Source organism: Halorientalis sp., from assembly GCF_028275115.1.
Lineage (GTDB): Archaea > Halobacteriota > Halobacteria > Halobacteriales > Haloarculaceae > Halorientalis.
Genome location: NZ_JAQCNH010000091.1, coordinates 1 through 55,211, shown reverse-complemented (window position 1 = coordinate 55,211; position 55,211 = coordinate 1). Strand labels below are relative to the sequence as shown.

Annotated in this window: 59 protein-coding genes, 1 tRNA gene and 3 pseudogenes; 32 read left to right on the top strand and 31 right to left on the bottom strand. The window is 65.2% G+C overall.

The window, feature by feature from the left end; translation table 11 throughout:
- Positions 1–58: 58 nt before the first annotated feature.
- The 6 genes from Q0964_RS12255 to Q0964_RS12230 all read right to left on the bottom strand — a co-directional run bounded on the left by Q0964_RS12255 (position 59) and on the right by Q0964_RS12230 (position 4,075).
- On the bottom strand, positions 59–652 hold the full coding sequence (locus tag Q0964_RS12255) for a DUF447 domain-containing protein (RefSeq protein ID WP_299267921.1): 594 nt from the start codon (positions 650–652) through the stop codon (positions 59–61).
- On the bottom strand, positions 645–1,133 hold the full coding sequence (locus tag Q0964_RS12250; RefSeq protein WP_299267919.1) for a hypothetical protein: 489 nt from the start codon (positions 1,131–1,133) through the stop codon (positions 645–647). Before Q0964_RS12250 ends, Q0964_RS12255 begins: the two co-directional genes overlap by 8 nt.
- On the bottom strand, positions 1,130–1,999 hold the full coding sequence (locus tag Q0964_RS12245) for a triphosphoribosyl-dephospho-CoA synthase (RefSeq protein WP_299267917.1): 870 nt from the start codon (positions 1,997–1,999) through the stop codon (positions 1,130–1,132). The genes Q0964_RS12250 and Q0964_RS12245 overlap by 4 nt, the downstream gene beginning before the upstream one ends.
- Complete coding sequence (locus Q0964_RS12240; protein ID WP_299267915.1) at positions 1,996–2,772, bottom strand: tRNA-dihydrouridine synthase; 777 nt, start codon at positions 2,770–2,772, stop codon at positions 1,996–1,998. The genes Q0964_RS12245 and Q0964_RS12240 overlap by 4 nt, the downstream gene beginning before the upstream one ends.
- Positions 2,769–3,761 carry a 2-phospho-L-lactate transferase gene (gene cofD, locus Q0964_RS12235; RefSeq protein WP_299267913.1) on the bottom strand — a complete coding sequence of 331 codons (993 nt, stop codon included), beginning with the start codon at positions 3,759–3,761 and terminating at the stop codon, positions 2,769–2,771. Before cofD ends, Q0964_RS12240 begins: the two co-directional genes overlap by 4 nt.
- Before the next feature lie 83 nt (positions 3,762–3,844).
- Positions 3,845–4,075, bottom strand: coding sequence for a hypothetical protein (locus tag Q0964_RS12230; protein WP_299267912.1), 231 nt, complete (start codon positions 4,073–4,075; stop codon positions 3,845–3,847).
- A 269-nt stretch (positions 4,076–4,344) separates the two neighbouring features.
- Here Q0964_RS12230 and Q0964_RS12225 point away from each other — a divergent pair.
- Positions 4,345–5,411, top strand: a pseudogene (locus tag Q0964_RS12225) (CNNM domain-containing protein).
- A gap of 124 nt (positions 5,412–5,535) precedes the next feature.
- Positions 5,536–6,258, top strand: coding sequence for a ZIP family metal transporter (locus Q0964_RS12220; protein WP_299267909.1), 723 nt, complete (start codon positions 5,536–5,538; stop codon positions 6,256–6,258).
- Positions 6,259–6,482: 224 nt separating this feature from the next.
- On the opposite strand, the gene Q0964_RS12215 is transcribed toward Q0964_RS12220, so the two are convergent.
- Together Q0964_RS12215 and Q0964_RS12210 are read right to left on the bottom strand one after the other, a co-directional pair.
- Complete coding sequence (locus tag Q0964_RS12215; RefSeq protein ID WP_299267907.1) at positions 6,483–6,776, bottom strand: hypothetical protein; 294 nt, start codon at positions 6,774–6,776, stop codon at positions 6,483–6,485.
- Between the two features lie 210 nt (positions 6,777–6,986).
- A complete protein-coding gene (locus Q0964_RS12210) occupies positions 6,987–7,853 on the bottom strand; it encodes a DUF6159 family protein (RefSeq protein ID WP_299267905.1) in 867 nt (288 codons plus the stop codon).
- A gap of 350 nt (positions 7,854–8,203) precedes the next feature.
- On the opposite strand from Q0964_RS12210, the gene Q0964_RS12205 reads away from it, so the two are divergent.
- From Q0964_RS12205 to Q0964_RS12185, 5 genes are all read left to right on the top strand, one after another.
- A complete protein-coding gene (locus Q0964_RS12205; protein WP_299267902.1) occupies positions 8,204–8,824 on the top strand; it encodes a DUF8108 domain-containing protein in 621 nt (206 codons plus the stop codon).
- A 159-nt stretch (positions 8,825–8,983) separates the two neighbouring features.
- Entirely contained in the window at positions 8,984–9,214 is a 231-nt protein-coding gene (locus Q0964_RS12200; RefSeq protein WP_299267900.1) for a YgaP family membrane protein, read from the top strand.
- A 300-nt stretch (positions 9,215–9,514) separates the two neighbouring features.
- Positions 9,515–9,658, top strand: coding sequence for a hypothetical protein (locus Q0964_RS12195; protein ID WP_299267898.1), 144 nt, complete (start codon positions 9,515–9,517; stop codon positions 9,656–9,658).
- 702 nt (positions 9,659–10,360) lie between these two features.
- Positions 10,361–11,221 (top strand): SDR family oxidoreductase, encoded by an 861-nt coding sequence (locus Q0964_RS12190; protein WP_299267896.1) that lies wholly within the window; start codon positions 10,361–10,363, stop codon positions 11,219–11,221.
- Positions 11,214–12,230, top strand: a complete 1,017-nt coding sequence (locus tag Q0964_RS12185) for a patatin-like phospholipase family protein (protein ID WP_299267894.1) — start codon at positions 11,214–11,216, stop codon at positions 12,228–12,230. Before Q0964_RS12190 ends, Q0964_RS12185 begins: the two co-directional genes overlap by 8 nt.
- Positions 12,231–12,375: 145 nt before the next feature.
- On the opposite strand, the gene Q0964_RS12180 is transcribed toward Q0964_RS12185, so the two are convergent.
- Entirely contained in the window at positions 12,376–12,954 is a 579-nt protein-coding gene (locus tag Q0964_RS12180) for a nucleoside phosphorylase-I family protein (protein WP_299267891.1), read from the bottom strand.
- 256 nt (positions 12,955–13,210) lie between these two features.
- Here Q0964_RS12180 and Q0964_RS12175 point away from each other — a divergent pair, with 256 nt between their 5' ends.
- The 5 genes and pseudogenes from Q0964_RS12175 to Q0964_RS12155 form a co-directional block, all read left to right on the top strand.
- Positions 13,211–14,272 (top strand): DUF3179 domain-containing protein, encoded by a 1,062-nt coding sequence (locus Q0964_RS12175; protein ID WP_299267888.1) that lies wholly within the window; start codon positions 13,211–13,213, stop codon positions 14,270–14,272.
- On the top strand, positions 14,259–14,855 hold the full coding sequence (locus Q0964_RS12170) for a hypothetical protein (protein ID WP_299267886.1): 597 nt from the start codon (positions 14,259–14,261) through the stop codon (positions 14,853–14,855). Before Q0964_RS12175 ends, Q0964_RS12170 begins: the two co-directional genes overlap by 14 nt.
- Positions 14,856–14,966: 111 nt before the next feature.
- Entirely contained in the window at positions 14,967–15,164 is a 198-nt protein-coding gene (locus Q0964_RS12165; protein WP_299267884.1) for a hypothetical protein, read from the top strand.
- Positions 15,165–15,547: 383 nt separating this feature from the next.
- Positions 15,548–15,961 (top strand): annotated as a pseudogene (locus tag Q0964_RS12160) (sulfite exporter TauE/SafE family protein); the annotation flags it as partial.
- A 199-nt stretch (positions 15,962–16,160) separates the two neighbouring features.
- Positions 16,161–17,190: pseudogene (locus Q0964_RS12155) on the top strand (pyridoxal-phosphate-dependent aminotransferase family protein); the annotation flags it as partial.
- A 39-nt stretch (positions 17,191–17,229) separates the two neighbouring features.
- Here the strand turns inward: Q0964_RS12155 and Q0964_RS12150 are convergent.
- Positions 17,230–17,547: a DUF7116 family protein gene (locus Q0964_RS12150; protein ID WP_299267878.1), complete on the bottom strand. Its 318-nt coding sequence runs from the start codon at positions 17,545–17,547 to the stop codon at positions 17,230–17,232.
- 127 nt (positions 17,548–17,674) lie between these two features.
- A complete protein-coding gene (locus Q0964_RS12145; protein WP_299267877.1) occupies positions 17,675–17,914 on the bottom strand; it encodes a DUF5816 domain-containing protein in 240 nt (79 codons plus the stop codon).
- 90 nt (positions 17,915–18,004) lie between these two features.
- On the opposite strand from Q0964_RS12145, the gene Q0964_RS12140 reads away from it, so the two are divergent.
- Positions 18,005–19,393 (top strand): bifunctional metallophosphatase/5'-nucleotidase, encoded by a 1,389-nt coding sequence (locus tag Q0964_RS12140; protein WP_299267876.1) that lies wholly within the window; start codon positions 18,005–18,007, stop codon positions 19,391–19,393.
- Positions 19,394–19,481: 88 nt separating this feature from the next.
- Positions 19,482–19,877 carry a universal stress protein gene (locus Q0964_RS12135; protein WP_299267875.1) on the top strand — a complete coding sequence of 132 codons (396 nt, stop codon included), beginning with the start codon at positions 19,482–19,484 and terminating at the stop codon, positions 19,875–19,877.
- Here Q0964_RS12135 and Q0964_RS12130 read toward each other — a convergent pair.
- Complete coding sequence (locus tag Q0964_RS12130; RefSeq protein WP_299267873.1) at positions 19,874–20,995, bottom strand: mechanosensitive ion channel family protein; 1,122 nt, start codon at positions 20,993–20,995, stop codon at positions 19,874–19,876. The two genes, Q0964_RS12135 and Q0964_RS12130, sit on opposite strands and share 4 nt — an antisense overlap.
- Positions 20,996–21,142: 147 nt before the next feature.
- Here Q0964_RS12130 and Q0964_RS18645 point away from each other — a divergent pair, with 147 nt between their 5' ends.
- A complete protein-coding gene (locus Q0964_RS18645; RefSeq protein ID WP_475405892.1) occupies positions 21,143–21,490 on the top strand; it encodes a DUF8106 domain-containing protein in 348 nt (115 codons plus the stop codon).
- On the opposite strand, the gene Q0964_RS12125 is transcribed toward Q0964_RS18645, so the two are convergent.
- Positions 21,487–22,338, bottom strand: a complete 852-nt coding sequence (locus tag Q0964_RS12125; RefSeq protein ID WP_299267870.1) for an eIF2B alpha/beta/delta subunit family protein — start codon at positions 22,336–22,338, stop codon at positions 21,487–21,489. The two genes, Q0964_RS18645 and Q0964_RS12125, sit on opposite strands and share 4 nt — an antisense overlap.
- A gap of 135 nt (positions 22,339–22,473) precedes the next feature.
- On the opposite strand from Q0964_RS12125, the gene Q0964_RS12120 reads away from it, so the two are divergent.
- Positions 22,474–22,824: a DUF7969 family protein gene (locus Q0964_RS12120; RefSeq protein ID WP_299267867.1), complete on the top strand. Its 351-nt coding sequence runs from the start codon at positions 22,474–22,476 to the stop codon at positions 22,822–22,824.
- Positions 22,825–22,877: 53 nt separating this feature from the next.
- Positions 22,878–23,423 (top strand): DUF1684 domain-containing protein, encoded by a 546-nt coding sequence (locus tag Q0964_RS12115; RefSeq protein WP_299267864.1) that lies wholly within the window; start codon positions 22,878–22,880, stop codon positions 23,421–23,423.
- Position 23,424: 1 nt separating this feature from the next.
- Here the strand turns inward: Q0964_RS12115 and Q0964_RS12110 are convergent, their stop codons facing one another.
- The 5 genes from Q0964_RS12110 to Q0964_RS12090 form a co-directional block, all read right to left on the bottom strand.
- Positions 23,425–23,589: a hypothetical protein gene (locus tag Q0964_RS12110; protein WP_299267861.1), complete on the bottom strand. Its 165-nt coding sequence runs from the start codon at positions 23,587–23,589 to the stop codon at positions 23,425–23,427.
- Between the two features lie 389 nt (positions 23,590–23,978).
- Positions 23,979–26,870, bottom strand: coding sequence for an RtcB family protein (locus Q0964_RS12105; protein WP_299267858.1), 2,892 nt, complete (start codon positions 26,868–26,870; stop codon positions 23,979–23,981).
- 52 nt (positions 26,871–26,922) lie between these two features.
- The gene (locus Q0964_RS12100; RefSeq protein ID WP_349254466.1) at positions 26,923–28,008 is read right to left on the bottom strand and encodes a DoxX family protein; all 1,086 of its coding nucleotides are present in this window, start codon (positions 28,006–28,008) and stop codon (positions 26,923–26,925) included.
- 71 nt (positions 28,009–28,079) lie between these two features.
- Complete coding sequence (locus Q0964_RS12095) at positions 28,080–28,496, bottom strand: archease (RefSeq protein WP_299267853.1); 417 nt, start codon at positions 28,494–28,496, stop codon at positions 28,080–28,082.
- Positions 28,496–28,630 carry a hypothetical protein gene (locus Q0964_RS12090; RefSeq protein ID WP_299267851.1) on the bottom strand — a complete coding sequence of 45 codons (135 nt, stop codon included), beginning with the start codon at positions 28,628–28,630 and terminating at the stop codon, positions 28,496–28,498. Before Q0964_RS12090 ends, Q0964_RS12095 begins: the two co-directional genes overlap by 1 nt.
- Positions 28,631–28,740: 110 nt before the next feature.
- On the opposite strand from Q0964_RS12090, the gene Q0964_RS12085 reads away from it, so the two are divergent.
- The 5 genes from Q0964_RS12085 to Q0964_RS12065 all read left to right on the top strand — a co-directional run bounded on the left by Q0964_RS12085 (position 28,741) and on the right by Q0964_RS12065 (position 34,580).
- Complete coding sequence (locus tag Q0964_RS12085; protein ID WP_299267849.1) at positions 28,741–29,229, top strand: GNAT family N-acetyltransferase; 489 nt, start codon at positions 28,741–28,743, stop codon at positions 29,227–29,229.
- A gap of 69 nt (positions 29,230–29,298) precedes the next feature.
- Positions 29,299–30,477: a DNA primase small subunit PriS gene (gene priS / locus Q0964_RS12080; RefSeq protein WP_299267847.1), complete on the top strand. Its 1,179-nt coding sequence runs from the start codon at positions 29,299–29,301 to the stop codon at positions 30,475–30,477.
- A gap of 1 nt (position 30,478) precedes the next feature.
- Positions 30,479–31,444, top strand: a complete 966-nt coding sequence (locus tag Q0964_RS12075; protein WP_299267844.1) for a hypothetical protein — start codon at positions 30,479–30,481, stop codon at positions 31,442–31,444.
- Between the two features lie 744 nt (positions 31,445–32,188).
- On the top strand, positions 32,189–32,950 hold the full coding sequence (locus tag Q0964_RS12070; protein ID WP_299267841.1) for an ABC transporter ATP-binding protein: 762 nt from the start codon (positions 32,189–32,191) through the stop codon (positions 32,948–32,950).
- A 1-nt stretch (position 32,951) separates the two neighbouring features.
- Positions 32,952–34,580 carry a hypothetical protein gene (locus Q0964_RS12065; RefSeq protein WP_299267839.1) on the top strand — a complete coding sequence of 543 codons (1,629 nt, stop codon included), beginning with the start codon at positions 32,952–32,954 and terminating at the stop codon, positions 34,578–34,580.
- Between the two features lie 215 nt (positions 34,581–34,795).
- Here Q0964_RS12065 and Q0964_RS12060 read toward each other — a convergent pair whose 3' ends face one another.
- Entirely contained in the window at positions 34,796–35,956 is a 1,161-nt protein-coding gene (locus Q0964_RS12060; protein WP_299267836.1) for an outer membrane lipoprotein-sorting protein, read from the bottom strand.
- Positions 35,957–36,038: 82 nt separating this feature from the next.
- On the opposite strand from Q0964_RS12060, the gene Q0964_RS12055 reads away from it, so the two are divergent.
- From Q0964_RS12055 to Q0964_RS12045, 3 genes are all read left to right on the top strand, one after another.
- Complete coding sequence (locus Q0964_RS12055; protein ID WP_299267833.1) at positions 36,039–36,761, top strand: ABC transporter ATP-binding protein; 723 nt, start codon at positions 36,039–36,041, stop codon at positions 36,759–36,761.
- Positions 36,761–38,017, top strand: coding sequence for an ABC transporter permease (locus tag Q0964_RS12050; RefSeq protein WP_299267830.1), 1,257 nt, complete (start codon positions 36,761–36,763; stop codon positions 38,015–38,017). Before Q0964_RS12055 ends, Q0964_RS12050 begins: the two co-directional genes overlap by 1 nt.
- A 536-nt stretch (positions 38,018–38,553) precedes the next feature.
- On the top strand, positions 38,554–38,748 hold the full coding sequence (locus Q0964_RS12045; protein WP_299267827.1) for a hypothetical protein: 195 nt from the start codon (positions 38,554–38,556) through the stop codon (positions 38,746–38,748).
- Positions 38,749–38,991: 243 nt separating this feature from the next.
- Here Q0964_RS12045 and Q0964_RS12040 read toward each other — a convergent pair whose 3' ends face one another.
- The 4 genes from Q0964_RS12040 to Q0964_RS12025 form a co-directional block, all read right to left on the bottom strand.
- Positions 38,992–39,447 carry an RDD family protein gene (locus Q0964_RS12040; protein WP_299267824.1) on the bottom strand — a complete coding sequence of 152 codons (456 nt, stop codon included), beginning with the start codon at positions 39,445–39,447 and terminating at the stop codon, positions 38,992–38,994.
- Between the two features lie 284 nt (positions 39,448–39,731).
- The gene (locus Q0964_RS12035) at positions 39,732–39,875 is read right to left on the bottom strand and encodes a hypothetical protein (protein ID WP_299267821.1); all 144 of its coding nucleotides are present in this window, start codon (positions 39,873–39,875) and stop codon (positions 39,732–39,734) included.
- 269 nt (positions 39,876–40,144) lie between these two features.
- Positions 40,145–42,418: a CDC48 family AAA ATPase gene (locus Q0964_RS12030; protein ID WP_299267819.1), complete on the bottom strand. Its 2,274-nt coding sequence runs from the start codon at positions 42,416–42,418 to the stop codon at positions 40,145–40,147.
- Positions 42,415–42,654: a DUF7127 family protein gene (locus tag Q0964_RS12025; protein ID WP_299267816.1), complete on the bottom strand. Its 240-nt coding sequence runs from the start codon at positions 42,652–42,654 to the stop codon at positions 42,415–42,417. The genes Q0964_RS12030 and Q0964_RS12025 overlap by 4 nt, the downstream gene beginning before the upstream one ends.
- A 158-nt stretch (positions 42,655–42,812) precedes the next feature.
- Between Q0964_RS12025 and Q0964_RS12020 the strand changes: the two genes are divergently transcribed.
- Together Q0964_RS12020 and Q0964_RS12015 are read left to right on the top strand one after the other, a co-directional pair.
- A complete protein-coding gene (locus Q0964_RS12020; protein ID WP_299267813.1) occupies positions 42,813–43,580 on the top strand; it encodes an alpha/beta fold hydrolase in 768 nt (255 codons plus the stop codon).
- A 348-nt stretch (positions 43,581–43,928) separates the two neighbouring features.
- Entirely contained in the window at positions 43,929–45,698 is a 1,770-nt protein-coding gene (locus tag Q0964_RS12015; RefSeq protein WP_299267808.1) for a sensor histidine kinase, read from the top strand.
- A 42-nt stretch (positions 45,699–45,740) separates the two neighbouring features.
- Here Q0964_RS12015 and panB read toward each other — a convergent pair whose 3' ends face one another.
- The gene (panB, locus tag Q0964_RS12010; protein WP_299267804.1) at positions 45,741–46,547 is read right to left on the bottom strand and encodes a 3-methyl-2-oxobutanoate hydroxymethyltransferase; all 807 of its coding nucleotides are present in this window, start codon (positions 46,545–46,547) and stop codon (positions 45,741–45,743) included.
- Between the two features lie 153 nt (positions 46,548–46,700).
- Here panB and Q0964_RS12005 point away from each other — a divergent pair, with 153 nt between their 5' ends.
- Positions 46,701–46,880: a DUF5822 domain-containing protein gene (locus Q0964_RS12005; RefSeq protein ID WP_299267934.1), complete on the top strand. Its 180-nt coding sequence runs from the start codon at positions 46,701–46,703 to the stop codon at positions 46,878–46,880.
- On the opposite strand, the gene Q0964_RS12000 is transcribed toward Q0964_RS12005, so the two are convergent.
- Positions 46,881–47,414: an HAD family hydrolase gene (locus tag Q0964_RS12000; RefSeq protein ID WP_349254465.1), complete on the bottom strand. Its 534-nt coding sequence runs from the start codon at positions 47,412–47,414 to the stop codon at positions 46,881–46,883. It lies immediately after the preceding gene.
- A 99-nt stretch (positions 47,415–47,513) separates the two neighbouring features.
- Between Q0964_RS12000 and Q0964_RS11995 the strand changes: the two genes are divergently transcribed.
- The gene (locus Q0964_RS11995) at positions 47,514–47,750 is read left to right on the top strand and encodes a hypothetical protein (RefSeq protein WP_299267798.1); all 237 of its coding nucleotides are present in this window, start codon (positions 47,514–47,516) and stop codon (positions 47,748–47,750) included.
- 69 nt (positions 47,751–47,819) lie between these two features.
- Here Q0964_RS11995 and Q0964_RS11990 read toward each other — a convergent pair whose 3' ends face one another.
- Positions 47,820–48,944, bottom strand: coding sequence for an acyl-CoA dehydrogenase family protein (locus tag Q0964_RS11990; RefSeq protein WP_299267796.1), 1,125 nt, complete (start codon positions 48,942–48,944; stop codon positions 47,820–47,822).
- Between the two features lie 61 nt (positions 48,945–49,005).
- Positions 49,006–49,506: a helix-turn-helix domain-containing protein gene (locus Q0964_RS11985; protein ID WP_299267794.1), complete on the bottom strand. Its 501-nt coding sequence runs from the start codon at positions 49,504–49,506 to the stop codon at positions 49,006–49,008.
- 163 nt (positions 49,507–49,669) lie between these two features.
- On the opposite strand from Q0964_RS11985, the gene Q0964_RS11980 reads away from it, so the two are divergent.
- Positions 49,670–49,754 (top strand) — tRNA-Leu (locus Q0964_RS11980).
- 480 nt (positions 49,755–50,234) lie between these two features.
- Here the strand turns inward: Q0964_RS11980 and Q0964_RS11975 are convergent.
- Positions 50,235–50,870: a response regulator gene (locus tag Q0964_RS11975; protein ID WP_299267791.1), complete on the bottom strand. Its 636-nt coding sequence runs from the start codon at positions 50,868–50,870 to the stop codon at positions 50,235–50,237.
- A 474-nt stretch (positions 50,871–51,344) separates the two neighbouring features.
- Here Q0964_RS11975 and Q0964_RS11970 point away from each other — a divergent pair, with 474 nt between their 5' ends.
- The gene (locus Q0964_RS11970; RefSeq protein ID WP_299267788.1) at positions 51,345–52,481 is read left to right on the top strand and encodes a S1C family serine protease; all 1,137 of its coding nucleotides are present in this window, start codon (positions 51,345–51,347) and stop codon (positions 52,479–52,481) included.
- 70 nt (positions 52,482–52,551) lie between these two features.
- On the top strand, positions 52,552–53,112 hold the full coding sequence (locus tag Q0964_RS11965) for a DUF420 domain-containing protein (protein ID WP_299267785.1): 561 nt from the start codon (positions 52,552–52,554) through the stop codon (positions 53,110–53,112).
- A gap of 81 nt (positions 53,113–53,193) precedes the next feature.
- Here Q0964_RS11965 and purF read toward each other — a convergent pair whose 3' ends face one another.
- From purF to Q0964_RS11950, 3 genes are read right to left on the bottom strand one after another with little or no spacing between them, the layout of a single operon-like run.
- Positions 53,194–54,639, bottom strand: a complete 1,446-nt coding sequence (gene purF, locus Q0964_RS11960) for an amidophosphoribosyltransferase (RefSeq protein WP_299267784.1) — start codon at positions 54,637–54,639, stop codon at positions 53,194–53,196.
- A gap of 24 nt (positions 54,640–54,663) precedes the next feature.
- On the bottom strand, positions 54,664–54,837 hold the full coding sequence (locus Q0964_RS11955; RefSeq protein WP_299267782.1) for a 50S ribosomal protein L37e: 174 nt from the start codon (positions 54,835–54,837) through the stop codon (positions 54,664–54,666).
- Entirely contained in the window at positions 54,834–55,019 is a 186-nt protein-coding gene (locus Q0964_RS11950; protein WP_299267780.1) for an LSM domain-containing protein, read from the bottom strand. The genes Q0964_RS11955 and Q0964_RS11950 overlap by 4 nt, the downstream gene beginning before the upstream one ends.
- Positions 55,020–55,211: the final 192 nt, after the last annotated feature.

Here is a 55,211-nt window from a genome sequence, read left to right as displayed (position 1 = left end):
TTCTAACTGCTCACCCGATTCTGAAAAAGGGTTCGAAAGGAACCCCACGGGTGGACTTTTATCCGTCCCACAGCGAGTGGTCCCGAACTAGTTCCATCGCCGTTCGCTCACGCTCGCCGCCACAGCGCTCGACCACGTCGGCGAAGTAGTCGAGCCGGGACTCCAGTTCGGCTCGGTCGTACGCCGGCACGTCCAGTCGGGACGCCGCAACTGTCGCCTCGATGACGGCGTAGTAGCCCCGGTTGGTGGTGGGGACGGTTTCGCGCTCGACGGCGGCTTCGACCGGTTCGAGCGCCCAGTCGACCCACTGCGTGTCGCCGTCCTCGCCCGCGTCGATTCGCTCGACGGAGACACGCGCCCAGGCGTCGGCACTCGAAAGTACTGGGTCTGCTTCCTCGCGGACGGTCATGGCGGCCTCGGCGAAAGTGTGCGGGTCGGAGATGAACTGGACGTAGCCCCCGCCGCGCTCGCGGAAATTCCGCCAGGTGCGAGTGCGGCCCCAGGTTCGTGCGGTGACGGAACTGGCCGCGCCCGCGTCACCGTCTGGTGCGTGGAGGCCCAGCGCAGCGATGTTCCAGCGGTCGTTCGGTCCGAGCGTCGTGACCACGGACTCGGTGACGCCCCGCAGGGTGACGGGCCAGCCCTCAGACATCGGTGTCCACCCCCCGGTCGCCTTCGAGCCATCGGCGGAGCGCGCCGCCTGCGGCCCCGAACAGCGTCGCTGGCAGTGCGTACGCCACGGCGACGCCCATCAGCCCGAGCAGGAGGAAGGTTGCCGGCGCGTCGGCCTGCAGAAAGAGCGCGCCCTGGGCCAGCGTCGTCGCGACGAAGACGGCTCGGAAGGCGGTGTCGGCGCTCCGGCGGAGCGACCCGCCGTCGACCCAACCCGCCACGACAGCACCCGGGTAGAGGCCGAGCGCGCCGGGACGCAGCACTGTCGACAGCGACGCCGACTGTTCGAGTCCGGTCACCAGCGCGACGACGGCGTAGCCCAGGACTGCCACTGTTACGCCCGCACCGAGGGCCAGCGCCCCGCTCTCGGCGGTCACCGGAAGGCGACCACTGTCGCGGTTCACTGGATTGCCCGGCGCTCCGGGCGGGTCCGGCCACTCCTCCTCACCGTCGTCGCTCATATCGTCAGCCCCCGTTCGAGCGCGACGAACAGTGCCGCGGCCGTGAGGTCGGCGGTCGTCCCAGGATTGATTCCCTCGGCGACGAGTTCGTTGGCCAGCGTCCACGGGTCGGCCTCGCCGGCGAGTGCGACGGCCGCCTGTTCGGTGGTCTGCACGGCCGTTTCGCGGTCGTGCTGGGTCGCGACGAACGTATCCGGTTCCTCGGCCAGCAGTTCCAGGAAGACACGCGCCGTCCGGTCCGGAACAGACCCGTCAAGTTCGAGCAGTCGCTCTGCGGCCTCGACGCTCCGTTCGAACTCGCCGGTCCACTCGCGGGCGATACCGTCGATGTCCGCCGACTCGATCATCACGTCGTACAGCGTCACGTTCCGCTCCTCGATGGCAGGCACTGCGTCGACACCACGGCGCACGTCGAGCGCGTCCATGCCCTCCGGCGGGTCGTCGACCGCCACGTCGACGTGCTCGAAGGCGCGGAAGAAGTCGGCAGTATCCGCAACCGTCGTCTCCCGGGCGAGCTCGCCGGCGTGGCTCCCCGAGAGGTCGCCTTCCGCGGCGGCACGCACCAGCGGCACGAGGACCAGCAGGGCACCGAACTGCGTGTTGCCGGCTTCCTGCTGGCTCATTCCGGCGACTGCGCGCTCGAAGGCCCGACCCAGGCGCTCACCGTCTGCGGCCAGCCCGAGACCACGGCGTGCGCCGACGCCGCCGGCCACGAAGTGCTCGAACCGCAGGTCGTCGTAGTCGTGCGCGCGGTCGACGTTGCCCGGCTTGGGCGTCCCCGTCACCTCAAGCAGGAGGGCGAGTTGGGCGTTCTCGACGACGGTGCGGTCCGGCGGCGGCGCGACACCCGAATCCGGTGGGGTCACGACTCGACCCCCTCGGCGAACCAGGCCGTCGTGGCGTCACTGACCCGTTCGAGGACCGCCGGCTCGTTGCTCGGGCGGCCCACGCTGACCGCGTCCGCGCCGTAGTTCAAATACTCCCGGACGCTAGCCCGGTCCCGGACCTCGTTGTTGGCGATAACGAACAGGTCCGTCGCCGCGGATACGTCGCCGACGACGGACTCCGTGTCCATCGCGTCGACGTGAACCGCGTCCGCACCGGCGGCCTCGATTCGCTCGGCCAGCGCCGGCAGGTCGACACCGTCGACCTCCGCCCGGACTTTGACGCTCACCGTCGCGCCGGTCTCGGCCGCAGTGTCTACCTGTGCGCGGAGTCGGTCCGGGCTCCGGAGGAGCGTCTCGCCGACGCCGGCCGCACACATCTCCTCCTGTCGGCAGTGGGCGTTGATCTCCACGAACGCGTCGCGGTCGTGACAGACGGCAGCGACCGACCCGAGCGGAGGCAGTTCGGTGGTTCGGACGTTGAATCCGGCCTGGAGCGGCGTGTCACTCAGCGCGGCCAGCTGTTCGTCGACGAACGCGACGGGGTCGGCGGGGAGGAACTCAGAGCGGTCACGAGCCACGAGCTCGCGGGCCGCCTCTCGGGTCGCCTCGTCCAGCGCGACCCCCCCGAGGACGGCCGCACCGGCGTACTCGCTGCTGGCCCGCGCCCACTCGGCGTCGGCCTCACCGCTGAGGCTGGCCAGCGCGACCTGGGGCCGGAAGTCCAGCAGTTCCGGCGCGGCGTCGCGGCTCACGACACCACCTCCAGCGCCTCACGGACCGACCGAGCCACGCGCTCAGCGTCGGCCTCGGTGTCCAGGCGCGTGTCGGTCCGAACGACCGGCCGGTCGAGGTCGGTGTCGTCCGCGCTGTCGAGGACGAACGCGTCCGCGAAGTCGTAGGCCTCGGCGACGCCGGCGGTCGAGGGGTCGTACCCCTCGGCAGCCATCAGTTTCGCCGCCGGACCCGAGAAGACGCGGTTCTCGACGAACGGCGAGACGGCCACTACGGGCGTCTCTCGCAGTGCGGCCTCGATGCCGTCGACCGTGAGCATCGGCCCGACGCTGGTGACCGGGTTCGAAGGACCGACGACGACCGGCTCGGACAGCGCAGTCACCACGGCGTCGGTCGCGGAGGCGTCCGCACCGCCGCGAAACTCGACGGTGTCGACGGCTGGGTCACCCTCGTGACCGACCCAGAACGCCTGGAAGTGCATCGGCCCGTCGGGGGTGTGGACGATGCTCGCCACGGGGTCGTCGCTCATCGGCAGAACCTCCCACGGTGTGTCGAGGGCGTCGGCCAGCGTCCGCGTGACGGCAGTGAGGGACCGCCCCTCGTCGAGCAGGCCAGTTCGCGTGACGTGGACGGCGCGGTCGCGGTCGCCGATCAGCATGAACTCCGCGACGCCGGAGAAGCGCCGCCACCGTGCGATGGCCCGCCCCGCGGTCTGGCGCTCGTCCGGGAGATACCGTGGGCCACTGTCCAGTCCGGCGGCGTCGGCCAGTCGGTGAAGCTCGTCGTTGGTAGCTGTGGAGTCGTCCGCGATGCCCCACCAGGTGTCCAGGTCGAGTTCTTCGCCGCCGAGAAAGAGGACGGTGTCGACGTCGGGACAGACCAGGTGCCCGCCGAGTTCCACGTCGTCGCCAGTGTTACAGACGACGGTCGTCTCGGCCGGCGGGAACACGTCGTCTGCGCCCCGGAGGAGCTTCGGCGTGCCTGTGCCTCCGGAGAGAAACGTGACCATACCGATGGTCGGGAATGGGGGCGCTAAATCCTTTCGCCAGGGGCAACCGCTCGCACTGGCCCGCGGTGTTACCTGGACGTGACCTACTCGACCTCGGTCGTCCAGCCCGGCTCGGTCACCGTCGCCGAGCCGGCCACACTGTACCGGAGAGAGACCGTGAACCGCACCTGGTTATCCAGACGGTTCGTGCCGTGGACGTCGTATCGGAACGCCCAGATTCGACCGCTGCCGGTGACCCGGAGTTCTGCCGAGAGCGTCGAGCGGGCCCCCGAATCGAGGGCGGTCAACCCGTGTTCGTCGAGGACGAACCCCATCTCACTCGATTCGTTCTTCCGGCGTCAGCGAATCGTCCCGTACTCGACCGAACGCTCTCTCGTTTGCCTGCTCGACCCCCCGCATCTCGTCGTCATCGACGGGCTGCCAGTAGATTCTCGCCCAGCAGTGTTGATGCGCATCTTCGAGCGGTGCGCGTCCACCTCACGAACCGCCTCGAGAGGCCGCGTTTCCGGTGTGTCTTCTGCGGAGCGCGTCAGGTTCCGCTGTGCACGGTATTTTTTTTATCCACTGTCGGTACAGACGGATGATGGAACCGTTCGAAATCGCGTTGCGGATTCTCGGTGGCATCGTCCTCATCCTGGTGAACGCATACTTCGTCGCCATCGAATTCGCGTTGACCCGTGTCAGACAGTATCCCGAATCGGAGTTCGATACGCCCGGACTCGAACTCGCCTGGGAGATGACCAACGACCTGGAGTTCTATCTGACGACGTGTCAGGTCTGGATTTCCGCGACGAGCATCGCCCTGGGGATTATCGCCGAACCCGGACTGGCAGCGTTGTTCGAACCGGTGTTCGAGAACACCACACTCGCATCGGTCGGGGCCGGTTCGCTCCTCGGATTTCTCATCATCAACCTGGTCCACCTCACACACGGTGAGCAGACGCCGACGTACCTCGGCGTTGAGCGCTCCAAACAGGTCGCGCGGTACGGGGCACGACCACTGTACTGGTTCGCAAAGATACTCGCTCCGGCGATCTGGGTCGGTGACTCGGTCGCAAAGGCAACGCTCGGCCTGTTCGGTGTCGAGATGACTCAGGCGTGGACGGAGACGGAGAAAGAAGTCATCGAAACCCGTGGTGACCTCCGAAACCGGCTGGGGTCGGTACTCGAAGAGGGCGACCTCCCCGAGGAGCGCCGTGAGGAGATCATGAACGCACTGACTATCGGCGAGCAGTCGGTGAGAGAAGTAATGATCCCCCCGAAGAGGTCGTCGCGCTGTCCACCGAGGACGGTCCCGAGTCGAACTTCCAGACACTCGAAGCGCACCCACACACGAGATATCCACTAGTCGGTGCCGATCTGACGGAGTTTCACGGTGTCGTCTACAGTCCGGCGCTGTTCGAACACCGTGAGGAGCTGTCCAGCGGCAGCAGCACGTTCGCGGAACTGGCCGCACCGACGATGACGCTCTCGCCAGACACCGACGTGAGTGACGCGATCGACCAGTTCCAAACCGAACGGCAGGAACTCGCACTCGTCATCGAGGACGGCGAGGCGGTCGGACTGGTGACCGTCACCGACCTCTTGGAGACGATTATCGGCGATATCGAAGACCCACTCGACCACGACGACCCCACCGCACTCAACTGAGGCCAACCCGGGAGTCGGTGGCCGAACCCGTATCCGTCGAGCGAGCGAACGCTCGCGCGTTCGCGGACCCTAACCGGTCGGACAAATGAGAGTTTTTACCTGTCGGTAGGTGATAAAGAACGTAGTGGCTGGAACACTGACACAAGCCCTTCCGTACACGAGTCTGGCTGTCGTGGCCGCGCTGATCGGCGGCGTGATCGCCGTCTACCGGGCCCCTGGACCACAGATGGAGAGTAACGTACAGCACCTGGCTGCCGGCGTCGTCTTCGCTGCCGTGGCGGCCGAACTGCTGCCGGACATCCACGACAAATCACCGACGGTGGTCGTCGCCGGATTCGCCACCGGCGTCGTGGCGATGCTCGGTATCCACCAACTCAGCAAGACCATCGAGAAACGAGGTGTCGGCGGCAACCTCGCGGGCGCTGCTGGCCTCATCATCACCATCGCGATCGATATGCTCATCGACGGCGTGCTGATTGCCGTCACGTTCATCGAGGAGACGGCCACAGGGATCATAATCGCCCTGGCCCTCGCAATCGAGGTGTTGTTCCTCGGGGTTGCCGCCGTCGTCGCGCTGCCAGAAGATATGGGAAATGCCCGGAAAGTCGCGGTGCCGGCGACGTTCGGGGTGCTGTTGATAATCGGTGTCACGGTCGGCGTGCTCACCCTGGAGGGGGCGGCCCAGGCGACGATAGCGTTCGTCCTCGCTTTCGGTGCGGCGGCGCTCCTGTATCTCGTCACCGAGGAACTGCTGGTGAAGGCCGGCAAGGTCCCACAGACGCCCGTCTCGACGACGCTGTTTTTTCTCGGCTTCCTCGCAATCTTCATGCTCGACATAATCGGATAGATTCCGGCAGCGGTCACCGGCGAGTGGAGTCACTCGAAACTGTTCCGGAACGCCGTCTCGAAGGGACAGAATCCCGTCGTGCTGCATGCGTACTCCGTACTGGTCGCTCGCCTGAACCCGTCTGCTCGGCTCGAGTACCACGACGAACGGTATGCGTGAGTCGGCCGAGGAACGGGTCGCCGACCCGAAACCTACAGCGGGCGACCTCACCGGGTGGCTGTCGACTACGAGTCGAACGGCGCCCCGACCGCGTCGGCAGTCGCCCGGAGGTCGGCTTTCCGGAACGTGGAGTCGTCCGCCGTCTCCACCGACTCTGCGACTCCAACCGCCGCCCGGATCTGTCGACGCATCCGCGTCGTCGACGGCCGCTCCGCGTCGTCGGCACCGACGCCGAGCGCCTCACAGATCGCCTGCAGTTCCTCTTTCGTGAACGACGCATCGACCTCCCGCTCGAAGCGGCCCGTCGTCGCTCGAATCGCGTTCCGAATCTCGTGGACGGTGGGACTCACGTGTGTCACATCGCCTGTCGCCTCCCTCAAACTTCCTCTTCGGTCCCACCGAAACGGTCCGGGGACGCGGGATGGGTCCGGCCTCTGCCCGGTGCCGAACTCGGTTTCCCGAGTCGACGGTCGCCCAACTCCCACGTCTGCGACCGGTCACGGTGGCGAGTGCCGAGTGAGCGGGACAGATTCGGATAGCGCGGCGGCAACGAGTCACGGACGTCCGTATCACTGGGACCCGCCAGTCGTCGGTCCTGCAGGCGTCGAGGTGTCGGCGGATGCCGCCAGTTCGTCGAAAACGTCGCCGAACTCCGCGGGACGGTCGCCCTCCGCCGCGTAGTAGTACAACGACGTCTTCACGATCCCGCGGAGCGTGTACGAGATCAGCTGTGAGACCAGGAGGCCGCCAACGAGCAGCGGAACGCCGGCGACCGGCATCTCGGCCACGAACAGCAGGTACGCGCCCGGAGCCAACAGCGGTAACGCGGCCACGATCGCGACGATACTCACACCGACGAGACCGATCGGCGTCTCGCCGAAGGTCTGCTTGAACGTCTTCGCGCTCCGCGTGAACATCGCCCTGACCGAGGGTTTCTCGAAGACGATCACCGGGACGACGAAGAACGTCATCAGCGTCCACGCGACCCCGAAGACGGCCGCGAGGGCCTGAGTAACGAACGAATCCGAATTCGTTATCGCGTCGAGGACGACGCCGACCGTCGCACTGACGACCGCCCACGCGAATAGCGGCCCCTTGACGTCCCAGGCACCCTGGAGACCGGCCCGGAGCGACGGTTCCTCGCCGGCCAGCACGACTCGGGTCTGGTGGACGAGTCCTGCGGTAAAAAACGCCGAAATGAACGCCGTTCCGAGATAGAGGCCGAAAAGCGCCGCACCGACGGTGACGAGCGTAACCGTCTCACCAGGGTCGATCGCCAACACACCGAACATCGGCGCGACGAGGAGCGCGAGAAACGCGACGCTGGCGACCCCGCTCACGACCGGAAACAACCCGAGCCGGGGGTGTTCGCGCATCACGGAGATGCTCTGTCTGATCAGTACGTACCCACGCTTGATGCGTCCGAGTGTCTTCATAACCCACTCGCGGCTCCGAGTCGACCGATATTAGAGAGGGGACCACTGTTTCACTGTCAGAAACCGACCCCTCCAGTGTGCGACGATGGTTCAGGGGCGTTTTTACGGCAGCATCCTAGCGAACGAAATCGAGGGGTCGAACGAGTCGGGTGTGGTTGGTACAGTGTGCGACCGAGAGTACACGCGGGAGTCGGTTCCTCGACGACGACGACGGACAGAACTGCGCTCCCGAACTGAAAACCGACTGCCGTCGAGAGCGCCGTGACACTCGCGGTCGTCGCAGGCAGACGCCTTCTCCAGCAGACCCACTGAGAGCAGGAACTCCGCGCCGACGTCGGCCGTCACGGTGAGTGGACTACCATCGAGCGACGCTGAAAGCGGAACGTGTCGGACCGGTCAGCAACATCGACGGTTTTAGGAGAGTATACACGAACGTCGGTCGTGAGATGCCCTCGAAGCCCTCCAGCGTCGAACTCGCGGATACCGTCTCCGATCTGCTGTACGGGGTGGCCGGATGGCTCCTGCTCGTACTCGGTGTCGCTGCGTCCCTGAGCGGCCTCGGTGGACTCGTACAGCAGGCCGGTACTACCACCGCGTTGGTTCCAGCACTCGTCCTCGGACTCGGGGTCCTGTTCGCTATCTCGGGAATGTTCGTCAGCCCACGCTTTCGTCGCCGGATCGACCGACGACACGAACGCTCCCGGTTCGGTCAGGTCGAAACCGTCGAGAGCGGAACCGTCTCCTCAGCAGAGGACCGACACGAACGCTGCGTCAGGTGCGGTTCCGGGCAGAACGGTAGTGGGCTCGCACGCCGCTTTCGTCGGGAGTACGTCGTCGCCGGTGTTCCCGTATGGACATCGTCTGAGAAACACAACTTCTACTGTCCACGTTGCGCTCTAAACGAGTTCCCCAGCCTCTCCACGACGGACGCCAACGACAGCACAGCGCACGCTACCGTCGAGACCGAATAGACGCGCCGGGTGGCGACCAATATTGTAAAAATCGAACCACATCGAACACACAGAAACGGCATAGGACGACCCAAAAATGTTCTGCGGCGAAGCTCCGACGACGACCTTGTTAGATGTACACAACACTATATTTATACGTGTGGCGGCCGTAGTGCTAGTATGAACTCAAACGTCGGGTCAACGGACCAGGCTCTCAGAACGGCAGTCGGTGCAGTCGCCGGAGTCGCTTCGATTGCGATTCTCGGCCAGGCCGTCTCGCTTCCAGCAGTGCTCTCGCCCGTGTTGGGCCTCGTCGCAATGGTGATGCTCACCACGGCAACGGTGGGGACCTGTCCCATCTACTCGATGTTCGGTATCGACTCCTGTCCTCGCGGGTCGACACAGCGGTAACAGCGAACGAGCACGAACCGCGGGTGTCCTCCTGACACCCGGACCGCCGGCGCGCCGGAGACACAGACGACCCACCCCAACAATGTCGTCGGACGACGGCCTCACTGGCCGGTGGCCAACCGTGCGACGAGTTCTCTCGACGAATGCTGCCTCGGCACACACTTACGCCGGCCGTCGCTCACGACGAGCGTGTCTCTCGATACACACCTGTTATGAACCCAGCAGCCGGACCTGTCAGCGGTCACGTCAGCCGAGCGTCACGACCCGTCGATTATCCATCTCTGGATGGTACCTGTTGGCATGGTCGAAACCGACCTCGATCCATCGAAAGCGACGCTCTACGTCTATTACGAGTGCGGAACTGGTGGCCAGAACACGGAACAGACGAGTGACTGTCCGCAGCGCAGTGGTCGCACGCGGAGTACGACGGTTGCTCACGACTGACCGCCCGTCGTGAGCGTTCGCAGGTGGTCGGCGACTGGTGCTGGAGGCCGGCACACGCCGTCCGCTCGGTGCGTGACAAACGACCCGGTCACGGCGGCCGCAGACGGAGGCTTCTATTTTCCGGGGCGACGAGCCGAGCAACGGCGTCGCAGAAGGATGGTGACGGCCGGACGGCCGGGGTCGACACCAGCGAGCGCACCGATACGTGGCAGGCGCCGTCCGGTCACCGCCTCCCGCTGCCGGTCGGTGCGCTCTACGAGTCGGTCGTCCTCACCTGTGACTCGCGGACTGTCGAGTCACCCGGAGCGACCGTCGCCGTTCCCTCGACCGCAGGTGCGGTTTACATCCTCCTCCGCGTGAACGCGGGAGGAATCCTGAGCGTTGGAGATTTCAGGTTTAACGATCCCACCGAACATCCACCTAGTTGGAATCTGAGAGGGATGTTCGTGGTCTGGGCGGGTGGGACTACTGGGAGTGTCAAGCCCCCGGTACTTCTATCCTCGGCCACGTTCGACCCTCGTGGTTGTTTGTGCCCGATGAGGGCTGAGTAGGCGTCAACGGACTTGGAGTTACTTTCTGTGGTGTTTTCAAGCAGTCAACTCCGCACCGACTCTGTGAGAATCGGGCGGTAATCGACTGGTTCCGATTGCGCTGACGTGAGGTGCAGTTAACCGTCCCGACACCGCTTGTTCGAACGAGCCCATGACTGAAGACTTCGATTTGCGTGCCCCAGAACTGACCGGCGACGACCTGCTCGTGCTGGAAGACCCGCGGTTTGGCCCGGAAACCGTCGCAATCGTGACCGGCGCGGCGTCCGGAATCGGCCGCGCGACGGCAGTCGGGTTGGCGGCGAACGACCTGACCGTCGTCGGTGCGGACATCGACGCCGAGGGGTTGGACGAGACGGCAGCTATCGCCGACGACCTCGACGTTCCGGGGACCGTCCACGGCGTCGAGACGGATCTTACCGACGACGGCGAGGTGGAGGCCGTCGTCGAGGCGGCTGCCGACGAGGGCGACCTGCGGTTCGTGGCCAACATCGCCGGGATGCAACACATCGCCGGCATCCACGAGTTCCCGATGGAGAAGTACGATATGCTGACGGACGTTATGCTTCGGTCGCCGTTCAAGATGGCACAGGCGACGATGCCGCACATCCGCGACACCGACGACGGGGTCGGTGCCATCGCGAACATGTCCTCGGTCCACGGCCACTACGCCACCAAGGACAAACCGGCCTACATCACCGCGAAACACGGGATTACCGGGCTCACGCGAGCTATCGCGGCCGAGGGCGACGGGTCACTCCGTAGCTTTTCGGTGTCGGTCGGCTACGTACTGACACCGCTGATGGTCGATCAGATCGAGGACACCGCCGAAGAGCGCGGCATCGTCGAACAGGAGGTCGTCGAAGACGTGATGCTCGGCCAGGCCCGCACGAAGGAGATGATGACGCCTGCGGAGGTCGCGAATCTGTTTACTTTCGGGTTCTCCAGGCACGCGAACCACCTCAACGGCGCAGACCTGTTGTTCGACGGCGGCTACACTCATACGTATGAGTGAGCCAACCGACCGCGGCGAGGCAGACAGTCGGCACGTCGAGACGGACGGCGGAACCAGCAGAACGAACGTCGCCATCGCCTGCCAGGGCGGCGGCAGTCACACCGCGTTCACCGCCGGCGTCCTCCAACACCTCCTCGAGGTCTGGGACGACGAGTACGAACTGGTCGGCATCAGCGGCACCTCCGGCGGAGCGTACAACGCCCTCGCAGCCTGGTACGGCGTTGTCACCGGCGACCATCAGAAGGCAATCGACACGCTCGACGGCATCTGGGACGACCTCGCGACAGATGGCTGGTCGGACCAGGTGATGAACCAGTGGGTGACCGGGCTATCCCGACTCGAAAGCAGAGGGCTCCCATTGCCGTCGCTCAGCCCGTACCAGATTCCGGGTCCGGAGGTCGGCAAGGATCGGATCACCGAAACCCTGGAGCGACACATCGACTTCGACAGCATCCCGGACCTCTGTGGCCGAGACTCGCCCGAACTCGTCGTCGGAACGGTGGATTTGAACGGCGGTCACTTCGAGACGTTCACCAACAAAGACGTGACGCCGGACGCGGTTCTGGCGTCGGCTGCCGTCCCGAACCTGTTCGAGGCCGTCGAACTCAACGGTCACTACCACTGGGACGGTCTGTTCTCGCAGAACCCCCCAATCAACGACCTCCTGTCGGTGCCGCCGGAGCGAAAGCCCGACGAACTCTGGATCGTCCAGATCAACCCACAGGAGTTCGAGGGTGAACCGAAGACCCCCGAGATGATCGCGAACAGACGAAACGAACTGTCGGGCAATATCTCTCTCAACCAGGAACTGGCCTTCATCGAACGTGTCAACGGCTGGATCGACGACGGCTACCTCCCAGAGTCAGAGTTTTGCCGCACCGAGATTCACCGTATCGAGATGGGCAAACGGTTCGACTGTTCGACGAAAGTCGACCGCGACAGGGGGTTCCTCGACGAGCTAATGCAACTGGGCCGCGAGCGGGCGGCCGCGTTCCTCGACGATAAGTAACCCTGGGCGCCGCAGCCAGTGGCCCAGAGACCACATTGTCATTCACGTGTGGCCCGCAACGACTCGACCCGACTCTGGGACACACGAACTGCCGGTCCCGACGATGGACCCATCTTCGGGGGCCGTCAGACGGTCTTGAGTCGTCTCAGGTATCGTTGTTCCACGCCGCGACAGCGGCGTCGACGATCTTCAGTGCCGCCGTGGTCCCGTCCGCGTCACCCCTCTCGGACTCGTCGTCGCCTCGCCTCAGCTCGTGTGTCACGTGTGCGAAACACACGACGAGCTGGTCGCGTTCGCTGGCGAGCGCGTAGAGCGCAGCGGCCTCGTCTCGACCGCGAGAACGCCCTCGAACCGGGCCCGTTCGATGGCCGTCTCCGTCTCCCGGAACGGGGCACCCGTCGTCCGGGTCGTCCCCTGGCAGACCGGATGGGAGACGAGCTAACACGCCGCCGAGACTCGCTTGCGGAGACCGGCGTCGAGTGTCGCGTACCGGTCCGGCGGCCTGTAGTGGCGGCTCGCCTCTCGGGACGACCTGGTCCGAAGGGGGCACGCCCGCGAGGAACTGACAGCCGGCGGCGAACAACTGCCCGGCCACGAGAACCGCGAGCGATGCGCCGACCGCGCACCCGCCGATTCCAACCGTCTCGCCGTTCAGCTCGAACCTGTCGAGGTCCGTATGGTACCCCGGCCACGTCGTATCCGCCTCGGCACGGCCGGTCGACACCGGGTGACGGACGATGTCTCCGTCGGGTCGAGGACACAGATGTCCGGAACGGACCGGTCGGGGAGGCCTTTCTGTCGACGCGCCTCTCGCAGGAGAGACGCTGGCCTGAACACCGACGACTGCGAGGTCAGCACCTTCTGAGCCGCGATACCGGGACGACACGGGAACCGACCGTCGTCGTCTCCGGGTTTGTCGTTATGTCCCAACTCCGCACACCCGCTCAACAGTTAATTAGGTACCGCCCTTCTTTCGAACAATGACTCCTTCGAGACGCGGGTTCCTCGCTGGAGCCGGGCTCGTCGCACTGGCCGGATGTCTCGGCAATTCGACGTCGGAACTCAGTGGTTCACGATCGCTGCCGACAGCCGAAGAACAGCTCCCTTTGCCGACGTCGCCGGAGAACCTCAGGGACGCCGCTCGCTCGGGCGGACCGCCGAAAGACGGGATCCCGTCGATAGACGAGCCGGCGTTTCTCGACGCGTCAGAGGCCGGGTTCCTCGCCGATGGTGACCCGGTGTTCGGCGTCGTCCGCGACGGGGTCGCGAAGGCGTACCCACAGAAGATTCTCGCGAAACACGAGATCGTCAACGATAGCCTCGCCGGCACACCGGTCACCGTCACGTACTGCCCGCTCACGGGCACCGTCCAGGGTTTCGAGCGGGGCAACACCACCTTCGGCGTCTCCGGCCGACTCATCAACAGCAACCTCGTGATGTACGACCGCCACACCGACACCTGGTGGCCGCAGATGCTCGCCACGTCGATTCCCGGACCGTGGAACGGCGACCCCGAGATACAGTCGCTCCGTGAGTTCCGGCTGGTGTGGACCTCCTGGAAGCAGTGGCGCGACCAGAACCCGGAGACAGAGGTCCTCTCGACGGAGACCGGGCACGCAAAAAACTACAGTCGCGACCCCTACGGCTCCTACAACCCGCCTGGCGGGTACTACGCGAACGAGACCCTCCTGTTCGGGGGACTCAATCCGAGCGACCGCTTCGACCCGAAACGAGTCGTCATGGGGCTTCGGACGCCCGACGGCGCAGCGGCCTTCGCAAAAAACGCTCTCCGGGAAGCGGGTCAGCTGGAGGGAGCAGTCGGCGGGACGCCGATTCTCGCCGTCTTCGACGGTCGATACGACACGGCTTACGGCTACCTGAACCCGGACGAACGCTCCTTCGACCGGGACGGCAACCGACTCGTCGACGCGGCCGGCACGAGCCACGAGCCGGACGCCCTCCCACTGTCCCGTGTCCACACGTTCGACGCGATGTGGTTCGCGTGGGCCGGCTACTACCCAGAGACCAATGTCTACCAGTGATATCCGACGTCGCGACCGGCTCCAGCGCGCTCTCGGGCGGACGCGGTCGGCGACACGGCTTGTCTTCCGCCGCCGGGACAGCCTGCTCGTCCTGGCCACCGTCACGAGTCTCTATCTCCTGTTGTACCTCTGGGCCATCGGACACCTCTCGCCGGGGCTCGGCGGCTTCGACCTGCTGGTCGTCTCAGACCCGCTCTCGAAGCTCCTGCAACCGGAACTCGGCCCGTTCTCGTTCACGCCGGTCGCTCGAGTCGCCGTCGGGCCCGTGACGTACCTGTTTTCGCTGAATACGGTCCTGGGCCTCGGGATAGCCGGGCTGGTCGGGCTGAATGCCGCGCTGACGTATCTCGTGTGGCGCCAGCCCAGCGCCTGTGGTATCGGCCGATCGTCGACGGGGCTCCTGGCCGGGATTCCGGCGCTCCTCTCGGGAACGGCCTGCTGTGGCCCGGTTATCCTGCTCGTGCTGGGAGTGCAGGCGTCTGGGGTCCTCCTGACTGGTTTCCAGTTGCTCTTGCCGGTCGCAGTGATGATGCTGCTCGGGAGCCTGCTCCTCGTTGGCCGGCAGGTCACGGTTCAGGGGTAGTTCACGGCTGGGCCATATCGCCCGGGACCGCTCGGTCCTGCATCGGTCGGCGTCCGGACCCGACCCACGTCCGGTGTCGGTACTCCGCCTGTGCGTCTACCGGCACGGCCGATGAGTACCGGACCGTGCTGTGATTCCGTCTGTGGGAGGGGGACCGACGACGCGAGTTCGAGTCCCGCCAGCGATACTGGCGCCTGCCACTTCCGTTCCGGCACCTGTCGCCGAGTCCTCCGCGACGCACAGGAGACGCACGCGGAGTACTCACCGACCGTCCCGCTGGCGACTGCGAAGGGACACGACTGCTACTGAACCGACCGTCTGTAGATAGCGCAGACCGTCACGACGGTCCGGGCCGCGGTCACCGTATCGTGAGTGTGTTCTCGGCGCATGCCTCTCGGTTCGGGCGCGGGACCCCCCAACTGATCGGTTGTTGCCGCGCTGTGGCAAAAAATATCGCCGGTACCCATGTCGTCGCCGGACGGTGTGTTCGCTCATAGTGTCGGGACGGAGCGACTGGACGTGTCGTTTCTGGCGATGGTGACACTCCCGGACTGACCCCGGTTCTTACTGGCAAGCGTGAATGCAGCAACGCGCAGGTAGCACAGTGGGTAACCGACGGGTTCGGCTCGCTCGTCAGTTCTCGAGTTGGCACGAGCAACACGCCACTCGACGTAGCACAGTTCCTCACGAACCTGCGAGCGTTCCAGTATCGTTCGGTGATGGTGGTGTTCGTGACTCCGGCGGTCGTCGCCGGGTCAGTAGCGCTCTTTCCGGGCACGGACAGCGTCACGAAAGGGCTCCAGTCGGACGTCTCGGGCGGTCTGCTGGCCGCGTTCGTCCTCGTCGCGGTCGCCACGGGCGCGGTCAAGGGTATGATCGGCTCCGGCTACGCACTCATTACGACCCCGATCTTCGCAACGGTCATCGACCCGACGCTCGCGGTCGTCGTCCTCACGATCCCGCCCTGGATGCTCAACGCGTTCCAGATCGGTGAAACCGACACGGTTCTGGCGTTCGTGAGAGAGGAGTGAACACTGCTCGGTCTCGCCGTGGTCGGGTCGGTCGTCGGTGTCGTACCTCTCGCCGAGTTCAGCGTCGGCCCTATTTTTGATCGCGCTCAACATTATCCCGGCACTGTTCCTCTGAGTTGCCCTCAGCCACTCCTCGACGCGTTCGTTCGTCACGGCGCGTTCAACGGCCTCGCAGGACTCCGTCGCTCGGCACCGGCCACTCGCCGTGTGACACTCGCCTACGTCACTCGTTCTCTCACCCGACCGTTGTCGGTGTCTATCACGACGGACTGGCATGGACCGACAGAGGGTCGGGGAACTGTCGCCGCCAGACAGACTGCCGATAGGTCCAGGACCGAGCAACGCACATCCGCGTGTACTGCGGTCGACGAGCACGCCCCTGGTGGGGCATCTCGACCCGGCGTTCGTCGAGATTGTGGACGACGTGCAGGAGCCGTTGCGGTACGTCTTCCGAACGAACAACCGTGGACCATCCCGGTGAGCGGGAACGGTTCTGCGCCGATGGAGGCCGCGGTGGCCACCCTCACCGAACCAGGCGACACGGTGCTGGTGCCGGGCAACGGTTACTTCGGTGAGCGCATGGCCGCGATGGTCGAGCGGGTCGGAGGGGACGCCGTCTTCGTCGAGGCGCTGTGGGGTAAACCGCTCGACACACCCGCCGTCGAAGACGCTTTCGACCGGCATCAGTTCGACGCCTTCGGGTTCGTGCACGCCGAGGCGAGTACCGGCACGCTCCAGCCGAACGTGCCGGAACTGACGGCCGTCGCTCACGAACACGACGCGCCCGTCGTCGCCGACACCGTCACGTCTCTCGGCGGACCAGCAGTGTCTTTCCTGTCCGCCGGGGGCCAGTCCGCTCACTCTCAACGACCGGGCGATGGAGACCACCACACAGCCCCGATTACGAACGTGCACGCGCTCCGGGAGCCGCTCGGACTGGTCGCCGAGGAAGGCATCGAGAACCGCTGGGAGCAGCCCGTCGCGTGGCCGGTGCGCTCAAAATCGGCGTCGAGGCGACGAGGCTGGAACTCGAACCCGACGAGGACTGCTGGCTGCCGAGCCTGAACGCCGTGCGTCTGCCGGCCGGTGTGGACGGCGGCGCGGTCGTCGAAGCGCTGCTCGAGGAGTACGGCATCGAAAGCGCGGGCGGACTCGGTCACCTCTCGGGGCAAATACTCCAAATCGGCTGTACAGGACACAGCGCCCGCGAGGAAAACGCGTTGGCACTGGTGAGCGCGCTCGGCAACACGCCCGAACCGCTGAACGCCGACCTGGACGCGGATACAGGTGCGAGCGCCGCCCGCTGGACGCGGATACAGGTGCGAGCGCCGCCCGCCGGACGCTCAGGCGCTGATGCTCGTCTCTGGCGCGTGACAGACTTCGTACTCGCCGTCCTCCTCGATACCGATGACCGCCCACTCGTAGTTGGGGTCCCGCCGTTCGAGCCGTTCCCGGACTGCCGGCGCCTTCTCCCGCCAGGTGACGAGACAGTGGAAGTCGCCCGACTCCCGTGGCGCCGCCGGCTCGTCGACCGGTGTGACGTTCACGACCCGCCACTTTCGTTCTGCGCGTAACTCTCGTCCGTCGCGCTCGACGACGTATCCCAGGTCGGTGAAAATGGCCTCTGCCTTCTCGGCTAGTGGCGTGGTAACAGTTGCCATCCACGTGTGTCTACTACTCGCGCCTTCATAAGTGTATCCAATTGACAGCGAGGCAACAGATTCCGGTGGAGACAGCGACGGATGCTGTGTAGTGGCTTCGGCGAGGGTGCGCCGAGACCGGGCGCGATCACTCGTGGACGGCGTCCCACTCGTCGGCTTTGCGGATGTTGCTGCAGACGTTGCACTGGATGCGGCCCATCGAGTCCATCGCGTTGTCGAAGGCCTCGCAGTTCGCACAGAAGTAGCCCCAGCGGTCGTCGCGGCCGGCGTCGGCGTACGCGACGAAGAAGGGACCTTTCGACCCGCGCTCGGTCTCCTCGCGGGCGACGTACAGCTGCTCTCCGTTCTCGGTCGTCCGGACTTCCATACCGTACAGTGGACGCCCCGGGCGTAAATTCCTGCCTCCTCGGCCCGGGCCGAAGGGGATTTGCCGACCGACGGTCTTAGATACGGACGAATGCCGTCTCGGCTGCTTCACTACTCCGATATCGAGAACGCGTACGACGACCCCGACCGGATCGGCCGCTTCGCCGGACTCGTCAAATCGCTGCGCGACGCCGACACAGTGGTCCTCGGCACGGGCGACAACACCGCGCCGGGCGTCCTCTCGATGGTGGCACAGGGCCGCCAGGCACTGGACTTTTTTACTGCCGTCGCCCCCGACGCGGACACCTTCGGCAACCACGACTTCGATTACGGGCCCGACGCGGTCGCCGATGTCGCTCGCGAGTCGCCACAGACCTGGGTGAGCGCCAACGTCGAGTGGGACGACGGAGCCGCCGACAACCCGACCGGTGAGCGTTTCGCTCGCGAGGCAGGCGTTGTTCCCTCGACAGCCGTCGAGGTCGCGGGCACCACTGTCGGCCTGACAGGCGTCACCGAGCCCAGGACCGGGTCGATGTGTCCCGGCGCGACCGGCCTGGCGTTCACCGACCCAGTGGCCGCGGTCCGCCGGGAGACCGCCCGTCTCCGAGACCGTGGCGTCGACGCCGTGGTCGTTCTCTCGCACTTGGGGAGCGGCGACGACGCGCTCGCCCGCGAAACCGACGTGGACGTGATTCTCGGGGGGCACGTCCACGACCGCCGGGTCGACCGCGTCGCGGACACACTGCTCACGCGTCCCGGCGCGAACGGGCGGGGCCTGCACGAGATCGAACTCGACCGCGCGCCGTCGATCAGCGCCGTCACTGTCCACGAGGTCGCGGACGGCCCACTGGACGAGTCGGTCGCGGAGGCGATGGAGCAACGCCGTGCAGACGCCGGCCTAACCGAAGTCGTCGGCCACGTCGCGGACCCGATCACGCGGGACCGGTCGGTGAAACACACCGGCGAGTGCCGCATCGGCAACTTCATCGCCGACGCCTACCGGTGGGCCGCCGACGCAGACGTGGGCCTGCAGAACTCCGGCGGTATCCGCGAGGGGCCGCCGCTGTCCGGCGAAGTGACCGTCGCCGACCTCGTAAGTGTGGTCCCCTTCGACGAGCCGGTGACCGTCGCGGCGGTGTCGGGCCGAGAGCTCCGGCAACTCTGCCGGGAGGCCGACGGTGAACACGTCCAGGCCGTACCCGACCGGTGGCACGCACACGTCAGCGACGGCCTCACTATCCGGCGGAACGGCGGCGGTGTCGAGGCGGTCCACCTCGACGGGGAACCGGTCGCCAACGACGACACGTACACTGTCGCGACGACCGACTATCTGTTTCACACCGACCACGAGTTCCCGGTCCTCGACGAACACCACCGGGTCGAGCGGCTATCGACCCAGTACGAGGTGCTGGCAGCCCACGCTCGCGAGCGGGGTATCGACCCGGCCGTCGAGGGCCGGATCCGCCACACCGACGACTGACCGTGTTCTGCGCAGCACTCGCTGGGCCCCCGTGTACCTGCACCGGAGAGGGAAACATTGACACTGTGAGGGGGTGTCCTCCCGCACGATGACGCAGGTCGTCGTCCCGGTGCGCTATCCGCTCACCGACCACTCCAGAGCCACGCTCGGTCGGGCGATCGAGATCGCAGACGAGGAAGCCGCCAGTCTGACCGTGCTTCACGTCACCCTCTATCACAACTCCCGGCGGACTTCACGGAGCGAACTGAAGCGAGCCGTCGAGAATGCGTTCGAGGACCTACCGGACGTACGCTACGTTGTTCGCACGGGACTATTGGTCGAAGAAACGATTCTCGAAGAGGTGGCCGAGTCCCGGGCCGAGATGGTCGTCATCGGGCGCAAACAGGCCAGTCGCTGGCGGCAGATGATACGGCGCGTCGCCGACGACCCCGACATCGAGCAGTTCCTGCAGACCGAACTCGACGCCAAGATAATCACCGTTTAGCCGGGCGGTTCGTGTGGGTCTTTGTCTCCGCCGTTCGACGTATCCGAACCGGTCTTCTCAGAGTTCGCGCCGGGACCCGTTCGCTGTCGCGGCGAACTAACAGAGACGTCCATCTGTCCGCTTGTTTCGTCGAAGACGTGTTGCTGGTGGGGATAGGCGAACTCCACGTCTGCGTCTTCGAGGCGTCCCCAGACGCTCGTCTGGACCTGTGACCTGGTCGCCAGCAGTTTGTACGGCTCTTCGAGCCAGTAGCGCAGTCGCAGGTGGACGCCGTGGTCGCCGAACCCCTCGATGTAACACGTCGGCGCGGCCGGATACCGCGCGCTTCCGACGCGGATGTCCGGGCCACCCTCGATGACGCGGTCGACGTCCTTCGCCGCCCGCTCGGTCAGGTCGCGGGCCTTCGTCAGATCGCCCTCGTACGTGACGACGATATCCAGCGTCCGCCGCGTCCGAGGGTCCTCCGCGGAGTAATTGACGACGTCCCGGGCCCGAATCTCCCCGTTCGGGACCACGACAAACGTGTTGTCCAGCGTAATAATCTTGGTGTACCGGAGCGTGATGTCGTCGACGAACCCCCGCTGGCTGGTGTCGGTGATTTCGACCATGTCACCGATCTCGTATGGCTGGTCGGCGAGCAGGAACACACCGCTGATAATACTGCCGACGATAGGAGCCAGCACGACGCCGATCGCCGCCGAGAACACGGCTACGGACAGCGTAATGTCGCTCGGACTCACGCCGTAGATGGGCAGGATTGCCAGAATCGCGAAGACGAAGATTCCGACGCGGAGGGCGCGCAGAACCGTCCGGGTGATACTCGGCCGCCGGAACCGCCGGGCGATACGGCGGCTGAACACGACCACGACCAGTCGTGAGGTGGCCCAAGCCAGCCCGAGAATCAGTACTGTGGCGACGATGTCCACCGTCCAGCCTGGGACCGGAAACGGGAGCCACCGCGTGGGGAGCAGGCGCTCCGCCGACTGCCGCGTCGCCGCGACCACCCACGTCCCCTCCGACACGACTGTACTGCCACCACCCGCCGGTGCCTGGGCCGACGTCGACACCCGGGCCAGGACATCCCCACTCGCCGGTTCGATGCCCAGTAGCCCACTCATATCGTTTTATCTCGTTCCGCTGACTTAAACACAGGGTTGCTACAGTCGCCGGAAACCCGGAGCAACGGTCGACAACGGACGACCCGTATGTCACGATTATCCAGTATGCCAACAGGACTTTACCTGTCGGGCACGTACGCATAAATCATGAGCCCTCCCGACATTACTGGGCCCCAATCGCAGGCAAACAGCGGCCGAACACCCGGTCGTAGAAAGTCCGTACTGTTCTGTCCGGACTGTGGTCACGAGAGCCTCGTCGGTGGCGACTGGATTGCCGACGACGACTATGTAACACGAACTCGACACGTGTGCTGTCCGGAGTGCGAGACGACGGTTACGGACCGTCCGCTCCCGACCGACAGCGCTACCAGCAACGCCTCGTCTGGGGCCACCGTGATGACGGGACCGTTGAGCCGGACAGCCGAGACGGTCGCCCGCCTCTGGCAACACTCGATGCGCCGCTGGATGCAGTGGTCGCGCCGCGTCGACGTCTAAAACTCTCGGACGCCCTCGTCCGTGACGACTGTATCGAGGAGTCGCGTCGGCGTTGCGTCGTAAGCCGGGTTCTCGACGGTGAACCCCTCGGCAGGTTCCCGCATCACCTCGCTCGGTGACCGCACCTCGTTCTCGAACGCAAAACCGCCCTCGATAATTTTCGCGCCCGACCCGACGACAGTCGTCGGCACACCCACGTCGTCTGCCGCTGCGGCGATGGGGTACGTTCCAACCCTGTTGTACAGCGTATCCTCGACGATACAGGACATCCCGGTGACCACCCGGTCACACTCGGCGAGGAAGTGGCCGGCCGCGCTGTCGACGATCAGGTGCGGTTCGATGCGGTCGACGCCCGCGAGGACCCGCGCTGTCTTCCGGCCGAGATACCGCGGCCGAGCCTCGGTGATGTACACCTCCAGATGCGTTCCGTCCCGGGCTGCGAGTTCCATCGCCTCCAGCACCGTCGAGGAGTAGTCGTGTGTGAGAACGGTCATCCCGTCCTCGAAGACCGCCGCGCCGTTCTCGGCCGCTTCGCTCTTGGCGTTCTCGATGCGGTCGATGACCCGGTCGATGGCGTCGGTAAGAACGTCCTGTGCGTCGTCGACGGAGTCCGGGTCGGCCGTCTTCACGGCATCCACGACCTCGCGCTGGGCGTTCTGGAGAGACGCGTGGGAGGGGTTGGCCCGTTTGAGCGCGCTCGCGTTGCGTTCCAGGGTCACCACGAACTCCTCGACCGTCGGGTACGCACCCTCGGCCAGTTCCCGGAGTGCGGCGGCGGCTTTCACCGCCACGACCGACGAGGAGTGGGTTCGCATTTGCTCGATCTCCTCGACCGTCTCGTCTATCATACTCGTCTCGTCGGTTCCTCGGGGCAAGTACCTTTGCCATCAGATACGTCCGGTGTCACTGAGACGCCGCTTTCGAGCGGGGTGGCTCGCCGACTACAGGGAGCGGCCTATATTCCTCCGGCTCTGAGAAGACGTATGGTCGAAGTGACGTATCACTGCCCGTACTGCGGAGCGGTGACTGGTGTCGAGCGTGAAGGGTATCTCGACGACGACTGCGTCTCCCGGGAACCCCTCGACGGCTGGAACTACGCGAGCACGACCGACGCAGTCGACGACCGCGAGGCCGCCGACGGCATCGAGTTCGTCTGCCTCGGCGATGCCGGCGATGGGTCCTCGGTCGGGGACGGCGGTGCGAACGACCCCGACCCCGAGAAAGACGGGTGCGGTCGGAGTTTCTATCTCAGCTTCCGGAAATCCGTGGATGGAGAGCGGGTCGAACACCGCACGCCCGACATCGACCCACCCAGGTTCGACTTCCAGCCCTGACGACCGCCCCCGCGAGCCGCCGGACTCAAACCTGCTGGCCCAGTAGCGTAAGTATGACCGACGAAACCGAGGACTGGGCCGAGCGCCTCAGGGCCAATCGCGAGGAGAAAGACCGGTTCTTCGACGAACATCGACAGTCACCAATCCCACCGAAAGAGCGTGACGAGTTCGATGGCCTCGACTACTACTCGCCCGACCCCGACTATCGCGTCGGTGCGACGGTCACCGTTCACGACGAGCCCGAGCCGGTCGAGATGGACACCACCGAGGGACGCACCGTCCGATACCTCCGGATCGTCACTTTCGACTTCGAACTGGGCGGCGAGTCACACGAACTCCACGGGTACCGACAGGAACACGAGGACGGAGGCATCTTCGTGCCCCTCCGCGACAAGACCACCGGGCAGACCACCTACGAGAACGGCCGGTACATGGAACTGGAACCGGACCGCGAACTCACTGACGGCGACGAAATCACGCTCGATTTCAACCTGGCGTACGCCCCGTTCTGTGCGTTCAGCGAGACGTTCGACTGCCCGCTCCCGCCCGAGGAAAACTGGTTGCAGACGACCGTCGAAGCCGGCGAGCGCGCACGCTGAACTACTCCTCGACGGTTGCCGTTCCTTCCTCTACGTGATATCTGAATATCTCCACTCGCTGTGCGGCCTCCCTGATGTGGTACTTTGCGCTATCTTCGTCCGTCTCTTCGAGTGCCTCACCCAGTGGCCGTTCGATACGTTCGAGTTCCCGCGAAGCAGTTACCATCGTGCCAGTCGGGACTAACTTCTCGGAACACATAACATCACTGTTTACAGAATTTTATTCAAGACCGTAAACATATATCAGAAAATAAGCTACATATACTGTATTCGACTTTCGGTAATTAAAATCACCCAACTATCTGCTGGGCTCCGATAACCGGGGGCCGTCGAGCGCGCTGTGGTGGTCCCGGCCCTCGTTTCGACGGGCTCTCCTCGAACTGTTCGTGTTAGCGGTCAGGCGGACGGGTTTCGGTCTGCCGTCGCCGAGGGCGTCGTTGCAGCCCCCGGCCAGTCGCTCCGTGTCAGTACGGCTGGAGGTGGCTGCTCCGGCGACGTCCAACCCGAGGTGACTGGGCGGCCGCCTCCGAGCTCACGGAGGCGAGTTACTGGCGGTTACCCCTTGATGTTACACACCGGGTAAGTCCGGGCGACTTTGTCACCGATACCCAGTGCGTCAGAGACCCGGACGACCTCGTCCACGTCTTTGTAGACTCCCGGTGCTTCCTCGGCGATGGTCGCGCCCGACTGTGCTTTGACGTAGATCTCGTTTTGCTCCCGGAGGTCGTCACGGACGTCCTCGCCCCAGAACTCGTCTTTTGCCTGTGTGCGGCTCATCAGTCGGCCCGCGCCGTGAGCCGTCGAGCCGAACGTCTCTTCGAGCGACTGCTCGCCACCCCGGAGGACGTAGCTTCCCGCGCCCATACTTCCCGGAATGATGATCGGTTGGCCCACGTCCCGGTACGCCGCCGGCAGTTCGGGCCGACCCGCCGGGAACGCCCGCGTCGCACCCTTCCGGTGGACGAACAGCTCCCGTTCGCCACCGTCTTCGACCGTGTGAGCCTCCTTCTTAGCGATGTTGTGTGCTACGTCGTACAACAGGTCCATCTCCATGGCCTCCCAGTCGCGGTCGAACACACGCTCGAACACCTGTCGCGTCCGGTGCATGATGAGCTGGCGGTTGACCCACGCGAAGTTGATCGCCGCACACATCGCCCCGTAGTAGTCCTCGGCCAACTGCGACCCGGCGGGTGCGGCCGCGAGTTCCTTATTCGGCAACCGGTCCAACAGTCCTCGATGGGCCTGCTCGATGTCGCGCAGGTAGTCCGTACAGACCTGGTGACCCAGACCACGGGACCCACAGTGTATCAGGACGACGATCTGGTCTGTTTCGAGACCGAACGCCCCGCCAACGTCCTCGCGGAACACGTCGGTCACGCGCTGGACCTCGAGGAAGTGGTTGCCCGATCCGAGCGAGCCGACCTGGTTCCCACCCCGGTCTTTGGCCTTCTTCGAGACCTTCTCGGCGTTGGCTTCCGGCCTGAACCCCTCGTCCTCGCAGTGGGCCAGGTCGTCTTCGACGGCCCAGCCCGCTTCGAGCGCCCAGTCCATTCCGCGTTCGAGGATCGCCTCGATCTCGTCGCCGCCGACCTGCACGACACCGCCACCGCCGAGACCCGACGGGATGTTACTAAATAAGTTCTCGACGAGTTCCTCTTCGCGACCCTGCAGGTCGCTGTACGTCAGATTCGTCCGCATCATCCGGACGCCGCAGTTGGAGACGACGAATTCGTCGGCCAGGAAGTTGTGTGCCTCGTGTTCGACACCGATGTCATAGACTGGCTTTTCGCCGACCTCGGAGATCGATTCGATTTCAGTGGTGATCGTGAGGTCACTCCCGACGTGGACAGAGTCACAGAACTCCTCGAAGCCGGGGAAGTCCTCCCCTGGCCTCGGTAGCCCGTCCCGTCCGCTCCAGATACTGCGTTCGATGAATCGGCCGTTGATGTCGAACTCCGATTTGACTTTCTCGACAGAGGTCCCGCCGTCGGCGAGCGTCTTCGCCTCGTCGGCGATGCGTGTTCGGTGTTCGCGCTCGCGCTCTTTCCTTTTCAGGTACTGGATCGCTTTCACCGCTCGTCGTCGCTTCTCGTGGTTGTACGCGTATCCGACTCGCGAGTAAAACCGGATGAGGTTCCCCGAGTCGTTTTTGATACCCAGCCGCAGCCGAACAGTGTCGTGGTCGGCGTTGGACTCCGTTTCGAACTCTTCGAGACCGTTCGTCTCGATGCCGAGACGCGAGAAGAACGCACGCAGATCCTCGAAGAATTCGCGTCCGGCCTCGACAGTCCCTGCGGTCCGGGTTTGAGAGACCTTCGGACAGTAGAGGTTCTTGTCGTGCTGGGCGGCCGGGGCGTTCATTTCCGCGCCGAAGTACGCCCGGAAGTAGAGTGCTTGCTGCCAGTCTGTGAGCCGGTCGAAGTAGTCCGGTGTCGTAAATCCGGTGGATACCTTTGGCCCGTCCGGTACGCCGAGTTCGATCAGCAGCCGTCGAAACGCCTTCGATGAGGTGTTGAAACTGTACTCGGTTGTTTCAAATTTGTTCCCATCGACATCGTGGTTCCGATCCCGGGTGTAGATCTCCGACGGCTTGAACCCGACTTTCTCGATGTCCTCGCGGATCCGTTCGAGATCGTCCGGTTCTCCGTAGAACCACATCTGTTCCTGACCGCCGAGCGATCCGTCGCCCACGTGATAGCCGATGATCTTGAGCAGTCGGTGGAACGTCTCGTCGGTCGATTTGAGCGGCAACACGTCGCGTTTTTCCAGTACACGGCGGAGTTGAGGGTTCGTGTCGGCGAAGTCCTCTTCGGTGAGGACGACGAAATCCTCCGGCGTTTCGTCCTCGATGCCCCGGAACGGCTGGACTTCGACTCCGTCTCCGACTTCGAGTTCGGCCAGATCGACCATTCCGTCCGGTGTCCTGAACGGATGATCGGTCGTCGCTTCGATCCTCTCGCCTGTCGAAGTCTCGACTTCGTAGACCGTTTTCTCCCCCGATTCGGTGAACAGCCGGATGCCGGAATCCGTCAACTCTTCGCCGGCGACGGTCGCTTGTTCGGTCTCGAACGCTTCCTGCAGCGACTCGATCTCCGCTCGCCGACCGAACGAGAGTTTAACCTCGATATCTCCCGGTAGGCAGTTGATATCATATCCGACAGCTCCCGGCGAGATACAGCCGTTCTCGGCGTCGATGCCGGCGACGCCACCGACGGGGAAGCCGTAGCCTTGGTGACCGTCGGGCATACAGATGGCGTGGTTCCGGACGCCCGGCAGGTGGGCGGCGTTTTTCAGCTGCTGGAGGGTCTTGTCCTGCTGAATCTCCTCGAGGAGCGACTCGCTGGCCAGCACGCGGGCGGGGGCGTTCATGCCGCCTTTCGCTGGGATTTCCCAGACGTAATCTCGTACCTTTTCAAGAGTGATGCCGTCGGCATCGAAGGTAGTCATACCAGAAAGTGCGACGCCGACGGCGGAATATATTTCGACTGTCCCGCGTCCGTCAGTCGTCGGCGAGGTCCTGCTCACTCGGTGCGGGGCGACCGGTCCCCGAATCGGCGTCCGACAGCAGGCGGTCGAGTGCGAGTGGCCCACTCCCCATGGTGAACACGGCCGACGCCAGCCCGAACATCGTGATGTGAGCGAGGATGGGGTCGTCTGGGATGCCAAACAGCGTCAGAGTGAACACGACGAACGCGGCGGCTGCGACGCCGCGCGTCAACAGTCCGGCGATCAGCAGTGTCCCGAGCGCGATCTCGGCCAGGCCGGCTCCGAGAACCCACGCACCCGGGTCGACTGGAATCACGGCCGTCAGGTCGTACTTCGCGACCACACTGAGAGTGCGGCCCGGCCGAAGGAGTTTCTCGACGAGTCCCAGGTAAACGAACACGACGCCGAGCCCGACCCGGATCACCGTCGGCGCGTAACGGGCGTACGGTCGCATCTGAGCTCCGAACCGGCGGGCGATTCGATTGACGGGATCGATCCGGCCGTAGTAAGTGCCCGACGCGCTGGCGACGGCCCCGAGCATGTGGTCGGCGCTGGGTCGCCCGCCGCCCAGCAGGACGACCGCCAGCAGCCCCGGAATGTACTCCATGGCCAACAGGAGTTCGGGCGAGCGGGCCAGCCCCACGAAGTAGGCCACGAGCGCGGCGGCCGCAACCGCCCGCGTCGCCAGGCCGAACAGCAGCAGAAAGCCAAAACCGAGCAGGAGGAGTCTCGGCTGACTCTCGACGGCCGGGCTGAAGTAGTAGCCCGCAAAACCCGCGCCGACCAGCGGCAACCCCATGCTGAGCCGAAGCATCCACGGCACCAGGTCGTCGTACTCGGCGAGAGTCGCCCGCAACACTTCGATGTCGGGAATCGTCGGACGCGCCCAGACGAAGCCGAGGAGCCCCACCGTTCCGATTATCGCGAACCCGCCGAACAGGACGGCGTTCGCCGGCTCCGAGAGGACCTGTACCGCGAAGTCGATGGGATTGGTCGGGCCACTGTTGTCTTCCGCGACGTACCTGACGTGTGCTCGTGCGGGGCCACTCGCGAGGACCGCCCAGCAAAGCGCACCGCAGAACGCAAGCGCGCCGGACAGGAGTGACGAGCGTGTTCCAGAGGTCACAGGCGCACTATGGAATCGAGTAGTGTAAAGCCAGCTATCGTATCTCAGACATCGAAGACCACGTACGCGCGCCAGCCACCGTCGGTCGATTCGAGCGCCATCTCCGAGTACGTGACCGCTTTCACCTCTCGGGCGTCGACCGCCGACAGCGGAACACCGCGGGCAGACGCCCCACAGCTCCACTCGGTAGTGTCTTGTTCGGTCACCGACGCCTCGTTATCGACTGGTAGGACACCGCGGACGTCGCGCTCGTAAATCAGCTCGTCGAGGTAGTCGAACAGTACGGCCTCCCTGTTCTCGGCGCGGACGCTGAGGTCGAACCGTTCGTGTTCTCCCTCGGGAATCTCGTCACACATCGCGGCCGCGAGGCCGTTGGCGACGGCCCCGAACACCGCACCCAGGGTCTCCGCGGTCGCCTCGATGGCCACGTCGGCCGTGTGTTCACGGAGCTCGTATCCCATTATTCGGCCCCCACCGTGGTTTCGCCCGCTCCGGTCGCCGTGGCGTCGTCGGACTTTGCCTCGACGACGGCGCTGGTCGCGATGGACTGCGGCCCGTTCTCGACGGTCGTGCCGACCGCTGAAGACTGCCACATACTCCGTGAGACGACGGGGCGCCGAAAAACGGTTGTGACCGCCGATGACCTCGACTCGACACACGTCGTTGGCGGTGGAATTATAGTGTTCTACACGCTAAACTGGCATAGTGAGTGCTACAATCGAGAGCCGGACCGTCAAGGCCGGAGACGACGCCTATGTGGACGAGGCCTGGGCTCTCAAGGAGTCGATCCGACAGGAAGAGGACGTTCTCCGACAGCGTCGGGGCTTCTTTCGGGATGCCTACCGGCGGTCGACGGTGTACCTCTTCCTGGAGAGCGGTCCAGTCGACACCGAGCGGCTGGTCGGCTTCGCCGCCGTTCGCCGTGACGGGTACATCCTGTTTCTGGCCGTCGCCGACGGCTATCGCGGAGAGGGCTTCGGCGAACGCCTGATCGCTCGCGTCGCCGACGACCACTCCTCGGTGACCTGCCACGCCCGTACGACCAACGAACCGGCCATCGGATTCTACCGACACCTCGGATTCGAGGTCAAACGCCGTATCGACAACTACTACGAGGACGGTGGCGACGCGTACTACCTCAAACTCGGCGCCAGCGGCGGAATCACCGAACGGTTACAGAAACTGCTGTCTTGACCCGCTGCGGGCAGGCGACGCCGAGTTTGCAAACCCTTTTGCACGGGTAATCGCAACGAGTGTGGTAGTATGGAGGAGCGAACGCGCGCGTATCTCCGGGGCCGGTTCGGCGACTACTATCGCCGCGCCGAGGTCACGCCGCCGCCCGACGCCAACGAGCGCGAGTGGGGGTACATTCCTTGGACATCGAGCCCGGGAACGACGATGGTCCGGCACAAGGCCCTGCTCGACCTCGGTAATGTCGAGTCCTTCCTCGAACGCGAGCGGCCGCGTCACGTTTACTTCTCGGCCGGCCGGTACGACGACCCCAGCGCGGGGTCGATGGGTGAGAAGAACTGGCGCTCCTCCGATCTGATCTTCGACCTGGACGCCGACCACCTGCCGTCGGTAACGCTGGGCGAGGACTCCTACGCCGAGATGCTCGCCAAGTGCAAGGACGCCCTGTTGCGTCTGCTGGACTTCCTCGAGAACGACTTCGGCTTCGAGGACACGACTATCGCCTTCTCCGGTGGACGGGGGTATCACGTCCACGTTCGCGACCCGGGCATTCAGCGGCTCGAACGCGAGGCTCGTCGGGAGGTCGTCGACTACGTCCGCGGAATCGGGATGGCGCTCGACGCCGTGATAGACGTGGAGGCGGTCGGCGGCGAGGTGGGCCGGAAGAGTCCGGCACAGAACGAGTATCTGCCGACAGACGGCGGATGGGGAAGCCGGGTTCACGAGCGGTTGCTCACCGAGTTCGAGGCGATTCGAGCCATGACCGAAGACACAGCGGTCGAGCGCCTCCAGGAGTACGACGGCGTGGGAGAGAAGAAAGCGCGGGCCGCCTGGAACGTTGCACAGAATCGGTTCGTCGAGATCGAACGTGGTAATCTCTCCGCCCATCCGGTCGTCAGGAGTTTCGCCGAACGAATCGGCTCGTCGGTCCTCGACGCGGACGACGCGCCCATCGACGAACCGGTGACGACGGACACGAACCGGCTGATACGCCTGCCCGGGACGCTGCACGGCGGGAGCGGACTAGCGGTGAGACGGATCGACCGCGGCGCGATCGACGGCTTCGACCCGCTGGTCGACGCGGTGCCGGAAACGTTCGTTGGCCACGAGATTACGGTAGAGGTGATGGACGGCGGGACAATCGAACTTCTGGGCGATAGTTTTACACTCTCGGAGGGAGTTCACTCCGTTCCGGAGTACGTCGGTGTGTTCCTCATGGCCAGGGGGCGCGCCGAGAAGGGGCCGGAATGATATGAACCTCGACGAACTCCAGTCGGTCCGAGACCGAGAGCGCCAGAGCGATAGCCTCCAGCAACTGCGGAACTCCTTCTACGCGGACGCGGGCGGACTGATTCAGCAGTTGCGCGAGGAACGAGACCGGGCCGCCGAGCGCGCCGAGGACCCCTTCGACGACCCGGAAGTCAGTCGGATCACGAACAACATCAACACGGCCGAACAGACCGTCGAGGCCATCTACGAGCGCCGCGTGGGTAAACTCGTCAAGATGGCCTCGTTCGCGGCGGCTGATATGCCCACTGAGGACGAGGGACTGACCGCCGAGGAGCGGGAACTGTTCGAGAGCATGGTCGCGTCCATCGAGAACAACCGCGACCGGGTGTTCGCGGTTCTCGACGGCGAAGACCCGGACGTCGCCGAGAGCTCGGACACGACCCCGAACGGGACGCCCGACGCCGGCGGGTCACCGACTGCGGAACCGTCGGGGGCAGACGCGACCGAGTCGCTCGGAGACCCGGAACAGTCGACGGGCGTCGACGCCGCTGACCTGATGGGGAACGGACAGGAGACGCCGTCTCTCGACGCGGTCGACTCCGAGTCCGCGACGGACGGCTCGGACCCGGAGCCTCCAGTACCGCCACAGGAACCGCCCGTCCAGGGCGATGCTGGAGCGTCCGACAACGCCGGTCCGGACCCCACAGAGACGGCGAACCGCGGGACCGACCAGAACCGAGCGGCCGACACCGGCGCTGCAACGGACCCGACCCCCGACTCTCGCTCGGACGACGGGACGAACGCGGTGTCCAGCGGCGACGATTCGGGCGTCGACCGCCGGACAGTACGGATTACGCGAGACGTCGGCGAGATTCTCGGTATCGACGAACGGGCCTACGACTTGGCCAGCGACGACGTGGTGACGCTCCCGGCGGCCAACGCCGAACCGCTGGTCGAACGCGACGCCGCGGAACCACTGGACCGATAGTTACTGCTTCGTCGAGCGACTCCACTGTTCGACGGGGAGACGACCCTCGACGGTCGAACCGGCGTCTAACCGACTACAGGCGTTAAGCCTCTGTCCGCACGGAACGAGCGGAGCGAGTGAGTAGGGCGGGGATACAGCGTCGTCGTTTTAGTTTCACTACAGGGTATGGCTTTCCGATCCCTACGGTCAGTATTGATAGTATGATGCTCGTCACGCCTCCGATGGTGTTCAAGCGCGAGAAGAAGCGCGTACCCTCGGTTGTGGCTGAGTGTCCATTTAGCAGGCGTGGGACACTCCGAACCACCTGTGACGGGACGTCGCCTGTGGCGTCTGGAATCGCTGTGCCCACGTCGGCGATAAATTCCGACACAGAACCAGGAGGCCCTGTCCTCACAAGCGAGGGGCGGGCAGCCCCGAGCGCGGTAGGGCAGGGGGGTTCACGACCTGCTCCGCTCGCTCTCTTGGGTCGACACATACCTGCCGGTGGCCAGTCCGCCGGACGACACCGTCGAAGTGACGAGTCTCCTCAGCGGCGGCACGGGGGCACACTGCGAGCCCACCGTGTTCGACTGAGTGTCGTCGGGTCATCGTGTCTCGCTGTATTTCCCCGGCCACGCGCAGACGCGGTCGGGCCGGGTAACCCGCTCCCTCGGTCCGACCGACAGTCGAGCGGCCCGGCCAGCGGTATCGGCGTGGTGTGTCCGCCGGACGATTGATACCGCTGGAGGCTGTCAGTCACGTTCAATGCCCGCCGCCATCGAGACGGAGGCGTTGACGAAGACCTACGGTACCGTGACGGCCCTGTCGAACCTCGACCTCTCGATTCCGCAGGGGACAGTCTACGGATTTCTCGGCCCCAACGGCGCGGGCAAGACCACCACGATGCGGATTCTGACGACGCTCACCGACCCCAGCGGCGGCGACGCCTGGATCGAGGGCGAACACGTTGCCGACCGGGACGCCGTCGTCGGCCACGTGGGCTATCTCCCCGAGAAACCGCCGGTGTACGACGAGTTGACCGCTCGGGAACAGCTCTCCTATCTGGCCGACCTGCAGAGCCTCGACGACGCCGAGCGCGACCGGATCGACCCGCTGCTGGATCGGTTCGGGCTGCTCGGGGACGCCGACGACCCCATCCGCACGTACTCGAAGGGGATGCGCCAGAAGACGGCGCTCGCGGGAACGGTACTGGGTGACCCGGGCGTCCTCTTTCTGGACGAACCGACGAGCGGACTCGACCCGCGGGCCGCCCGCACGGTTAGGGACCTCCTCGCGGAACTGGCAGCGCAGGGACGGACGGTGTTTCTCTCGACGCACGTCCTCCCGGTCGTCGAGGAACTGGCCGACAGGGTTGGTGTCCTCAACGAGGGGCGCCTCGTCGCCGAGGGGACGCCGGCGGAACTACAGCATCGCGCCGAGGCCGGCTCCGAACGGGGCCTGGAGGACGCCTTTCTCGACTTGACAGCCGAACTGGGCTATCCCGGCGAGACCGTGCTGGAGGACTGAGATGGACGGGGAACTGGCGACGGACCTGCGTCACGGCGTCCGGATCGCGACAGTCGAGGTGCGCCGCAGCGTCCGGGCCGTTCTCGCCAGTCGCCGCCAACTCATCGGCATCGCGCTCCTGCTCGTCTTGTTCTCGCCTGTCCTGGTCTCGGTTCTGTCGGGCGGGTACGCGCTCGGTCTGCGGTTCCGGAGCGGAACGGACATGTCGGTCGTCGAACTGCTCCGTCCACAGATCGTGGCCTGGATCGGCTCGCTAGCGGTCGTGTTCGGGCTCCGGGCGCTCGAACGCGCCGGCGACGCCGACCACGCCGACCTGTTGTTGACGCTCGTGCGGCCCCGGGCAGTCGTCACCGGCCTCGTCCTCGCGGAGTACACCCGCGTCGTGGTCGTCTTCGGAAGCCCTATTATTATCGCCGTCACGGCTTTCGCAGTCGGGGCGGGGACGCCGCTTCTGATACCGGTCGTCGCCATCGGCGTTCTGCCACTGCTGGCGCTCGGATTGACCAGCGGGTTCACCATCGGCTACTTCGTCCGTCTGTGCTACCGACGGCTGGGATGGTCGAAACCATCCGGCGCCTGGGCGAGCCTCCTCGCTGCGGGGACGCTCATCGTCGGCGTGAACGTGTTGGCGCCGTCGGAACCAGCCAGGCTCCTTCGGTCGCTCGCACCGCTTGAGGCCGTCCCGGTCGGGCCGTACGCCGACCTGTTACTCGTGGCGTCGCCGGTACCCGTCACCGTCGGCACGCCGTCGCTGGCCGCCGCCGGTATCGTTCTGGGTGCGGTCCCCTGCCTGCTCGCGGCCACCTGGTACCTCGCGCCGGCCGTCTGGTACGCCGACCCGGCCACGACCGACGAGACCAGCGTGCGAGCGCGACTCTCCCGTGTGGCGATGCCGGCCGTTCTCTCGGGCCGACGAGTCACGCGGCTCGTCTGGTGGCAGTTGGTCCGCGGGGTCCGCGCACCAGCCCAGTTCATCCACCTGACGTACTTTCTGTTCATGGCCTTCCCCATCGCACAGTTGGCCGTCTCCAACCCGCGCTCCGCCATCCTGCCTGTGTTCCTCGCCGTCCTCGGCGCGTTCCTCGCCGGCGGGACCTTTGGCCTGAACCCACTGGGCACCGAGGGGTCGATGCTTCCGGCGGTTCTCACCACGCCGTCGTCCGGTCGCCCGCTCGTCCACGCACGCATCCTCGCCGGCACCGTCCTCTGGCTCCCGCTGACCCTGCTGGTCGTCGTCCTGACCGGCTGGTACAGTGTCCTCGACCCCGTGAGCCTGGCGTACGTGCTCGCGTTCACCCTCGTCCTCACCGGTTTCAGCAGTCTGCTCGCACTGGGATTGGGTGCGCTCGCACCGCGGTTCGAGACCGTTCGCGCGTTCGGTGGCGTCGAAGCCCCGACCCCGACGACGGCTGCCCTGCTCGGTCACTCATTCGTGACGACCGTCGTCGCCGCCGTCGGCATCACCACCGTCTTCGTCCCAGTCGTGGTGGACGCGCCCGCCTTCGCCGGCGACTCCGCAGAGCTGCTCCGGGCGGCCGGCTTCCTCGCGTGGGCCGCTCTCCTCGCGCTCGTCGCCACGGGCTGTTACCGCTACACCGTCGCCCGGCTGGACGGATACACGTACGAGTGAGCGTGTCAGCGGAGCGGATTCGTCTCGCCGGACCGACAGTAAACTGCCGTGTTAGAAGCGGGGGGCAGCGAGCAATCGGCACTCGTCGACCGTCTCGGCGCTGTGCCGCGCTCTCTCGTGCACGCGGTCTGGTCACCTTCGTCTCGCTTCGCGGCCGGCACAGTCTAAAACACGTCTCAGAAATCGACGGGGATACGGAGCAGGGTGGGCCGAACTCAGTCGGCAACGGCCATCGGCTGGGCGATTTCTGCGAGCTGGTCCTGCCCGAGCGAGCCGGCGACGCCGTACGTCCGGCCGTCGGCCTCCCAGAACAGCACCGTCATGTCGCCCCGCTCGACGACGGTGACGGTCTCGTCACCCACCGACAGCGACTCGCCGTCGGTGTCGATTCGTGCCAGCGGGTTCTGCTCCGACTGGATTGCGACGAACTCGGCCGTTTCGTTGGCGTAGACACCGGTCACGGTCGCGCGGTCGCCCTGCGTGCCGACGGCGGCGCTCTCAAGCTCGAAGCCGGCCGGCACCGCAGGTTCGGTGACGGGGAAGTCGACGGCTTGGTCGGCCTCGGCGAGCGTCTCGTAGTTCGTCCGGTCGAACGCACCCGAGACGACCTGACGGTCGGACGGCGGTCGGAACGTGCTCTCGTCGATCGCCACGTCGAACTGGAACGACTCGAAGCGCATCGTCGTCGTCACCGTGCCCTCGGACCCGGTCACGACGGCTTCGACTTTCCGGAGCCGATCGTCGTCGGTGTCGACCCAGACCGTAAGATTCGTCTCCTCGATGTCGTCGAGACGGTCACTGACGTTGGCGTACCGTTCGTCGTCGGGTAACTCCGTCGGGCCCGTGTACTCGACGTCGAGGGCGTACGTCTCCTCGCCGTCTACGGTCGCGGTCCCCTGGTTGGTCACCGAGACGTTCGCGTCGAGTTTCTCGACGACGGCGGTGACGTTCACCTGTTCGAGCCGCTCGGACTGGCTGGCGTTGGGCGACCGAACAACGGGCGGGGTAGTCGGCCTGTCGAACCACACGACCGAGCCGTTCGTCGCGACGGTCGTGTTCGCGATTCGGTCCGGCGCGAGACCGTCGACTCGGTACCCGTCCGGTGTGAGGTACTGGACCTGCGCGCGGGCCGACCGTTCGACACGGTCTGTCTCGTTCTCGAAGGTCACGTCGACGGTGACGGTACCGACGAAGCTGTCGGCCTCGCCGTACTGCTCCGCGGTGCGGTCGAGAATCGCGTCACCGCTGGGCGCGGTCGTCTCGTCGGGCTGGACGGCCATGCCCACGACGACGCCAGCTCCCAACAGGACCGCGGCGACCGCGGCCATCCGGAGGGCGAGTATCCCTCGGTCGGTTTCACTAGATGGAGGTGTCACGAAACTAGTTAAGGGCGAGACGTACTTGACCCTTCTGACAGCGCACGTAGCGTTCAATTGTCTGGAGTTCTTGATTCAGTCGATGACAGGCGAAGCGGCCGGCGCCAGCCCGCCGGCGGTCGAACTCGACGCCGTCGCCCGGACGTACAGCCGCGGCGAACCGGTCTATGCCCTCGACGACGTGTCGCTGACCCTCGCTCGGGGTTCATACACCGCCGTCATGGGTCCCAGTGGTTCGGGCAAGAGTACGCTGCTTAACCTGGTCGGCTGTCTCGACACGCCAACCGCAGGGACCGTCAGCGTCGCCGGTGAGGACGTCACCACGCTCGCGACCCCCGAGCGAGCCCGTGTTCGCGGCGAGCAGGTCGGGTTCGTCTTCCAGACGTTCAACCTCATGCCACGACTGACCGCCGAGGAGAACGTCGCGCTCCCGCTGGTGTTTCAGAGCGTCGGTCGCGCCGAGCGTCTGGAGCGGGCACGTGACCTCCTCGACCGCGTGGGTCTGGGCGACCGGACCGACCACCGCCCATCGGAGCTCAGCGGGGGACAGCGCCAGCGCGTCGCCATCGCCCGCGCGCTGGTGACCGACCCGGCAATCGTGTTGGCCGACGAGCCGACCGGTAACGTCGACACGGAGACCGGCGAGCGGATCATGGCGCTACTCGACGACCTGCACGCGGCCGGCAACACGATTCTGCTCGTGACCCACCAGCCTGCTATCGCCGACCGGGCCGAGCGCATCGTGAGACTCCAGGACGGCGAGGTTGACGCCATCGACGCCGTCGACGCAGGGGGGACGCCCTGATGTACCTCTCAGAGAGCCTGCGGCTCGCCCTGCGCTCGATCCGCGGTCACAAACTCCGTGCAGCGTTGACCGCACTCGGTATCGTGATCGGTATCGCGGCGGTCATCACCTTCGTCACGCTCGGAGCGAGCGTCAAGGCCGAGGTCGTCGGTCAGTTCGACGACTCGCCGGCCAATCGGGTGTTCCTCGTCGCCACACCCAGCGACGATGGGGGGCCACCGGCGGCGCTCTCCCAGCCCGTATTCACCGAGCACGACGTGAGCGGGATCGGAGAGATCGAAGGGGTCGACCGGGTCGTTCCCAGAGGGACTATCGCCACCTCGGCACTCTCACACGGGGGTGAGACCGTCGCCCGGGACCAAGTGACGGCCACCACGCCCGCGCTGTTCGGGACCGTCGAGTTCCGCGCAGGTGGCCCGTTCGTGGCCGCCGGGTCGGGTCGGGAGTGCCCGGACGAGATGGTCGTTACACGTTCTGCAGCGGCACTGTTCCCCGGAAACCTCTCGGCCGGTGACCGGGTAGCGGTCACACAGCGCGGGAACCGGACACGTAACGTCACGGTCGTCGGCGTTCTTGGGGACGACGCCGGACTGAACCCGCTCGCCGGCTTCGGGTCTCAACCGCGATTCTATCTGCCGACCTGTGCGTACGACACTGTCGTCACGAGCCCTGCCACTGGCACTCGACAGAACGTCTTCCCGCAGGTGACCGTCGTCGCCGCGAACCCCGGCGACACCGCGGCCGTCCAGGAACGGGTCCAGAGCTATGTCGATGGCGAATCCGACGCCACGCAGCTGGCGCCCGAGAGCTACCAGGTGAGCGCACAGACGAACGAGGATATCGTCCAGCGCATCGAGAACGTCGTCGACCGACTTACCCAGTTCGTCACCGGTATCGCCGTCATCTCCCTGTTGGTAGGGGCCATCGGTATCGCGAACATCATGCTCGTCTCTGTGCGCGAGCGGACCAAAGAGATCGGGATTATGAAGGCCGTCGGAGCGACCAACCGCGACGTGCTCCAGCTGTTCCTCGTCGAATCCCTGCTGCTGGGCGCCGGCGGCGCGTTGCTGGGCGTCCCCATCGGCGTCGCGGGCGGCTGGGTCGCGGTGACGTACGCGGAACTCCCGCTGACGCTCCCGCTCGTGTGGGTCGGCGCGGCCATCGGCATCGGCCTGATCGTCGGCGTCGTCTCAGGACTCTACCCTGCCTGGAGTGCGGCCCGCGTCGACCCCATCGACGCGCTCCGGTACGAGTAATCGGCCGGGGTCCCACAGTAGATACCGACACGGGCATTGAAATCGACCGTGACAGCATTCTCACGGACCAACTGGCCGACCGCACTGCCCCGCCGCTCTCGAACCCGTACCGGCGAGTGGGTGGCGGAACTGGGTCCTGCGGACGAAACCGGCGGCGAGGACACTCAACCGACCCTCCGGTAAGGGCTGGCGGCGGACGACGACACGGCACGTAGCTCGCCGCCCGCTATCGCCGTCCCGATGGCGAGGGCCTCGGTCCCGTCGCAAACGCCCCGAGCCACCGGGCGATCTACGTGAGGTACCAGCCCCGGTCGTCCCGTGAACGGCACGCCGAACAGCCGCCGTTCCGGGGGTTCCCCTGGCTGACTCCTGGTTCCCCGAGCGGGACCGACCGTGGTGTGAACTGGGCGCGTCGACGCGTTTCGTTCTCGCGGTTCAGGCTACCAACAACTGCTACTACCCGGACGGATGAGACTGCTATGGCCGGCAGGATACGCGTTTTGTACGTCTGCGTGACATAGACGGCCACGGAGCAGTTGCCGCGTCACCTCGAGAGCCAGCACGAGGACGCCACGGTCGAGGCGGTGAGTGGCGCCGCCGAGTGTCTGGACCGACTGGATACGAGTCGAGTCGACGCCATCGTCTCGGAGTACGCGCTGTCAGACAGAGACGGTACCGGGCGTCTGGAAGCCGTCCGCGAAGACCACCCATACTCGCCTTTCGGTCCGTAATCTCGATGCGCTGCCCCTGCGTCCGGTCCGGTGTCGAGCGTGACCTCGGGAGGCGGGGAACTGTCGTCCGAGACCGGCGACACTAACCCCACGGTCGCGGGTGCGTCCCGTGGCGGCATCCATATTCGAGGCGAGGTCGATCCGACGGTGACTCGTTACGGGCAGGCATAACAGTACCAGCGATGTGTCGCGCGAGTTTTCGAGTCTCGGGCCGCCACTGACGCGGGTGGGGTCCGCGCCGCCTCACGACCGGACGACGGCCGTGTCGGCGACCCAATCGCCGAGTCGCCGCTGGCGGTCAGAGACGAGGACGGCGACGATACCGACGACGTAGAACAGGGGGACCCAGTCGACGAGTCGGAGGACGTTCCGACCGAGGACCGCACCGAACGAGGGGGCGCTCCCGTCTCCGGCGACCACCCGGATGCTCACGAGGTACTTGCCGAGCGTCTTGCCGTATCGCCATTCGGCCAGCGTATGGTAGCCAATCGCGAGTGCGAGCCAGAGAGCTAACCCTATCACGGCGGGCGTACCAGTGAGGTCCGTTTCGACGCCGCTTGCAGTGGTCGCAGTCTGGCCGGTGATGGCACCTACGACCGAGACCGCAATCACGAACAGTGCGAGCCAAACTACCGTGTCGATGGCCATGGCGACGCCGCGGATGCCGACGCCACACCGATCCGGGCCGAGCGCTTCCATGCGAGTCCCCTGGTGCGGCGTGAACGACAACCCACACGCGGTGTTTCACGGCCGGAAATACCGACCGGGGACTGGCTCCGACCGTGCAGGGGTGCTCCCGCCGGGCGACTACGCCGGTTTTGCCGTCGACGGTCGCGGTGACGACGACTTCGCCACCGTCGGAACCGGAATGAACGCAGAAGTATCGGCCCGACCGTGGCGTCGTCGCAGAGTTGAACGCGGACTCGACCGCTCGCACCGTCACCTCGTCCGCGACTAACTCGGCGGTGATACCGACGTTGCCCCTACCGTTCGTTCTCGTCGGTAGACTCGAACGCGTCCTCGGAGACGGCGTCTGCCACCGCCTGCGCGGGGTCGCCGCTCGAGGTCCACAGTTCGTCGAGACGACGGACCGCCGTCGCCCGGGAGACGCCGGACGCGTCCGTCACTGCAGCGCCGCCGCGCGGGTTATCCAATCCCGCTTCCGAAACCACCCGGGTGTACTCCACGGCTTTGCCGTCTGCGTTCGATCGCCCGGTCCGCACGCCACCAACGGTTCCGTCTCACTGGGTGTCTCGGGTCATCTGCTCACCTGCAGTGAACACCGGCAGTCGCGCGAGCGGGGCGAGCGCGGTTCTTCGCGAGCGCCGGAGGCGCACGGTCTTTTGATTCCTCTGTAGCCACTGTCGGCGTCGGCACCTCCCAGCCAGAACGTGGGTTACTGGAAGGTCCGGCTGACCGTGTCTTCCTCCACGGTAGGCTCGGCCGTGTCGAAGTTCTCTTCGATCTCTTCGTAGCGTTCGCGAGTCTGGTCGTCGACACTGGGGGCGACTTCGTCGAGCGCGTCCTCGAAGTGGTTCATCGTCACGCGGACGTTGCTCACACTCTCGTCGACTTCGGTGGGCTCGACGCTGTTGATGAACTCACGGGAGGCGGCCATCGATGCCTCGCGAGTCAGCGCTTCGATGTCGGCACCGACGTACCCCTCCGTTTTGCCGGCCAGTTCGTCCAAGTCCACGTCGTCGGCTAGGGGCTTGTTCCGGGTGTGGACGTCGAGGATCTTCCGGCGGCCGTCCTCGTCGGGGACCGGGACGTGGACGTGGCGGTCCAGCCGTCCGGGACGGAGCAGGGCCGAGTCGATCAGGTCGGGGCGGTTGGAAGTCGCGATGACGACCACGTCCTCCAGAGCCTCGATGCCGTCGAGTTCGGTCAGCAACTGGGAGACGACGCGCTCGCCGACGCCGGAGTCGCTGGCCTGGCGGCCACGCTCACCCGCGATGGAGTCGATCTCGTCGAAGAAGATTACGGTCGGTGCGTTCGACCGTGCCTTCTCGAAGATCTCGCGGACACCTTTCTCCGACTCGCCCACGAACTTGTTCAGCAGTTCGGGGCCCTTGACCGAGATGAAGTTGGACTCGGCCTCGTTGGCGACGGCCTTGGCGAGCAGGGTCTTCCCGGTGCCCGGCGGGCCGAACATGAGCACACCCTTGGCGGCCTGCATGTCCAACTCGTCGAACACTCCTGGGTACTCGAGCGGCCACTGGATGGTCTCGCGGAGTCGCTCCTTCGTGTCGCCGAGGCCGCCCACGTCCTCCCACGTGGTGTCGGGCACCTCGACGAACACTTCACGGAGCGCGGACGGCTCGATTCCCTTCAGTGCGTACCTGAAGTCGTCCTCGGTAACCTGCAACCGGTCGAGAATCTCGGCGTCGATCTGGTCCGACTCGAGGTCGAGTTCCGGCCGGATACGCCGAAGTGCGTTCATCGCCGACTCCTTGGTCAACGATTCGAGGTCGGCACCGACGAACCCGTGGGTGTTCTCGGCGTACTCGTCGAGAGTGATCCCGTCGGTCAGGGGCATCCCGCGGGTGTGGACCTGGAGAATCTCCTTGCGGCCGTCCTTGTCCGGGACGCCGATCTCGATCTCGCGGTCGAAGCGACCGCCACGCCGGAGCGCGGGGTCGATGCTGTCGACCCGGTTGGTCGCTCCGATTACGACGACCTCGTTGCGGGACTCGAGGCCGTCCATCAACGAGAGGAGCTGGGCGACGACCCGACGCTCCACGTCACCGGAAGTCTCGCCACGCTTGGGTGCGATGGAGTCGATCTCGTCGATGAAGACGATGGCCGGCGAGTTTTCCTCTGCCTCCTCGAACACTTCCCGCAGTTGTTCCTCGCTCTCGCCGTAGTACTTCGACATGATCTCGGGACCCGAGATGTTCGTGAAGTAGGCGTCGATCTCGTTGGCGACGGCTTTGGCCATCAGCGTCTTGCCGGTGCCCGGCGGGCCGTGGAGCAGGACACCTTTCGGGGGCTCGATCCCCAACTGCTGGAACAGCTCCGGATGACGCATCGGGAGCTCGATCATCTCCCGAACCTGTTCGAGCTCGTCGTCGAGGCCGCCGATGTCCTCGTATGTGACGTTGGGCGTCTCCTCGCTCGCGGCACCGCTGCCGCGCTCGCCGACGATCTGTTCGGCGGGCTTCTCACTCACCTGAATGTCGGTCGAGTCGGTGACGACCACCGTCCCGGAGGGGTCTGTCTCGGCGATCTTCAGGGGAATCTTCTGTCCCGACATCGACGACAGTGGGCCGAGACCGAGCGAGAACGGCACCGTCTGCCCGGTCGTGACGGCCTGACCGGAGAGCTTGTTCCGGATGTGTGGGCCGACGTTGCCCCGGACCCGGAGGTTCTGGGGGAGCGCGACCGTGATCGAGGTCGCGGGCTGGACGTCCGCGTCCTCGACCTCGACGCCGTCGTCGATACCGACGTTCGCCTCCTGACGGAGTTGACCGTCGATACGGACGACGCCTTTACTCTCGTCTTCGGGGTAGCCGGGCCAGACCCGGGCGACTGCGCGACCGCCGTTCTTGCCCTCGATAACGATGTAGTCGCCGTTCTCGACGCCCATCTCGGACATCGCGGCGCGGTCGATAGCTGCGAGCCCGCGACCCGCATCCTTCTGTTTCAGCGGCTTGACGGTGAGTCTCATGCGTTCACCTCGACAGTGAGGACGCCGTTTTTCATAAACGCTTGCGCCTCCTCACCGCTCTCGATGTCGAACTCGTACTGCTCGCCGTCCGCGACGACGATGGCCATGTCACCGACCACGTCGACGCTCGCGTCCCGACCGACTCCGACGTCCGCAACGAACACGACCGCACCGTCGTCGTACTCCCGGCGACCGACTGGGCCTTCTTCCGCTCTGAACTGCTTTTGACCACTCATACTAACTCAAAGTTAGTCGCTTTCATATATAAATCTATCGCCGGCGAATCGGCAAAGGGCGTCGGTCCGACGTCCGAACGGCTGTATTGCGGTTCGACCGGCCAGGCCGGGCGCGGAAACCCGACGGTGTTTAATTTCCTGTCTGCGCAAGAGGGTCTATGGCGACGGTGACACACGACGGTCGCGAAACGGCGTACTGGGTCGACGGACCGACGGACGAGTCGGTGGTGCTGTTCGTCCACGGTAGCGGACAGCGCCACGACGTGTGGCGCGAGCAGATGGAGCGGGAGCGATACACTGCTGCCGCCGTGGACCTCAGTGGGCACGGCGAGTCCGACGACGTGGACGCTGAGGCCGGCCCGGAGACGATGGCTGCGTACGTCGCGGACGTGGCCGCAGTCGCGGAGGTGGTCGACGCAGACGTCGTCACCGGTCACTCGCTGGGCGGTGCCGTCGTCCAAACGCTGGTCCTCGAGGACGCATACGACCCAGAGGCGGTCGTCCTCGCGGGGACGGGCGCGAAACTCGGCATCGGCGAGGACGTGGGCGCACTGCTGGGCGGCGACGTCGAACCGGTTCTCCAGTTCATGCGTAAGGCGAACGCTCTCTTTGCGGACACCGACCACCCGGCCGCGGAACCGACCGACGAACTGATGCGGGACGTCGGCATCCGACCGCTGAAGCGGGACCTCTCGACCTGCGACGCCTTCGACGTGCGCCATCGGCTTGAGGAGATTACCGTTCCAGCGCTCTGCATCGTCGGCGACGACGACTGGATGACGCCTCCCACTTTCTCGGAGTACCTCGCCGAGAACCTTCCCGACGCCGAGTACACCGAGGTCCCCGGCACGAGCCACATGGCGATGCTCGAGAACGCCGACGCGTTCAACGACGGGCTCGACGCGTTCTTGCACCGGGTCGTGTGACGCCGGACAGCCGTGTGGCCCCGATAGAAACGCTAGGAGATGAGCCGCTCGCGAGTCGGAGCCCGACGGCCAGCGAAACAACGAGACACGCACCCAGGCCGAGACGGACTCACCGCCTCCGGCCGAGTCCCCGGACTGGCGCGACCGGTGAGTCCGGTTACGACCTGGATTTCGACACGCGTCTGTCGTCGTTCCCGCAGTGAAGCCGCTAGAACGGAGGCTATGCGCACCCCTTCATCGGCTGACGTTCCCTGTCTCGAACTGCGAGGGAATCAGGCCGGTCACCGCTCGTTTCGAGAGCCATTCTGGCCAATAGCTTTTCACAGGGGTACCTATTTATCGAACAACGTGCAGTTTCCCGTCTATCTCCCGGTTCTCGTGCTAGTACTCCCGGTGGTCGCAGCACTGGGGTACACCGGCTGGAAGCTGCGGCCCAGACCGGGTTCGACGTGGTTCACCGTCAATATGTTGGCCATCGGCGTCTGGACGCTCGGCGAGATTCTGGTCGTCGTCAACACCGGACTGGACGCCAAACTGTTCTGGAGTCGGTGGCTGTTTCTGGGTGCCGGGTTCTCGGTTCCCTGCTGGTTTTTTTTCGCCGCCCGGTACACCGGCCGCGAGTCGTTACACAGACCGGCGACGGTCGGCGTCGTCGCCGGCGGGTCGCTGCTGTACCTGCTGTACATCATTTTCCTCCTCCCGTCGAGAGGTGGGGCCCTGACCGCTGTCACCCTGGATACGAGCGGTCCGATTACGACGCTTTCCTACGGCTGGTCGCCGCTGGTAACGAGCTACGTCCTCCTCTCGTACGTGTTCTTCGCCGTGGCGTCGTACTTCCTGTTCGTCAAGCTCCGCCGGTCGCGCGGCGTCTACCGGACGCGTAACTTCGTCCTGCTGACCGGCGGCCTGATGATCCTGTTCGGTCACGCGATCAGTTTCTTCGGGTTCAGTCCGCTGCCGAACCTGATGCTTGGCGTGCTCCTGTTTCCGGTCGGGGGCCTCCTCGGCGTCCTCGGAGAGTATACAGTGTCGTTCTACTACTGGTTCTCGCTCGATAGCGTCCTGCAGCGGCTCTCCTTCCGGTACTCGGACGTGGTGCCGCTGGCGCGTCAGTTCATCGTCGAGGAGATTCCCACGGGGTTCGTGGTCCGGGACAGCGACGGCCGCATCGTCGACCTGAATCCGACCGCACGGTCGGTACTGGGTCGCAACCGACGCATCGTCGGCAAGCGACTCGCTGCGGTCGTCGACGAGGACAGTCCCCTCGGCCGACTGCTCGATGGGAACGGGGAACTCGTCGACACCGACGCCGAAATCTGGGTCGACGATGCCGACGGGACCAGGCTATGTTTCGAGGTCCGTGTGACGGCGGTCGAGCGCGGCGACAGCGAGGCGGTCGGCGACGTGATCATGCTTCACGAGGTGACCGAACGCAAGGAGAACGAACAGAAACTCCGCCAGCAGAACGAACAGCTCGACCAGTTCGCCAGCATCGTCTCACACGACCTCCGGAATCCACTGAACGTGGCCAAAGGGCACGTCGAACTCGCCCAGGCGGGCTACGACGAATCGCTCGAGACGGCCGAACAGGCACTGGATCGGATGGAGACACTCATCGAGGACACGCTGACCATCGCACGGCAGAGCCAGACCGTCGAGGAGACGACGACAGTGGACGTCGGTGCGCTCGCCCGCGAGGCCTGGACCAACGTCGACACCGCCGAGGCGACGCTGGTCGTCGACACCGACGCGACCGTGCGAGCCGACGAGGGCCGCCTCTCACGACTGTTCGAGAACCTCTACCGAAACAGCGTCGAACACGGTCGCGCGGACCTGACCGTCCGCGTCGGCTCGCTCGGCGACGGATTCTACGTCGAAGACACGGGGCCTGGAATCCCGGCAGCCAAACGGGAGGCCGTCTTCGAGCACGGCTATACGACCGACGAGAACGGAACCGGGTTCGGACTCTCCATCGTCGAGAGCGCCGTCGACGCTCACGGTTGGTCGATCACAGTGACGGACGGCACGGACGGGGGCGCTCGATTCGAAATCACGCAACACCCCGGTGACGGTGAACAGGAGTCGTCTCAGAACGAGACCGAACCGAGCACGCGGTGAGTCGACCCGGCGACGCTTTCCGGCCCCCGCGACGCACACGGCTCAGTACAGCTCGTCCACGTCTTCTTCGTAGTGGCTGTGTTTTTCCGCCGGGAACTCGCCACTCTCGACGGCGGTCGTGTAGCTATCGATGGCCTCGCGCATCTCCCCGCGAACGTCCCCGAACGACTTCGAGAACGGGGCCACGTCCTCGCTCAGCCCGATCACCTCGTCGACGGTGAGGACCTGCCCGTCACACTCCGGCCCTGCGCCGATACCGATAGTGGGGATGTCGATGGCTTCTGTGACGGTCGCGCCGAGATTGGCTGGGACGTGTTCCAAGACGAGTGAGAACGCGCCCGCGTCCTCGTGGCGCTCGGCCAGGTCGACGATCTCCCGGGCGTCCCCCTCGTCGGTCCCCTGGCGGAACAGTCCGGTTTCGTTCTCGCGCTGAGGTGTCAGCCCGAGGTGGGCCTGGACCGGCACGCCGATCTGTGTGAGCCGGCGGGTCAACTCGACGGTGTGAGGACCGGATTCGAGTTTCACCGCGTCGGCGTCGGCGTCTTTGAGCATCCGGCCGCAGTGTTCGATGGCATCGTCTTCGTCGGCACCGAACGAGAGGAACGGCATATCGGCGATCACCATGGCGTCCTGGGTGACGCGCGCGACGGCGGCGGTCGCACTCTCGATTTCGTCGACCGTGACGGGAAGCGTCGACTCGTAGCCCAGCCGGAGGTTCCCGATGGAGTCGCCGACGAGAATCATGTCGACCCCGGCCGAATCGACCAGTTCGGCCGTCGGGGCGTCGTAGGCAGTCAGCATCGTGACCGGTTCGTCGCCGCCCTTCTCCCGGATGTCCTTCGCTCGCATACCCTCGAATCTATCGCCCGGGGCCCTAAACGTGTCCGATGCGTCCGGACCGACAGAGCCATGTTTGAACCGTCTTCAGTAGTTGATGTGGCACCGATCGACCGCGAGCCAGCAGAGACGACCGATCCCGACGGGATCGACTACGGCTGGGTGATGCAGGTGACCTTCGTCACGACCATCGTCGTCGGCGCGCCGCTGGTCGCCCTGCTCGCGGTCGCCGTCGAGCTCCAGACCTGGCCGGCCCGCGCGAACTTCGCCATCCGTGTCGGTGCCGTCGTCTGGTTCTGTACCGCCGCTGCAGTCTATCTTTACGCACGTCGTGAAGAACGGTGATCACTCAGCGGGAAACTCCCGGACGTAGACGTAGTCCGTCCCCGCGCGTCGGGCCGTCTCTTCGTCGGTCTCCGAGTCACCGACGAACAGTGTCGACTCGGGCTTGACGCCAAGTCCCTCCACTGTGGTCAGCAGGGGTTCGGGGTGGGGCTTCTCCGTGTCCACCGAGTCACGGCCGACGACCACGTCGACGTCCCCGTCGATTCCGTAGGTCTCCAGGGCGATTCGACAGGCCGACTCGGCGTTCAACGAACAGACGCCGACCGGTTGGTCGGCGGGGACCGTCCCTGCGAGCGGGAGTCGTCGGGAGGCTCGTGCGCCCTCGCGCTCGAACTCCGCGATGGTCTCGTCGACGAGGCGACGGTACCCGGCCCCTTCGGACCGTTCGAGAAGCGTCCAGAGGTCCGCGTCCTCCACGTCGACACCGTGTGGACGCAGGACCGAGGCGGCCTCGTGACGCACCGCTTCCCAGTCCACGTCGAGATGGACCAGCGTCCCGTCGAGGTCGTAGACCAGCGCGTCGTACTCCTGTATCACGGCCGATGGTAGACACGGCTCGGAAATAGCCCCTTCGGTGGCCCCGCCCGAACTGTCGGACCAGAGGGACGCTGACCAAATCGGTCGAACGCTGCTGTGAGCCCCACGGCCGCCGCCTCGGACGGCGCTCTGCGCCGGTTCGTGTGGGAAGTCGGCACCCGCCTCGTGTTGTTCGGCATAGTCGCAGGGACGTTCGTCGAGGTCGAGACGCCGGCCCCGTCATACGACCGGTCGCTTCGGCTCGCGGCGTTCTCCTTTCTGCCCGTCGCGCTACTGACTCCGCCCGTGGTATCTCTCGGTGTGCGCGGCCGCGAGGACGCGGGCGAAATCTAGCTCGGCCGTCCCGGTCGTCACCCTCCCTGGACTGTCTGGACACGTCGAGGCGCGCAATCGAAAACGCGACTAGCGCAACTCCTCGGCAATGACTCGCTTCTGTATCTCGGTGGTCCCCTCGTAGATGGTTGTCACCTTCGCGTCGCGGTAGAACCGCTCCACGTCGAAGTCCGTGGTGTAGCCGTACCCCCCGTGAATCTGGACGGCCTCGTTGGTCACGTCGACAGCGCCTTCGCTGGCGAAGTACTTCGCCATGCTCGCCGCGCCGCGCACGCTCTCGCCGGCGTCCGCACGCCGGGCGGCGTCCAGTGTCAGCAGGCGGCCCGCCCGCACTGTCGTCCCCATCTCCGCGAGTTTGTGCTGGATCGCCTGGAAGTCGCCGAGAGGCTGGCCGAACTGCTCGCGGTCACCCGCGTAGTCGAGGGCCGCGTCCAGTGCGGCCTGTGCGAGCCCGACCGACTGCGCAGCGATGCCGATGCGACCCCCGGTCAGAATCGACAGCGCGGCCGACAACCCCCGGCCTTCCTCGGTCAGCCGGTACTCGGCCGGGATGCGTGCGCCGTCGAACTCGAGTGTGGTCGTGTCGCTCGCGCGCAATCCCAGTTTGTCCTCTTTTTCGCCGACTTCCAGTCCGTCGGTGCGCTTGGGAACGAGAAACTGGGTCACGCTCGACGGGTCGTCGCGGTCGGTCTTTGCGAACAGGACGACCACGCCCGACCGCTCGCCGTTCGTGATCCACTGTTTGCTGCCGTTGATAACGTACTCGTCACCGTCGCGGCGCGCCTCGGTCGTCATCTCGGCGGGGTTCGAGCCCGCGCCGGGTTCCGAGAGTGCGAACGCGCCGACGGGCCGCCCCGCACACATCTCCGGGAGCCACTCCTCTTGCAGGGCTTCGTCGCCGAACTCGCGGATGCAGGAGGCCGCCAGACAGTGGACGGAGAGCGCGGTGGCGACCGCGAGTGCGCCGTAGGCGACAGCCTCGTTGACGACGGCGTAGGTGACCCGGTCGGCGTCGAAGCCGCCGTACGCCTCGGGGACGGTCAACCCCGTCAGATCGAGGTCGGCCAGCCCATCCCACACACCCTCGGGGAACTCGCCGGTCTCGTCGGCCTCGCCGGCCACGGGCCGAATCTCCGCCTCGGCGAACTCTCGGACGGTGTCTCGGATTGCTTCCTGCTCGGGCGAAATGTGCATGCCACTATCTGGTGGGCAGAGAACAAAAACGGACGGGACCACCGCGGTCGGATTCGGCCGGTCAGGACTCGGCGAGTTCCACGTCGAGTCGGTCTTCCAGCTTCGTGATGACGGAGCCGCCGACACCGGCCTGAGTGGCCCGCTCCTGCTCGACGGCCAACAGGTCGGATTGGTCGATGTCGAGGTCGTCGGCGAGTTCTTCGAGCTGCAGACCGGCGGCCTGGCGCGCGTCGGTAAGTCGCTTGCCGTAGTCCGAGACGAGGTAGGGCAACTGGTCGTCCTCGTAGTCGGTGCCTTCCTCTTCCCAGTGGGTCGGGTCGCCTTTGCGTGCGTCGTCGATGCGGGCGGTGTTCTGGGCCGCCCGGCGCATACGGTCGCTGTCGCTTCTGCTGTCGTCGTCGGAACTGTCGTTCGCGTCGTCGCCGTGCTGTGCACAGTCCGCGCAGACTTCGAGTTGGGCCCCGGCGACACTCGCCGAGCGGAGGTCACCGTCCTCCTCGCCACAGAGTTCGCAGCTCCCGCCGGCGTTTCCACCCGCGTCGCCGGTCGAGTATTTAGCCATACCAGCGGTAATAGCTGCCCCGTATTTGAAACGTCCGCTTCCGACACCGCTCGCGCACAGACGCACTCCGGTCCGGTTGCTGGATTGGGTCGGCCTGCCGTTGACAAACGAAAGCCCTTTTATCCGGCCAGGGGTACCGGGTGAGTGCGGACAGACACACAGTGCGTGGGTAGCCAAGCCAGGCCAACGGCGCAGCGTTGAGGGCGCTGTCCCGTAGGGGTCCGCCGGTTCAAATCCGGTCCCACGCACTCACCACGCGGGCCATGCCCGCGACCACAGAGTGCGGGTGCACTCCCCTTGGGACTGCACCCACGCATCATTCCGTTCGGAGCAGGTCAGCCAGTGACAGCTCCGGCTCGAAGCGAACACGTACCGACCTTTTCCGAACACCGGATACAATTCGTCGAGCCGCAATCCTCACGACCACAGCTGCTCGTCTTCTTTTCCGGTGCACCGGCGCTCACACTGGTAGCCAACCGCCACGCTCGACGATTGCGCCAGCACAACTCCCGAACAGTGAACTGACCGACCGAGCTCTGGACGCGGGGACAGCGTCCGTCTCGGCGCGGCTCCGGAACGCGAGCTGTACCGACTACTTCGTGGAAACCAGAGCCGGATCTGTTGGTCGACACGGCCTCGAACGCGCGTTATTTTCTGACCGGGAACGAGACCGTCCGTCGGTCAGGGAAGTCTGTCGCCTCCGGCTAACCCCGGCCCCAGACCGCGACTCACTCTTTGGCTTCGTCCTCGTCGATGCCCGGGATGTCGGGTACGTCGCGGTCGCTCGAGGCGTCCATATCGGTGACTTTGAGCGTGCCCGACACGTCGGAGAAGTTCTCTTCGAGGTCGGACATATCGACGCCGACCTGGTCGCGACGGTCCGCGAGGCGCTGTTTGATTTTCGCGTACTCGTCGCTGGCTTCGAGTTCCGCGCTGGATTTCTCCTCTTCGAGCGTGGCCTTCTTCGAGACCAGCGCCAGGAAACGCCGGAAGTCGTCGTCGTATGTCGCACGCTCCAGCATCTCGCTGACGACCTCGTTCAGTTCCTCCCGCTCGATGGGCTTGACCAGGTACTCGTCGAAGCCCATGTCGATAATCTCGAAGTCCGGGTCGACGGCTGTCAGCATGACGACCCGACAGTCGAGTTGGCGTGACTCGATCTCTTCGAGGACGGCGTCCCCGGACACTTCGGGCATCCGACGGTCCAACAACACCACGTCGACAGTCTCGTCGAGTTCGTCGAGTGCCTCTCTCCCGTTGTACGCTGTCCGAACGTCGTACTCGTCCGACAGAAATGCCGTGTAAGTGTTCGCGATAGCTCTGTTGTCGTCCACGACGAGGACGACTGGTGAACGTTGACTCATCTGTTAATCACGCCGTACTGGCAGGCACCCGACAACACCACGAATTCGCGAACCATTCTTATACTCAGTATGACTGCAAGCGAAGAAATAGATTGGGGAGAATACGCGGTCCGAGGGTAGCTCGTTTCGGTGAAGCGGTAATTTTCACTGAATCGTCGTTGATATTTCCGGCGCAGTTCGGGTCACGACCGGTTCACAGACGGTAGCGACTGCCAGACTCCGCGAGTTATCGAATGTGATAGACGGAGGGATACAGTTATGATCAACATCGACGATACAGTAGATGCTGGCACGTTGGTGGCGTCTCAATTCCACCATCTGCCCACCCCACCCACCCACCCTGCTTTCACCCCACTCCTCGTCCCCACTTACCCCACACATCCTCCCTCACTCTTTCGACATCAACCAGTCGCTACCCCGGCGGTAACCGACCGTACCGCCGGCCTTTATTCACCGCGCCTCTAACAACTGGGCATGAGTAGCGAGCAGTTGACGCGGCGGCGGTTGCTGGCAGCTGCAACCGGCGTTGCCGCTGGTGTCGCCGGTTGTAACACCTCACAGTCGAGAGCGTCGTCTGGAAACGTCTCGAACCCGGACGCGGCGGAGCTACTGAATTCGACACCCGAGTCACAGTCGGATTACACCGACGTGTACAGACAAACTATCGACTCGGTCGTCCTGGTCCGGGTCTACGCGGACTCGCGTGGCCGGGCGGGAGAGGGGTCCGGGTTCGTTTACAACGACCAGTACATCATCACGAACGAACACGTCGTGACGGACACGCGAGGGGCGGTCCTCGAACCGGGAACCGTCTTCGACGACATCCGGATCCAGTTCACCGACGGTCAGTGGCGTACCGCCGAGGTGGTCGGCACCGACGCCTACAGCGACCTCGCCGTCCTCGACATACAGAGCGTCCCCGATACGGCGACGCCGCTCTCGCTCATCGAGAGTGAAGTGGCCATCGGTCAGCCGGTTATCGCTATCGGAAATCCCCTCGGTTACACCGGTTCGATGACATCGGGGGTGGTCAGTGGCGTCGACCGGTCGCTGCCCGCGCGCAACAACTTCCGTATCCCGGACGCGATTCAAACGGACGCCCCGGTGAACCCCGGCAACAGCGGCGGCCCGCTGGTGACGCTCGACGGTGAGGTCGCGGGCGTCATCAACTCCGGCGGCGGTGACAACATCGGCTTCGCCATCTCGGCCGCGTTGATGAAACGCGTCGTCCCGTCGTTGATCGATACTGGCGACTACCAGCACTCGTTCATGGGTGTCGGTCTCACCAGCGTCACGCCACTCATCGCCGAGGCCGAAGGGCTCTCCGATGCCGACGGTGTCTACATCGACGAGGTGCGCTCGGACAGTCCCTCTAGCGGCGTTCTCCAGGGCTCGACCGGGACCACGGCCATCGACGGCGTTCAGGTCCCGACCGGTGGCGACGTGATCGTCAGCATGGGCGGCCAGACCGTGGAGAGCCAAGAGGTGCTCTCGACGTACCTCGCACTGGTGACCAGTCCGGGCGATACGATTCCCGTCGAGGTCATCCGCGACGGCGGTCGCACCACCGTCCAACTCACGCTCGGCGAGCGGCCCGAACCCTACGCCTGAGCCGTCGTCCCCTCGTCGGCCGCCGCGGTGAACGGAAACGCACATTCCGGTTCGGCCGCTACGCCCGCTCATGGAACTGCGCGCGCGAGACCGTGTCCCAGAGTTGACCGGCCTGTTAACCGTTGTCGCCCTCGCGCTGGTGTTCGGCGCCGTCCTCGGGGTGATTCCTCGGGCCGCTCTCCCACAGGCCCCCGCGTGGTTTCTCGCGGCCATCCCACACGTCAACGCCGTCGTGAGCGTCCTCGCCATCGCCGTGATTCTGGTCGGCTGGCGAGCGATCCGCCGCGACGAGGTCACGCGTCACCGCAACGCCATGATCACCGTTCTTGTTCTGTTCGCGACCTTCCTCGTCCTCTATCTCTACCGCGTGACCCTCAAAGGCCCCACCGAGTTCCCAGGTCCGGCCACCGTCGAACAATTCGTCTACTTCCCGATTCTAGGCATCCACATCCTGCTCGCCATCGTCTGTATCCCGCTGTTGTTCTACGTCCTCCTCCTGGCGCTCACCCGGCCGAGCAGCGAACTCCCCGGGACGAACCACCCGCGGGTCGGCCGCGTCGCCGCGACGCTGTGGCTCGTCTCGTTCGCCCTCGGCACCGTCGTCTACCTGTTGTTGTACGTGCTTTTCTGAGAACCCGCCCGCTCACGCTCGCTCTGTTCCGTTCCCGTTCTCTCGCTCGTGCCCGGGAGAGTCGGTCCGGTCGCCCTCCCGTCAGTCGTCCGCGCTCGCAGCCGTTCCGATGGCGGGTCGGTCGACCTCGCGGTCCTTGGATTCGCCGTCGATGTCGTAGGGGTACTCTCCGGTGACACAGCCGAGGCAGAGATCGACCTTCGATTTCGAGAGCGCACCGGCGACGGCGTCGATAGAGAGATACGACAGCGAGTCGGCCCCGATTTCGTCGCGGATGTCCGCGACAGGCTGGTCGGCGGCGATTAACTCCTCGCGGGAAGCCATGTCGATCCCCATGTAACACGGGGCGACGATGGGTGGCGCGCCGATCCGGACGTGGACCGCCTCGGCCCCAGCGTCGTACAGCAACTGGACCAGTTGGTTCGACGTCGTCCCCCGGACGATGGAGTCGTCGATCAGCGTGACCGTCTTTCCCTCCACCGTCGACTTGATCGGGTTGAGCTTCAGCCGGACCGCTCGCTCGCGTTCGTCTTGGGTCGGCATAATGAACGTCCGGCCCACGTAGCGGTTTTTCATCAGCCCCTCGGCGAACTCCACGCCGTCAGCGGCTTCATCTTCGTTGGCTGCTTCTGCGTACCCCGACGCGAACGCACGCCCGGAGTCGGGCACTGGCATCACCACGTCGGAGTCGATGCCGTTCTCCTCCCAGAGCGCACGACCCAGGTCTCGGCGTACCTCGTAGACGAGTTCGTCGTCGATTACCGAGTCAGGCCGCGCGAAGTAGACGTGCTCGAAGAAACAGTGGGCGGTGTTCTCAGGCTGGACGAGTTGATACGTGTCGTACCCCGTCCCGTCGCTGTGGAGGACGACGAGTTCACCCGGCCGTACGTCTCGAATCAGCTCGCCGTCGAGTGTGTCGATGGCCGCCGATTCGGAGGCCAGGACGTAGCCGTCTTCGAGTTCGCCGATACACAGCGGCCGATTCCCCTCCGGGTCGCGCACGCCCAGCACGGTGTCGTCGTGCATGATGGTCAGGGAGTACGATCCGTGTATTCGGCTCATCGTCCGCTTGACTGCGCGGACGAGGTCCTCTTCGAGAAGGTTACGGGCCAGGTCGTGGGCGATGACCTCGGTGTCGCCGTCGGAGGTGAAGGCGTGACCGAGTTCGGCCAGCTGGTTGCCAATATCCTCGGCGTTGACGAGGTTGCCGTTGTGGCTCAGGCCGAGCGACCCGCTCTTGAACGAGACAGAAAACGGCTGGGCACAGCACGCGTTGACGCTGCCGGCAGTAGGGTACCGGACGTGACCGATTCCGTGTGATCCGTTCAGATTCTCGAGGTCGCCCTGCTCGAAGGCGTCGCCGACGAGCCCCATATCGACGTGTGAGTGCTGCTGGAACCCGTCGTGTGTAACAATTCCGGCCGATTCCTGGCCACGGTGTTGGAGAGCGTACAGGGAGTAGTAGAGGGGGCGGGCGGCGTCTCGGTTTTCTAGCGATACTCCGACGACGCCGCACTTCTCGTGCATTGTGGGTGGTGAAGTGTTGGTCGGTTACTCGCCGGCCTTTTGCTGCCAGGCGTAGTCACGACGCTTGGCGGACTTGCCGAAACCACAGGACGAACAGACTTTCTTCTTCGTGTGATACGACTTTTCGCCACACCGGCGACACTTCGTGTGTGTCGTGGTGTTTTTCTTTCCTTGGCTCGGTGTTCCTGCGCCCGTCATGGGTTGATAGAAACCACGTTATCGCCGCGTATAATCGTTGTGTCTTCACCCGCTTCCACGACCAGGTTCATGTGTTGATCGTAGCCAGTGAGCTCTCCTTCGTACATTTCGCCCCCTTTCAGTTGAACTGTCACGCTCGAACCGAGCGCGGCCTCGAGGACATCCAGCGGTCGTCCACTCATACCGAAAATCGGTGCCGACGAACGTATAAACGTACCGCTATTCGGGTGCCAGAGACCGCAAACGGCTCCGACCGCATTTCGGGCCGCTCAGAAACCGGCCCAAGCGAGGAGGGCGTGAATTTGTCGGTACGGTGACGGTTCCGACAATCACGTCTATGACATCCTCCGCGCGGTGAACGGCGCGGTTTCCTC

Coding starts and splice junctions, on each gene's coding strand:
- Q0964_RS12255 (WP_299267921.1), bottom strand. CDS start 652: ATGTCTGAGGGCTGGCCCGTCACCCTGCGGGGCGTCACCGAGTCCGTG.
- Q0964_RS12250 (WP_299267919.1), bottom strand. CDS start 1,133: ATGAGCGACGACGGTGAGGAGGAGTGGCCGGACCCGCCCGGAGCGCCG.
- cofD (WP_299267913.1), bottom strand. CDS start 3,761: ATGGTCACGTTTCTCTCCGGAGGCACAGGCACGCCGAAGCTCCTCCGG.
- Q0964_RS12230 (WP_299267912.1), bottom strand. CDS start 4,075: ATGGGGTTCGTCCTCGACGAACACGGGTTGACCGCCCTCGATTCGGGG.
- Q0964_RS12210 (WP_299267905.1), bottom strand. CDS start 7,853: ATGAAGACACTCGGACGCATCAAGCGTGGGTACGTACTGATCAGACAG.
- Q0964_RS12200 (WP_299267900.1), top strand. CDS start 8,984: ATGAACTCAAACGTCGGGTCAACGGACCAGGCTCTCAGAACGGCAGTC.
- Q0964_RS12195 (WP_299267898.1), top strand. CDS start 9,515: ATGGTCGAAACCGACCTCGATCCATCGAAAGCGACGCTCTACGTCTAT.
- Q0964_RS12190 (WP_299267896.1), top strand. CDS start 10,361: ATGACTGAAGACTTCGATTTGCGTGCCCCAGAACTGACCGGCGACGAC.
- Q0964_RS12185 (WP_299267894.1), top strand. CDS start 11,214: ATGAGTGAGCCAACCGACCGCGGCGAGGCAGACAGTCGGCACGTCGAG.
- Q0964_RS12175 (WP_299267888.1), top strand. CDS start 13,211: ATGACTCCTTCGAGACGCGGGTTCCTCGCTGGAGCCGGGCTCGTCGCA.
- Q0964_RS12170 (WP_299267886.1), top strand. CDS start 14,259: ATGTCTACCAGTGATATCCGACGTCGCGACCGGCTCCAGCGCGCTCTC.
- Q0964_RS12165 (WP_299267884.1), top strand. CDS start 14,967: ATGAGTACCGGACCGTGCTGTGATTCCGTCTGTGGGAGGGGGACCGAC.
- Q0964_RS12150 (WP_299267878.1), bottom strand. CDS start 17,547: ATGGCAACTGTTACCACGCCACTAGCCGAGAAGGCAGAGGCCATTTTC.
- Q0964_RS12145 (WP_299267877.1), bottom strand. CDS start 17,914: ATGGAAGTCCGGACGACCGAGAACGGAGAGCAGCTGTACGTCGCCCGC.
- Q0964_RS12140 (WP_299267876.1), top strand. CDS start 18,005: ATGCCGTCTCGGCTGCTTCACTACTCCGATATCGAGAACGCGTACGAC.
- Q0964_RS12135 (WP_299267875.1), top strand. CDS start 19,482: ATGACGCAGGTCGTCGTCCCGGTGCGCTATCCGCTCACCGACCACTCC.
- Q0964_RS12130 (WP_299267873.1), bottom strand. CDS start 20,995: ATGAGTGGGCTACTGGGCATCGAACCGGCGAGTGGGGATGTCCTGGCC.
- Q0964_RS18645 (WP_475405892.1), top strand. CDS start 21,143: ATGAGCCCTCCCGACATTACTGGGCCCCAATCGCAGGCAAACAGCGGC.
- Q0964_RS12125 (WP_299267870.1), bottom strand. CDS start 22,338: ATGATAGACGAGACGGTCGAGGAGATCGAGCAAATGCGAACCCACTCC.
- Q0964_RS12120 (WP_299267867.1), top strand. CDS start 22,474: ATGGTCGAAGTGACGTATCACTGCCCGTACTGCGGAGCGGTGACTGGT.
- Q0964_RS12115 (WP_299267864.1), top strand. CDS start 22,878: ATGACCGACGAAACCGAGGACTGGGCCGAGCGCCTCAGGGCCAATCGC.
- Q0964_RS12110 (WP_299267861.1), bottom strand. CDS start 23,589: ATGGTAACTGCTTCGCGGGAACTCGAACGTATCGAACGGCCACTGGGT.
- Q0964_RS12105 (WP_299267858.1), bottom strand. CDS start 26,870: ATGACTACCTTCGATGCCGACGGCATCACTCTTGAAAAGGTACGAGAT.
- Q0964_RS12095 (WP_299267853.1), bottom strand. CDS start 28,496: ATGGGATACGAGCTCCGTGAACACACGGCCGACGTGGCCATCGAGGCG.
- Q0964_RS12090 (WP_299267851.1), bottom strand. CDS start 28,630: ATGTGGCAGTCTTCAGCGGTCGGCACGACCGTCGAGAACGGGCCGCAG.
- priS (WP_299267847.1), top strand. CDS start 29,299: ATGGAGGAGCGAACGCGCGCGTATCTCCGGGGCCGGTTCGGCGACTAC.
- Q0964_RS12075 (WP_299267844.1), top strand. CDS start 30,479: ATGAACCTCGACGAACTCCAGTCGGTCCGAGACCGAGAGCGCCAGAGC.
- Q0964_RS12070 (WP_299267841.1), top strand. CDS start 32,189: ATGCCCGCCGCCATCGAGACGGAGGCGTTGACGAAGACCTACGGTACC.
- Q0964_RS12065 (WP_299267839.1), top strand. CDS start 32,952: ATGGACGGGGAACTGGCGACGGACCTGCGTCACGGCGTCCGGATCGCG.
- Q0964_RS12055 (WP_299267833.1), top strand. CDS start 36,039: ATGACAGGCGAAGCGGCCGGCGCCAGCCCGCCGGCGGTCGAACTCGAC.
- Q0964_RS12050 (WP_299267830.1), top strand. CDS start 36,761: ATGTACCTCTCAGAGAGCCTGCGGCTCGCCCTGCGCTCGATCCGCGGT.
- Q0964_RS12040 (WP_299267824.1), bottom strand. CDS start 39,447: ATGGAAGCGCTCGGCCCGGATCGGTGTGGCGTCGGCATCCGCGGCGTC.
- Q0964_RS12030 (WP_299267819.1), bottom strand. CDS start 42,418: ATGAGACTCACCGTCAAGCCGCTGAAACAGAAGGATGCGGGTCGCGGG.
- Q0964_RS12025 (WP_299267816.1), bottom strand. CDS start 42,654: ATGAGTGGTCAAAAGCAGTTCAGAGCGGAAGAAGGCCCAGTCGGTCGC.
- Q0964_RS12020 (WP_299267813.1), top strand. CDS start 42,813: ATGGCGACGGTGACACACGACGGTCGCGAAACGGCGTACTGGGTCGAC.
- panB (WP_299267804.1), bottom strand. CDS start 46,547: ATGCGAGCGAAGGACATCCGGGAGAAGGGCGGCGACGAACCGGTCACG.
- Q0964_RS12005 (WP_299267934.1), top strand. CDS start 46,701: ATGCAGGTGACCTTCGTCACGACCATCGTCGTCGGCGCGCCGCTGGTC.
- Q0964_RS11990 (WP_299267796.1), bottom strand. CDS start 48,944: ATGCACATTTCGCCCGAGCAGGAAGCAATCCGAGACACCGTCCGAGAG.
- Q0964_RS11985 (WP_299267794.1), bottom strand. CDS start 49,506: ATGGCTAAATACTCGACCGGCGACGCGGGTGGAAACGCCGGCGGGAGC.
- Q0964_RS11975 (WP_299267791.1), bottom strand. CDS start 50,870: ATGAGTCAACGTTCACCAGTCGTCCTCGTCGTGGACGACAACAGAGCT.
- Q0964_RS11970 (WP_299267788.1), top strand. CDS start 51,345: ATGAGTAGCGAGCAGTTGACGCGGCGGCGGTTGCTGGCAGCTGCAACC.
- Q0964_RS11965 (WP_299267785.1), top strand. CDS start 52,552: ATGGAACTGCGCGCGCGAGACCGTGTCCCAGAGTTGACCGGCCTGTTA.
- purF (WP_299267784.1), bottom strand. CDS start 54,639: ATGCACGAGAAGTGCGGCGTCGTCGGAGTATCGCTAGAAAACCGAGAC.
- Q0964_RS11955 (WP_299267782.1), bottom strand. CDS start 54,837: ATGACGGGCGCAGGAACACCGAGCCAAGGAAAGAAAAACACCACGACA.
- Q0964_RS11950 (WP_299267780.1), bottom strand. CDS start 55,019: ATGAGTGGACGACCGCTGGATGTCCTCGAGGCCGCGCTCGGTTCGAGC.